The sequence below is a fragment of the Burkholderia sp. ABCPW 11 genome (assembly GCF_001523445.1).
GTDB lineage: Bacteria > Pseudomonadota > Gammaproteobacteria > Burkholderiales > Burkholderiaceae > Burkholderia.
Map to the genome: position 1 here is coordinate 115,344 of NZ_LOVM01000046.1, position 56,972 is coordinate 172,315.

Annotated in this window: 54 protein-coding genes (2 of these 54 cut by a window edge); 37 read left to right on the top strand and 17 right to left on the bottom strand. The window is 67.7% G+C overall.

What is annotated here, in order from left to right; all coding sequences use genetic code 11:
• The 7 genes from WS61_RS18760 to WS61_RS18790 all read left to right on the top strand — a co-directional run.
• On the top strand, positions 1–661 hold the final stretch of the coding sequence (locus WS61_RS18760; RefSeq protein WP_059502298.1) for a (Fe-S)-binding protein. 1,265 nt of this gene lie to the left of the window's left edge; the window shows 661 of its 1,926 coding nt (coding positions 1,266–1,926); the start codon falls outside the window, past its left edge; its stop codon occupies positions 659–661.
• Positions 662–665: 4 nt separating this feature from the next.
• Complete coding sequence (locus WS61_RS18765) at positions 666–1,835, top strand: electron transfer flavoprotein subunit alpha/FixB family protein (RefSeq protein WP_059502300.1); 1,170 nt, start codon at positions 666–668, stop codon at positions 1,833–1,835.
• Positions 1,832–2,617, top strand: a complete 786-nt coding sequence (locus WS61_RS18770; RefSeq protein WP_059502302.1) for a drug:proton antiporter — start codon at positions 1,832–1,834, stop codon at positions 2,615–2,617. Before WS61_RS18765 ends, WS61_RS18770 begins: the two co-directional genes overlap by 4 nt.
• Before the next feature lie 53 nt (positions 2,618–2,670).
• Complete coding sequence (locus tag WS61_RS18775) at positions 2,671–3,912, top strand: SRPBCC family protein (protein ID WP_059502304.1); 1,242 nt, start codon at positions 2,671–2,673, stop codon at positions 3,910–3,912.
• Between the two features lie 26 nt (positions 3,913–3,938).
• Positions 3,939–5,087 (top strand): hybrid-cluster NAD(P)-dependent oxidoreductase, encoded by a 1,149-nt coding sequence (locus WS61_RS18780; protein WP_059502306.1) that lies wholly within the window; start codon positions 3,939–3,941, stop codon positions 5,085–5,087.
• A gap of 134 nt (positions 5,088–5,221) precedes the next feature.
• Positions 5,222–6,085 carry a glycine betaine ABC transporter substrate-binding protein gene (locus tag WS61_RS18785; protein WP_059502308.1) on the top strand — a complete coding sequence of 288 codons (864 nt, stop codon included), beginning with the start codon at positions 5,222–5,224 and terminating at the stop codon, positions 6,083–6,085.
• 178 nt (positions 6,086–6,263) lie between these two features.
• A complete protein-coding gene (locus WS61_RS18790; RefSeq protein ID WP_059502310.1) occupies positions 6,264–7,919 on the top strand; it encodes an APC family permease in 1,656 nt (551 codons plus the stop codon).
• Between the two features lie 160 nt (positions 7,920–8,079).
• Here the strand turns inward: WS61_RS18790 and purU are convergent, their stop codons facing one another.
• Both purU and WS61_RS18800 read right to left on the bottom strand, forming a co-directional pair.
• A complete protein-coding gene (gene purU / locus WS61_RS18795) occupies positions 8,080–8,964 on the bottom strand; it encodes a formyltetrahydrofolate deformylase (protein WP_059502312.1) in 885 nt (294 codons plus the stop codon).
• A gap of 180 nt (positions 8,965–9,144) precedes the next feature.
• Positions 9,145–10,050: a LysR family transcriptional regulator gene (locus WS61_RS18800; RefSeq protein WP_059502314.1), complete on the bottom strand. Its 906-nt coding sequence runs from the start codon at positions 10,048–10,050 to the stop codon at positions 9,145–9,147.
• 240 nt (positions 10,051–10,290) lie between these two features.
• On the opposite strand from WS61_RS18800, the gene betC reads away from it, so the two are divergent.
• The 4 genes from betC (at position 10,291) to WS61_RS18820 (ending at position 15,730) form a co-directional block, all read left to right on the top strand.
• Positions 10,291–11,826 carry a choline-sulfatase gene (gene betC / locus WS61_RS18805; RefSeq protein WP_059502316.1) on the top strand — a complete coding sequence of 512 codons (1,536 nt, stop codon included), beginning with the start codon at positions 10,291–10,293 and terminating at the stop codon, positions 11,824–11,826.
• A 45-nt stretch (positions 11,827–11,871) separates the two neighbouring features.
• Positions 11,872–12,843 carry a choline ABC transporter substrate-binding protein gene (choX, locus tag WS61_RS18810; protein WP_059502318.1) on the top strand — a complete coding sequence of 324 codons (972 nt, stop codon included), beginning with the start codon at positions 11,872–11,874 and terminating at the stop codon, positions 12,841–12,843.
• Positions 12,844–13,102: 259 nt separating this feature from the next.
• Positions 13,103–14,242, top strand: coding sequence for a porin (locus WS61_RS18815; protein WP_059502320.1), 1,140 nt, complete (start codon positions 13,103–13,105; stop codon positions 14,240–14,242).
• Positions 14,243–14,479: 237 nt separating this feature from the next.
• Positions 14,480–15,730: an MFS transporter gene (locus WS61_RS18820; RefSeq protein ID WP_059502754.1), complete on the top strand. Its 1,251-nt coding sequence runs from the start codon at positions 14,480–14,482 to the stop codon at positions 15,728–15,730.
• Between the two features lie 13 nt (positions 15,731–15,743).
• Here the strand turns inward: WS61_RS18820 and WS61_RS18825 are convergent, their stop codons facing one another.
• From WS61_RS18825 to WS61_RS18845, 5 genes are all read right to left on the bottom strand, one after another.
• Positions 15,744–16,106, bottom strand: coding sequence for a YbjQ family protein (locus WS61_RS18825; RefSeq protein WP_059502322.1), 363 nt, complete (start codon positions 16,104–16,106; stop codon positions 15,744–15,746).
• Between the two features lie 131 nt (positions 16,107–16,237).
• Complete coding sequence (locus WS61_RS18830) at positions 16,238–17,491, bottom strand: M20/M25/M40 family metallo-hydrolase (RefSeq protein ID WP_059502324.1); 1,254 nt, start codon at positions 17,489–17,491, stop codon at positions 16,238–16,240.
• 80 nt (positions 17,492–17,571) lie between these two features.
• Complete coding sequence (locus WS61_RS18835) at positions 17,572–19,284, bottom strand: M36 family metallopeptidase (protein ID WP_059502325.1); 1,713 nt, start codon at positions 19,282–19,284, stop codon at positions 17,572–17,574.
• 479 nt (positions 19,285–19,763) lie between these two features.
• Positions 19,764–20,708, bottom strand: a complete 945-nt coding sequence (locus WS61_RS18840) for a GlxA family transcriptional regulator (RefSeq protein WP_059502328.1) — start codon at positions 20,706–20,708, stop codon at positions 19,764–19,766.
• A 127-nt stretch (positions 20,709–20,835) separates the two neighbouring features.
• A complete protein-coding gene (locus tag WS61_RS18845; protein ID WP_059502330.1) occupies positions 20,836–21,798 on the bottom strand; it encodes a helix-turn-helix domain-containing protein in 963 nt (320 codons plus the stop codon).
• Positions 21,799–22,038: 240 nt separating this feature from the next.
• Between WS61_RS18845 and WS61_RS18850 the strand changes: the two genes are divergently transcribed.
• The 7 genes from WS61_RS18850 to WS61_RS18880 are packed head-to-tail and all read left to right on the top strand — an operon-like array spanning position 22,039 to position 27,513.
• Positions 22,039–23,196: an amine dehydrogenase large subunit gene (locus WS61_RS18850; RefSeq protein WP_059502331.1), complete on the top strand. Its 1,158-nt coding sequence runs from the start codon at positions 22,039–22,041 to the stop codon at positions 23,194–23,196.
• Between the two features lie 7 nt (positions 23,197–23,203).
• Entirely contained in the window at positions 23,204–23,758 is a 555-nt protein-coding gene (locus tag WS61_RS18855; RefSeq protein WP_059502333.1) for a MauE/DoxX family redox-associated membrane protein, read from the top strand.
• A complete protein-coding gene (gene mauD / locus WS61_RS18860) occupies positions 23,755–24,390 on the top strand; it encodes a methylamine dehydrogenase accessory protein MauD (RefSeq protein ID WP_059502335.1) in 636 nt (211 codons plus the stop codon). Before WS61_RS18855 ends, mauD begins: the two co-directional genes overlap by 4 nt.
• A gap of 38 nt (positions 24,391–24,428) precedes the next feature.
• Positions 24,429–24,974 carry a methylamine dehydrogenase light chain gene (locus WS61_RS18865; protein ID WP_059502337.1) on the top strand — a complete coding sequence of 182 codons (546 nt, stop codon included), beginning with the start codon at positions 24,429–24,431 and terminating at the stop codon, positions 24,972–24,974.
• Positions 24,971–25,471, top strand: a complete 501-nt coding sequence (locus WS61_RS18870; protein WP_059502340.1) for a cytochrome c — start codon at positions 24,971–24,973, stop codon at positions 25,469–25,471. The genes WS61_RS18865 and WS61_RS18870 overlap by 4 nt, the downstream gene beginning before the upstream one ends.
• Entirely contained in the window at positions 25,468–25,974 is a 507-nt protein-coding gene (locus WS61_RS18875; RefSeq protein ID WP_059502342.1) for a cytochrome c, read from the top strand. The genes WS61_RS18870 and WS61_RS18875 overlap by 4 nt, the downstream gene beginning before the upstream one ends.
• 33 nt (positions 25,975–26,007) lie before the next feature.
• Positions 26,008–27,513 carry an aldehyde dehydrogenase family protein gene (locus tag WS61_RS18880; RefSeq protein ID WP_059502344.1) on the top strand — a complete coding sequence of 502 codons (1,506 nt, stop codon included), beginning with the start codon at positions 26,008–26,010 and terminating at the stop codon, positions 27,511–27,513.
• Between the two features lie 54 nt (positions 27,514–27,567).
• Here WS61_RS18880 and WS61_RS18885 read toward each other — a convergent pair whose 3' ends face one another.
• Positions 27,568–28,011 carry a DMT family transporter gene (locus tag WS61_RS18885; RefSeq protein WP_059502346.1) on the bottom strand — a complete coding sequence of 148 codons (444 nt, stop codon included), beginning with the start codon at positions 28,009–28,011 and terminating at the stop codon, positions 27,568–27,570.
• A gap of 121 nt (positions 28,012–28,132) precedes the next feature.
• Here WS61_RS18885 and WS61_RS18890 point away from each other — a divergent pair, with 121 nt between their 5' ends.
• On the top strand, positions 28,133–29,014 hold the full coding sequence (locus WS61_RS18890; protein WP_059502348.1) for a LysR substrate-binding domain-containing protein: 882 nt from the start codon (positions 28,133–28,135) through the stop codon (positions 29,012–29,014).
• Between the two features lie 56 nt (positions 29,015–29,070).
• On the opposite strand, the gene WS61_RS34945 is transcribed toward WS61_RS18890, so the two are convergent.
• Positions 29,071–29,553 carry a hypothetical protein gene (locus WS61_RS34945; protein WP_157692754.1) on the bottom strand — a complete coding sequence of 161 codons (483 nt, stop codon included), beginning with the start codon at positions 29,551–29,553 and terminating at the stop codon, positions 29,071–29,073.
• 140 nt (positions 29,554–29,693) lie between these two features.
• Between WS61_RS34945 and WS61_RS18895 the strand changes: the two genes are divergently transcribed.
• The 6 genes from WS61_RS18895 to WS61_RS18920 all read left to right on the top strand — a co-directional run bounded on the left by WS61_RS18895 (position 29,694) and on the right by WS61_RS18920 (position 35,418).
• Positions 29,694–30,647, top strand: a complete 954-nt coding sequence (locus WS61_RS18895; protein WP_006498766.1) for a choline ABC transporter substrate-binding protein — start codon at positions 29,694–29,696, stop codon at positions 30,645–30,647.
• Positions 30,648–30,708: 61 nt separating this feature from the next.
• Positions 30,709–31,638 (top strand): 3-keto-5-aminohexanoate cleavage protein, encoded by a 930-nt coding sequence (locus tag WS61_RS18900; protein WP_034204290.1) that lies wholly within the window; start codon positions 30,709–30,711, stop codon positions 31,636–31,638.
• Positions 31,639–31,724: 86 nt separating this feature from the next.
• Complete coding sequence (locus WS61_RS18905) at positions 31,725–32,690, top strand: L-carnitine dehydrogenase (RefSeq protein WP_059502351.1); 966 nt, start codon at positions 31,725–31,727, stop codon at positions 32,688–32,690.
• A gap of 10 nt (positions 32,691–32,700) precedes the next feature.
• Positions 32,701–33,189: a thioesterase family protein gene (locus WS61_RS18910; RefSeq protein ID WP_059502353.1), complete on the top strand. Its 489-nt coding sequence runs from the start codon at positions 32,701–32,703 to the stop codon at positions 33,187–33,189.
• 49 nt (positions 33,190–33,238) lie between these two features.
• Positions 33,239–34,195 (top strand): alpha/beta hydrolase, encoded by a 957-nt coding sequence (locus WS61_RS18915; protein ID WP_059502355.1) that lies wholly within the window; start codon positions 33,239–33,241, stop codon positions 34,193–34,195.
• A gap of 23 nt (positions 34,196–34,218) precedes the next feature.
• Positions 34,219–35,418 carry a TauD/TfdA family dioxygenase gene (locus WS61_RS18920; protein ID WP_059502357.1) on the top strand — a complete coding sequence of 400 codons (1,200 nt, stop codon included), beginning with the start codon at positions 34,219–34,221 and terminating at the stop codon, positions 35,416–35,418.
• Positions 35,419–35,611: 193 nt separating this feature from the next.
• On the opposite strand, the gene WS61_RS18925 is transcribed toward WS61_RS18920, so the two are convergent.
• The 3 genes from WS61_RS18925 to WS61_RS18935 all read right to left on the bottom strand — a co-directional run bounded on the left by WS61_RS18925 (position 35,612) and on the right by WS61_RS18935 (position 37,566).
• Positions 35,612–35,908: a DUF4148 domain-containing protein gene (locus WS61_RS18925; protein ID WP_034204295.1), complete on the bottom strand. Its 297-nt coding sequence runs from the start codon at positions 35,906–35,908 to the stop codon at positions 35,612–35,614.
• A 214-nt stretch (positions 35,909–36,122) separates the two neighbouring features.
• The gene (locus tag WS61_RS18930) at positions 36,123–37,109 is read right to left on the bottom strand and encodes an oxidoreductase (protein ID WP_059502359.1); all 987 of its coding nucleotides are present in this window, start codon (positions 37,107–37,109) and stop codon (positions 36,123–36,125) included.
• A 166-nt stretch (positions 37,110–37,275) separates the two neighbouring features.
• A complete protein-coding gene (locus WS61_RS18935; protein ID WP_006484717.1) occupies positions 37,276–37,566 on the bottom strand; it encodes a DUF3331 domain-containing protein in 291 nt (96 codons plus the stop codon).
• A gap of 662 nt (positions 37,567–38,228) precedes the next feature.
• Between WS61_RS18935 and WS61_RS18940 the strand changes: the two genes are divergently transcribed.
• From WS61_RS18940 to WS61_RS18985, 10 genes are all read left to right on the top strand, one after another.
• Positions 38,229–38,993 (top strand): SDR family oxidoreductase, encoded by a 765-nt coding sequence (locus WS61_RS18940; RefSeq protein ID WP_059502756.1) that lies wholly within the window; start codon positions 38,229–38,231, stop codon positions 38,991–38,993.
• Positions 38,994–39,063: 70 nt separating this feature from the next.
• Positions 39,064–39,906, top strand: coding sequence for an ureidoglycolate lyase (locus WS61_RS18945; RefSeq protein WP_059502362.1), 843 nt, complete (start codon positions 39,064–39,066; stop codon positions 39,904–39,906).
• A 23-nt stretch (positions 39,907–39,929) separates the two neighbouring features.
• Positions 39,930–41,207: an L-fuconate dehydratase gene (locus WS61_RS18950; protein ID WP_059502364.1), complete on the top strand. Its 1,278-nt coding sequence runs from the start codon at positions 39,930–39,932 to the stop codon at positions 41,205–41,207.
• A gap of 70 nt (positions 41,208–41,277) precedes the next feature.
• Positions 41,278–42,054 (top strand): SDR family oxidoreductase, encoded by a 777-nt coding sequence (locus WS61_RS18955; RefSeq protein ID WP_059502366.1) that lies wholly within the window; start codon positions 41,278–41,280, stop codon positions 42,052–42,054.
• A 12-nt stretch (positions 42,055–42,066) separates the two neighbouring features.
• Positions 42,067–43,605, top strand: coding sequence for a sugar ABC transporter ATP-binding protein (locus WS61_RS18960; RefSeq protein WP_059502368.1), 1,539 nt, complete (start codon positions 42,067–42,069; stop codon positions 43,603–43,605).
• Positions 43,606–43,642: 37 nt separating this feature from the next.
• Positions 43,643–44,680: an ABC transporter permease gene (locus WS61_RS18965; RefSeq protein ID WP_059502369.1), complete on the top strand. Its 1,038-nt coding sequence runs from the start codon at positions 43,643–43,645 to the stop codon at positions 44,678–44,680.
• A 72-nt stretch (positions 44,681–44,752) separates the two neighbouring features.
• On the top strand, positions 44,753–45,694 hold the full coding sequence (locus tag WS61_RS18970; RefSeq protein ID WP_059502372.1) for an ABC transporter substrate-binding protein: 942 nt from the start codon (positions 44,753–44,755) through the stop codon (positions 45,692–45,694).
• A 63-nt stretch (positions 45,695–45,757) separates the two neighbouring features.
• Positions 45,758–46,648 (top strand): amidohydrolase, encoded by an 891-nt coding sequence (locus WS61_RS18975; RefSeq protein WP_059502758.1) that lies wholly within the window; start codon positions 45,758–45,760, stop codon positions 46,646–46,648.
• Between the two features lie 67 nt (positions 46,649–46,715).
• On the top strand, positions 46,716–47,489 hold the full coding sequence (locus WS61_RS18980; protein WP_059502374.1) for a FadR/GntR family transcriptional regulator: 774 nt from the start codon (positions 46,716–46,718) through the stop codon (positions 47,487–47,489).
• Between the two features lie 182 nt (positions 47,490–47,671).
• A complete protein-coding gene (locus WS61_RS18985; protein WP_059502375.1) occupies positions 47,672–48,817 on the top strand; it encodes an alpha-hydroxy acid oxidase in 1,146 nt (381 codons plus the stop codon).
• 47 nt (positions 48,818–48,864) lie between these two features.
• On the opposite strand, the gene WS61_RS18990 is transcribed toward WS61_RS18985, so the two are convergent.
• The 5 genes from WS61_RS18990 to WS61_RS19010 form a co-directional block, all read right to left on the bottom strand.
• Positions 48,865–50,106, bottom strand: coding sequence for an FAD-binding oxidoreductase (locus WS61_RS18990; protein WP_059502377.1), 1,242 nt, complete (start codon positions 50,104–50,106; stop codon positions 48,865–48,867).
• Between the two features lie 118 nt (positions 50,107–50,224).
• Positions 50,225–51,565 carry an amidase family protein gene (locus WS61_RS18995; RefSeq protein WP_059502761.1) on the bottom strand — a complete coding sequence of 447 codons (1,341 nt, stop codon included), beginning with the start codon at positions 51,563–51,565 and terminating at the stop codon, positions 50,225–50,227.
• Positions 51,566–51,579: 14 nt separating this feature from the next.
• Positions 51,580–52,920, bottom strand: coding sequence for an MFS transporter (locus WS61_RS19000; RefSeq protein ID WP_082751505.1), 1,341 nt, complete (start codon positions 52,918–52,920; stop codon positions 51,580–51,582).
• A 72-nt stretch (positions 52,921–52,992) separates the two neighbouring features.
• Positions 52,993–54,429 (bottom strand): amidohydrolase family protein, encoded by a 1,437-nt coding sequence (locus tag WS61_RS19005; RefSeq protein ID WP_059502379.1) that lies wholly within the window; start codon positions 54,427–54,429, stop codon positions 52,993–52,995.
• A gap of 169 nt (positions 54,430–54,598) precedes the next feature.
• Entirely contained in the window at positions 54,599–55,486 is an 888-nt protein-coding gene (locus WS61_RS19010) for a LysR family transcriptional regulator (protein WP_059502382.1), read from the bottom strand.
• A 599-nt stretch (positions 55,487–56,085) separates the two neighbouring features.
• Between WS61_RS19010 and WS61_RS19015 the strand changes: the two genes are divergently transcribed.
• Positions 56,086–56,793 carry a YfiR family protein gene (locus WS61_RS19015; protein WP_059502384.1) on the top strand — a complete coding sequence of 236 codons (708 nt, stop codon included), beginning with the start codon at positions 56,086–56,088 and terminating at the stop codon, positions 56,791–56,793.
• Positions 56,790–56,972: the 5' portion of a diguanylate cyclase domain-containing protein gene (locus WS61_RS19020; protein ID WP_059502386.1), read on the top strand. It continues 1,086 nt past the right edge of the window; 183 of the gene's 1,269 nt are visible here — the first part of the coding sequence; the start codon lies at positions 56,790–56,792; the stop codon falls past the right edge of the window. Before WS61_RS19015 ends, WS61_RS19020 begins: the two co-directional genes overlap by 4 nt.

Genomic DNA, 56,972 nt, shown 5'->3' on the forward strand with positions numbered 1-56,972 from the left:
TACGCTGCGTGCGTTCGTGAAGGTGCTGAACAAGGCGGGCGTCGACTACGCCGTGCTCGGCCCGGCCGAGACCGACACGGGCGACGTCGCCCGCCGGCTCGGCGACGAAGCGACGTTCCAGCAGATGGCGAAGCGCCTGATCGGCACGCTCGGCACGCTGTCGTACAAGCAGATCGTGACGGCCGACCCGCACGTGATGCACAGCCTGCGCAACGAATACCGTGCGCTCGGGCTGCGCGTGACGGTCAAGCATCACACCACCTATCTGGCCGAACTGGCCGACAGCGGCAAGATCGCGCCGAAGGCCGTCGAGGCGCTGCAGGAGAAACGCACGACCTATCACGATCCGTGCTACCTCGGCCGCTACAACGGCGAGACGGAAGCGCCGCGCAAGCTGCTGAAGACGATCGGCATCCAGGTCGTCGAGATGGAGCGCAACGGCATGCGCGGCCGCTGCTGCGGCGGTGGCGGCGGTGCGCCGCTGACCGACATCCCGGGCAAGCAGCGCATCCCGGACATCCGCATCGCCGACGCGCGTACGATCGGCGCGGACGTGGTCGCGGTTGCGTGCCCGAACTGCACGGCCATGCTCGAAGGCGTCGTGGGCCCGCGCCCCGACGTGCTCGACGTCGCCGAACTCGTCGCCGCCTCGCTGGAGTGAATCGATGAATACGATCAAACGAATCGATCCGCGCCGGCCGTTCGTCATCACGGCCGCCGGCCTGAAGCGCATCACGCTTGGCGAGGAAGGCAGCGCCGATGCGAACGCCGCGCAGTGGTCCGCGCACGGTCATGGCGCCGCGGCCGCGAAGCCGCGCCGCGCGCTGCAGGATCCGAAGCACGTGATGCTGGTGGTCGCGCATAGCGAACGCGGCGCGCTCGACGACCATTCGCGGCAGGCGATCGCCGCCGCGGCCGTGCTCGCCGATGCGCAAACCGAAGTCGCGCTGCTCGCGTTCGGCGAACTGAAGGACGACGTGGCCGAACTCGGCGTCGACAAGCTGCTCGAGCTGGCCGGCTTCGAACGCCGTGCGTTCGATCCCGAAAGCGAATTGCAAGCATTGCAGGCCTGCGTGGCCGCGCTCGCGCCGAAACACGTGTTCGTGCCCGACAACGCGACGGGCGACGGCGATCTCGGCCGGCGTTACGCGGCGGCCGCCGGCGCGAGCGTCGCGACTCACGTCGTCGAAATCGACGCGAAGCATGTCGGCGCGTATGCCCAGGCGGGACGTGCGTTCGCCACCCGTGCGCTGCCCGACGTGATCCTGCTCGCGCAGAACGCGGTTGAAGCGAAGCTGCCGTTCGTCGGCGCGGGCGAACGCGTCGCCGCCGATTTCATCAACCCGGCACGCGACGCCGCGCAGCCGTACCGCGATCTCGGTCTCGACGAAATCGACGCGGCGCAGGTCGCGCTCGAGGAAGCCGATTTCATCGTGTCGGCCGGCAACGGCGTGTCCGACATCGGTGCGTTCGAGCGGCTGGCCGGCGTGTTCGGCGCGGCGATCGGCGCGAGTCGCGTCGCGGTCGACAACGGCCACTTCACGCGCGACAAGCAGGTCGGCGCGACCGGCAAGACGGTCGAGGCGAGCGTGTACATCGCATTCGGCATCTCCGGCGCGGTGCAGCACCTGCAGGGGATCAAGGACTGCCGCCACGTGATCGCGGTGAACCTCGACGGCAGCGCGCCGATCGCGAAGCGCGCGAACCTGACGGTGGTCGGCGACGCGCAGGCGACGATCGCCGCGCTGATCGAGCAGGTCCAGGCCGCGCGGGCCGCGCGCGGCGAATCGCCGGCCGCGGTCGGCACCCGTGAACCGGAAGGAGTCGCCGCATGAACGCCCCTCGCCCCTTGCAACGCATCGCGGTGCTCGTGTCCGTCGGCCGGCATCCGGTCAGCGGCGTCGCGCGCTACAGCCGCAACGATGCGGCCGCGCTCGAAACCGGCCGCCAGCTCGCGGACAAGCATCGCGCGACGCTCGACGTGATCCATGCAGGCGACCCCGCGAATGCGGCGCTTGCCGACTATCTGGCGCTCGGCGCGCGGGAGGTCGAAGTGCTGGCCTGCCGCGACGGCGACGACGCCGTGCACGCACTCGCCGCGCGTCTCGACGGCTACGACCTCGTGCTGACCGGCACGCGCGCCGAGGGCGCGTACGACACCGGGATGCTGCCGTACCGCGTCGCCGCGGCGCTCGGCTATCCGCTCGTCGGCTCGGCCGTCGACGTGACGGTCGAAGGCGGCCGCGCGGCGGTCCGGCAATTTTTGCCGAAAGGGCTGCGGCGGCGTGTCGACGCGGCGCTGCCGGCCGTCGTCGCGGTGCATCCGCTCGCCGGTGTCGAGCCGCGCTATGCGTATGCGCGGCTGCGCGCCGGCGCGATCCGGCCGGCGCTTGCGGCACCCGGTGCGGACGCCGACGCGGCCGCGTGGACGGTCGGCCCGGTCGAGCGTAAACCCGTAAAGCTGGTCGCCGCCGAGAAGCGCTCCGGGCATGCCCGGATGCTGTCCGCGACGACGACCGAAAGCCGCGGCGGCAACGTCGTAAATGAAGGGAGTTCGGTCGAAAAAGCACAAGTGATCCTCGCGTATTTGCGCGAGCATCAGCTCATCGACTACTGATTTTGATGCCTGTCGGCAAGACACCCAGGGATGCAAGGAATCCGGAGCAAACGATGAAAGTATCGGCAGACATTCGTGCATTGATCGAGCGGCGCAAGGAAGGGCACAGCCTCGACGCACCGTTCTACACGAGCGAGGACATCTTCGCGCTCGACATGGAGGCGATTTTCCGCCAGCACTGGATCCAGGTGGCGATCGAACCGGACATTCCCGAGCCGGGCGACTACGTGACCGTGCAGTTGGGCAGCGATTCGATCCTGATTGTGCGCGACGACGACATGGCGATCCGCGCGTTCCACAACGTGTGCCGTCACCGCGGCGCGCGCCTGTGCAACGAAGACAAGGGCTCGGTCGGCAACATCGTGTGCCCGTACCACAGCTGGACCTACAACCTGACGGGCCAGTTGATGTTCGCCGAGCACATGGGCGAGAAGTTCGACCGTTGCAAGCACAGCCTGAAGTCGGTGCACGTCGAGAACCTCGCGGGCCTGATCTTCATCTGCCTCGCCGACGAGCCGCCGGCCGATTTCGCGCAGATGCGGGCCGAGATGGAGCCGTACCTGCTGCCGCACGACCTGCCGAACACGAAGATCGCCGCGCAGATCGACATCATCGAGGAAGGCAACTGGAAGCTCACGATGGAGAACAACCGCGAGTGCTATCACTGCGTCGCGAACCATCCGGAGCTGACGATCTCGCTGTACGAATACGGCTTCGGCTACCAGCGTTCCGACGCGAACGCCGAAGGCATGGACGCATTCGCCGAAACCTGCGTGCGTCGCGGCAAGGAATGGGCCGAGATGGGCCTGCCGTCCGCAGAAATCGAAAAGCTGCTCGACGTGACGGGTTTCCGCACGCAGCGCCTGCCGCTGGACCGCGACGGCGAATCGCAGACGCTCGACGCGAAGGTCGCATCGAAGAAGCTGCTCGGCGGCTTCGACAGGGCCGATCTCGGCGGGCTGTCGTTCTGGACGCAGCCGAACTCGTGGCACCACTTCATGAGCGATCACATCGTGACGTTCTCGGTGATTCCGCTGTCGGCCGGCAAGACGCTGGTGCGCACGAAGTGGCTCGTGCACAAGGACGCGAAGGAAGGCATCGACTACGACGTGAAGAACCTCACGGCCGTGTGGAACGCGACCAACGACCAGGATCGCGCGCTCGTCGAATTCTCGCAGCGCGGCGCGAACAGCAGCGCGTACGAGCCGGGCCCGTATTCGCCGTACACGGAAGGTCTCGTCGAAAAATTCTCGGCCTGGTACATCGGCCGGCTCGCCGAAAAAACCGGCGAATAGTACCCAGCGTATAAGCGGAGCAAGACATGATGCGAGATGCGGCCAATTTCGAGCCGGCGGATAGCCGGGTGACGCACCCGGCCTTCTGGAACGCGCTGCCCGAGCGCTGGACGAGCGACGTTGAGGAAACGCTGGTGTGCTGCCACGTGCGGCAGGAAACCCACGACGTGAAGAGCTTCTTCTTCCGTTCCCCGCAAGGCCGCACGTTCTCGTTCGAGCCCGGGCAATTCATCACGCTCGAGCTCGACATCGACGGCGAGACGATCAACCGGTGCTACACGATTTCGTCGTCGCCGGCGCGGCCGCACACGATCTCGATCACGGTGAAGCGCGTGCCGGGCGGCAAGGTGTCGAACTGGCTGCACGACAACCTGCAGCCGGGCGCGCCCGTGCGCGTGCTCGGCCCGGCCGGGGAATTCACGTGCGCGCGGCATCCGGCGCGCAAGTACCTGTTCCTGTCGGCCGGCTCGGGCGTCACGCCGCTGATGTCGATGAGCCGTGCGCATCATGATCTCGCCGAGGATCGCGACATCCTGTTCGTGCACAGCGCACGCACGCCGGACGACATCATCTTCGCGCGCGAGCTCGACCTGATCGCGTCGAACCACACGAATTTCCGCACGTCGTTCGTCGTCGAGCGCGTCGGCACGCGCACCAACTGGCCGGGCGTCACGGGCTTCCTGACGCTGCCGCTGCTGAAGCTGATCGCGCCGGATTTCATGGAACGCGAAATCTTTACGTGCGGCCCCGCGCCGTACATGAAGGCCGTGCGCGACCTGCTCGACGAAGCCGGCTTCGATCGCAAGCAGTATCACGAGGAAAGCTTCTCGTTCGAGACGCTCGCGCAGACCGCGAGCGACGAGCTGCTCGCCGATCTCGCGCCGCCGGCCGAAGGCGGCGACGCCGGCACGAAGCAGTACACGGTCAGCTTCGCGAAGAGCAACCGCGAGATCTCGTGCGGCTCGGAGCAGCACGTGCTCGACGCGGCGCGCCAGTCGGGCGTGCGGTTGCCGGCATCGTGCACGCAGGGCATGTGCGGCACCTGCAAGGTGAAGCTCGTGTCGGGGCAGGTCGACATGAAACACAACGGCGGCATCCGCCAGCGCGAGATCGATCAGGGGATGGTGCTGCTGTGCTGCAGCAAGCCGCTGTCGGATCTCGTGATCGACAAGTAGTCGAAACTCGCCATCGGCTGTCCGGGCGCGTCGCATCCGGACAAGCATCCGTCGGAAAACAACGATACCGCGGATTTGTGGTTGAAGAACCTAGAGAGACAACGCGCACGGTGCGCAGACCAAGGAGATCGACCATGAAGCTGTTCGGAAAACTGTTGTGGGCCGGCACCCTGTCGGCGATGGCGGCATTGAGCGCATCGGCGCTCGCCGATACGAAGCCGACGCTGAAAATCGGCTACGTCGAAGGCTGGGACGACAGCGTCGCGACGTCGAACGTCGCGGCCCGCGTCATCGAGAAGAAGCTCGGCTACGAGGTGAAGCTCGTGCCGGTGGCGGCCGGGATCATGTGGCAGGGCGTCGCGCGCGGCGATCTCGATGCGACGCTGTCCGCGTGGCTGCCGGTCACGCACGGCTCGTACTGGGACGAGTACAAGGCCAAGGTCGTCGACCTCGGCGCGAATTTCCCCGATGCGAAGATCGGCCTGATCGTGCCCGCGTACGTGAAGGCGAAGAGCATCGACGACCTCAATGCGGAGAAGGGCAGCTTCGGCGGCCGGATCGTCGGCATCGATGCGGGCGCCGGCGTGATGCGCAAGACCGACGACGCGATCAAGAGCTACGGGCTGAACTACACGCTGATGCCGAGCTCGGGCAGCGCGATGACGGCCGAGTTGTCGCGTTCGGTCAATGCGAACAAGCCGGTCATCGTGACGGGCTGGGCGCCGCACTGGATGTTCGCGAAGTGGAAGCTGCGCTTCCTCGAGGATCCGAAGAAGGTGTTCGGCGGCGCCGAGCACGTCGACAGCGTCGTGAATCCGGGGCTTGAGACCAAGGCGAAGCCGGTCGTCGCGTTCCTGAAGAAATTCCAGTGGAAGCCGGGTGAAATCGACAGCGTGATGCTCGCGATCCAGAACGGCTCGAAGCCGGAAGCGGCAGCGGATGCGTGGATTGCGGCGCATGCCGACCGCGTGAATTCGTGGACGGAAGGCGCGCAGTAAGCATTCCGATATATATCCAAGAATCGTCATAAAAAACACGCCGGGAATGGCATACAGGAATCCGAAATAATCAGGATGTAATGCGGCCATATCCCGGAATTCTTTTGCGGATTCTGCAAAAAAGCGCGTAAGTTGTTACACTAGCGCCCTTGTGCGGAGTCATCTCAGGAGGAATTGGATGAGTCAAGCAGGACTGCGTGCGAATCGCACCAGTGATGTCGAGGCAACCATCTCACATGATTCGACGGGCCACACGCTGCATCGTGGCCTGACCTGGAAAGACGCTTTTTGGGTGACGAGCGGCGTGCCGGCAGGCGTGCTGTTCACGATCGGCGGCGTATGCGCGACGATCGGCCAGCCCGCGTGGGCGATCTGGATCGCCGCGATCACGATGGGGCTGATTCAAAGCGCGACTTATGCGGAAATATCGGGGCTATTTCCTCATAAATCGGGCGGCGCGTCCGTGTATGGCGCGATCGGTTGGGTTCGTTACAGCAAACTGATTGCCCCGGTTTCCGTGTGGTGCAACTGGCTCGCGTGGTCGCCGATGCTCGCGCTCGGCTGCGGCCTCGCGGCGAGCTATGCGCTCACGAGTCTCTTTCCCGCCGATGCGGCGGTGCTGCACTGGCAGCTCAAGGTTGCGGATCTCGGTTTCATCAAGCCCGGTCTGTCATTGCGGATCAACGCGACGTTCATCATCGCGACGATCCTGCTTCTGATCACGTTCAAGCTTCAGCACAGCGGCGCGTCGAAGGCGGCGCGCACGCAGCGCATTCTCGGCATTGCATCGCTCACACCGCTCTTGATCGTCGGCATCGTGCCGTTCGTCACCGGCGACGTGCCGATGTCGAACCTGCTGCCGCTGTTGCCGCTCGGCCACGACGCGCACGGCAACCTCACGGCCGCGACCTTCGGCTCGTGGAACGGGCAGGGCGTGACGATGGCGCTCGGCGCGATGTTCATGGCAGGCTGGGCGTCGTACGGCTTCGAGACGGCCGTCTGCTATACGCGCGAATTCCGCGATCCGCGGCGCGATACCGCCAAGGCGATCTTCTGGTCGGGTGCGCTGTGTCTGGTCGTGATGACGCTCGTGCCGATGGCGTTCCAGGGCGCGCTCGGCACACAGGCGATGCTCGATCCGTCGATCGGCGACGGCACCGGCGTCGCGGCGGCGATGGCGAAGATCGTCGGCGGCGGCGCATGGGTCGCGAATGCGGTCGTCGTGATGCTGATGCTGTCGATCCTGCTGATCGTGATGACGTCGATGATGGGCTCGTCGCGCACGCTGTACCAGGCGTCGGTCGACGGCTGGCTGCCGAAGTATCTGTCGCACGTGAACGAGCACGGCTCGCCCACCCGCGCGATGTGGACCGACCTCGGCTTCAACCTCGTGTTGCTGATGATGTCGGACTACATGACGGTGCTGTCGATCTCGAACGTCTGCTACATGCTGTTCGTATTCCTGAATCTTCAGTCGGGCTGGATCCACCGGATGGATCGCGGCAACTGGGATCGGCCGTTTCGCTGCCCGACGTGGCTGCTCGTCGGCGGCGCGATCTGCGGCTATGCGAACCTCGTCTACGTCGGCGCGGGCGCGAACCTGCAGGGCGAAGGCACGCTGCGCAACGGGCTGATCGCCATGCTGCTGATCGTGCCGGTGTTCCTGTATCGCCACTACTGGCAGGATCGCGGCCGCTTTCCCGCGCAGATGCAGCGCGACATGGAACTCGAAGTGCCGAAGCGCGCGATGTGGCTGAACCTGATGCCGTATGCGGCGTTGATCGGGGCGGGGCTGACGATCTGGTCGTCGTATTACTTCGCGTGGGTGAAGTGACGCGGTAATGCGTGCGTGTCGCGGCACGCGATGGCTTCGTAGAGCATGCGCGGGGCCGTCGCGCGAAGCGCCGGCACAACACGACGACAAAAGAGGCCCGACCGGTTTGCCGGTCGGGCCTCGTTCGTTTCCGCCGCGTTCCGGCGCGGCTCCGATCGGCTTACGGGAACACCACCGTCCGATCGCCGTTCAAAAACACCCGCCGCTCGATGAACGCCTTCACCGCACGCGCGAGCGTGAGGCTTTCGACGTCACGTCCCACCGCGAGCAATTGCTCGGGCCGCAGCGCATGATCGACACGCTCCACGACCTGCTCGATGATCGGGCCTTCGTCGAGATCGTCGGTCACGAAGTGCGCGGTCGCGCCGATCAGCTTCACGCCGCGCGCATGTGCCTGGTGATACGGCTTCGCGCCCTTGAAGCCGGGCAGGAACGAGTGATGGATGTTGATCGCGCGGTTCGCGAGCTTCGCGCTCGTCTCCTGCGACAGCACCTGCATGTAGCGCGCGAGGATCACGAGCTCGGCGCCGCTCGATTCGAAGAAGTCGAGCCATTGCGCTTCCTGCTGCGCCTTGGTATCGGCCGTGATCGGGAAGTGCCGGAACGGCAGCCCGTGCTGGGCGGCGAGCGGCTCGAAGTCGGGGTGGTTCGACACGATGCCCACGATGTCCATCTTCAGCTCTCCCATCCGCCAGCGGAACAGCAGATCCGCGAGGCAGTGCTCGAGCTTCGACACCATGATCAGCACCTTCGGCCGCGCGTTGACGTCATGGATCGCCCATTGGATGTCGCCATCGTGGCCGCCGAGTCCGGCCGCGATCGGCGCGAATTCCTGACGCAGCGCGTCGATCTGCAGCGTCTCATCCGTCGGATGAAAGACGCAGCGCACGAAGAAGCGGTTGCTGAGATCGTCGTCGAACACGTTCAGCGCATCGACGTAGCAGCGATGGCGGTCGAGAAAGCCGACGACGGCGGCGACCTGGCCTGCCGCGCTCGGGCACGACAGTGTCAGGACGAATTGATCGGGGCGGTGCTCGGCGGTCATGAGACTCCTCGGATGGCAGGGGCGCACGGCCGCGCGGCGGCGCACGAAGGCGCCGCGCCGCGCGGGTAGCGGGAGGCTCAAGTAAATCAGGACGATATCGGCGCGGATAGAACCAACGCGCCGTGTGGCTGGTATCGGTGCGCCAGCGGGCCGGGGGCGGGGCCGCGGCGGGCGGCTGCCTCAGGCCGCCGCGCACGCGTCGAGCAGCCAGCGCCGGAACACGTGGGTCGCATCCGGCTCGGGCCGCTGCGGCGGGCGCACCAGGAAGTAGCCGCGCGGTGTGACGACGGGCGCGTCGACCAGCTTCACGAGCTGGCCGGTCCCGACGAGTTCGTCGACGAGCGGCGACCAGCCGAGCGCGATGCCTTCACCGAGCAGCGCCGCATGGATCACGAGCGCATAGCTGTTGAAGGTCACGCCGCGGGCGGCGGGCGGCGGCTCGAGCCCGTGCGCGTCGAACCAGCCCGACCACGACAGCCAGCGCTCGGGGCGCGTCGGCTGCACGTGCAGCAGCGGCAGCGCGAGCAGGTGCTCGGGCCGTGCGACGTCCGGGTGCGCGTCGCGGAACGCGGGCGAGCAGACGGGCGTGACGGATTCCGGAAACAGCCGCGCGGCCGTGCACGACGGCCAGTGGCCGTCGCCGAACAGGATCGCGATGTCGCCGTGGTCGCGCTGCGCGTCGTAGTCCTGTGACGTGACGACGCGTACGTCGACGTCCGGCATCACGCGCTTGAGCCCGGCCAGGCGCGGCATCAGCCAGTAGGTCGCGAAACCGAAATCGGTGACGATCGTGAGCGCGCCGTGCTCGCGGCGCGCGCGCAGCGTCGCGGTCGCGCCGCGCAGCGTGTCGAGGCTGAGCCGCACGGCCTCGTACAGGCACTGGCCGTCGGTCGTCAGCGTGACGCCGCGCGGGCTGCGTTCGAACAGCGGCACGCCGAGTTCGGCTTCGAGCTGATACACCTGCTGGCTCACGGCCGGCTGCGTCGAGCCGAGCTCGCGCGCGGCGGCCGTGAAGCTCGCGAGCCGGGCGGCCGATTCGAACGCGCGCAGCGCCTGCATCGACGGTAACGGTTCGGATTTCGACATAAGTCCCTCTAATGGCCCCATAAGGGCCGGACGCCTACCCGCGCGAATTCGGGCGGGCGATAGTGCAGCGGACGGTACGGCACATGCACTTCGCGCACAGCCGCGCAACGCACTCCCCGATTCTAGCCAGCACGGCCTCCGTGCGCGGCAGTTTCTGCGGACCGCCTCCGTCATGCCGGACGTCTCGCTGCCCGGGCGACGAGCCGTTCCATTCGAACACCGCTTTCCCCACGACCGCCGATGACGAACCCGACACCCAACATCCTGATCCTGATGGCCGACCAGCTCACGCCGTTCGCGCTGCCGGCGTACGGCAACCGCGTGGCCCGCACGCCGACGCTCGACCGGCTCGCCGCCGAAGGCGTGGTGTTCGACGCCGCGTACTGCGCGAGCCCGCTGTGCGCGCCGTCGCGCTTCTCGCTGCTGACCGGCAAGCTGCCGTCGGGAATCGGCGCCTACGATAACGCCGCCGAATTGCCCGCGCAAACGCTGACGTTCGCGCACTACCTGCGCGCGGGCGGCTATCGGACGATGCTGTCCGGCAAGATGCATTTCTGCGGCCCCGACCAGTTGCACGGCTTCGAGGAACGCCTCACGACCGACATCTATCCGGCCGATTTCGGCTGGGTGCCGGACTGGGACCAACCGGCCGAGCGGCCGAGCTGGTATCACAACATGAGCTCGGTGCTCGACGCCGGCCCGTGCGTGCGTACGAATCAACTCGACTTCGACGACGAAGTGACGTTCGCGGCGAAGCAGAAGCTGTACGACGTCGCGCGCGAGCGCGCGGCCGGCCGCGATGCGCGGCCGTTCTGCATGGTCGTGTCGCTGACCCATCCGCACGATCCGTATGCGATCACGCGCGAATACTGGGATCGCTACGACGACGACGAGATCGACATGCCGGCCGTGCGGCTCGATGCGGCCGAAAGCGATCCGCATTCGCAGCGGCTTCGTTTCGTCTGCGAGAACGATCGCACGCCACCGACCGACGCGCAGATCCGCGCCGCACGCCGCGCGTATTATGGCGCGACGTCCTACGTGGACACGCAGTTCGGCAGCGTGCTGGCCGCGCTCGAGCAATGCGGGTTCGCCGACGACACGATCGTGATCGTCACGTCCGACCACGGCGACATGCTCGGCGAGCGCGGGCTCTGGTACAAGATGACGTTCTTCGAAGGCGGCTGCCGCGTGCCGCTGATCGTCCACGCGCCGGGCCGCTTCGACGCCGCGCGCGTGCGCGGGCCCGTGTCGCACGTCGACCTGCTGCCGACGCTCGTCGAGCTGGCCGGCGCCGCGCCCGCCGGCGGCTGGCCGGACCCGGTCGACGGCGCGAGCCTCGTGGCGCACCTGAACGGCACGCCCGCGCACGATGTCGCGCTCGGCGAATACCTCGCGGAAGGCGCGCTCGCACCGATCGTGATGATCCGCCGCGGCGACTGGAAATACGTGCATTGCCCGGCCGACCCCGATCAGCTTTACAACCTGTCGGACGACCCGCACGAACTGACGAACTTCGCCGGGCGGCCGGAAGCCGCCGACGTGCTCGCCGCGTTCCGCGCGGAGGCCGCGCAGCGCTGGAACCTGCCCGAACTGGACCGGCAGGTGCGCGCGAGCCAGCGGCGCCGGCGCTTCCATTACGCGGCGACGACGCAGGGCCGCATTCAGGCGTGGGACTGGCAGCCGTTCACCGACGCGAGCCAGCGCTACATGCGCAATCACATCGAACTCGACACGCTCGAGGCGATGGCGCGTTTTCCGCGCGTCGGGCGCTGAACGCACCGCATCGCGATCACTGAAGAACGACGGAGGAAGCGAACCATGAAACGGCAATGCAATGCAGCAATCCGAAGAATCGGCGCGGCGCTCGCTGCCGCCGCCGCGTGCGGGGTGGCGACGCAGCCTGCGTATGCCGCCGATCCGCAGACGTGCAGCGAAGTCAAGATGGCGGCGCCCGGCTGGACCGACATCGACGCGACGAATGCGATGGCGGGGGTCGTGCTGAAGGCGCTCGGCTACCGGCAGGACGTGGCGAACCTGTCGGTGCCGATCACGTACCAGGGGTTGAAGAAAGGGCAGGTCGACGTGTTCCTCGGCAACTGGATGCCCGCGCAGGCGCCGCTCGTGAAGCCGTTCGTCGACGAGAAATCGATCGACGTGCTGCACGCGAACCTGAGCGGCGCGAAATTCACGCTCGCGGTGCCCGACTACGTGGCCGCCGCCGGCGTGCATACGTTCGCCGATCTCGCGCGCTATGCGGACCGTTTTGGCGGCAAGATCTACGGGATCGAGCCCGGCGCGCCCGCGAATCAGAACATCAAGCGGATGCTGTCCGACCACGCGCTCGGATCCGCGAACTGGTCGCTCGTCGAATCGAGCGAGACGGGCATGCTCACGCAGGTCGAGCGGGCGGTGCGCGACAAGCGCTGGATCGTGTTTCTCGCGTGGGAGCCGCATCTGATGAACACGAAGTTTCATCTGACGTATCTGTCGGGCGGCGATGCGTATTTCGGCCCGAACTACGGCGGCGCGACGGTCAACACGGTCACGCGTGCCGGGTTCGCCGGCCAGTGCACGAACCTCGCGCGGCTGTTCCGGCAGATGACGTTCTCGGTCGACGTCGAGAACCGGATGATCGCCGACATGCTCGACCGCAAGACGTCGCCCGCGCTCGCGGCGCAGCATGCGCTGAAGGCCGAGCCCGCGCTGGTCGCCGCGTGGCTCGACGGCGTGACGATGGCGGCAGGCGCGCCGGGCCTGCCGGCCGTGCGCGCGGCCCTCGACGGTCATTGATTTCCCCTCTCCGGGCGGCCGGTTTTTACCGTGCCGCTCGTCTACGTGTTTTCCCGACCCGTCGCATCGTGACCATTTAGTGTCGCCTACAGACGGGTGACGCGAAATATGGGTTTGTATTTTTCGCCAATGGCTGCGTTATTGCGGAAAACGAAATACCGGAGCCAGCAGACGTACCGAATTCGAATCAGCCGGCGTATCGCGGCACGCGCCAGGCCACGGTTCTTTCCATCGAACGGTTCAGGGAGGGTGGTCGACAATGAAGCAAAAGAAAGTCGCCGTAGCCGCCGCGCTCGCATGCGCGGCCTGTATTCCCGCCATCGGACACGCGCAGAGCAGCGTGACGCTGTACGGGATTCTCGACGCCGGCATCACGTACGTGAACAACACGGGCGGTTCGCACGTGGTCAAGTTCGACGACGGCGTCGCCTACGGAAACCGCTTCGGCCTCAAGGGCACCGAAGACCTGGGCGGCGGCCTGAAGGCCGTGTTCGCGCTCGAGAGCGGCTTCCACCTCGGCAACGGGCAACTCGGCTTCGGCGGCGCCGAATTCGGCCGGCAGGCGTATGTGGGCCTGCAGAACGACTGGGGCACGCTGTCGTTCGGCAATCAGCTCGACATCACGAACGAACTCGTGTCGATCTACAACATTTCGGCGTGGGGCAGCGGCTATGCGATCCACCAGGGCGACTTCGACCGCTTCAACGGCGACCGCCTGCCGAATTCGGTGAAGTTTCTGTCGAGCGACATGAGCGGCTTCAAGTTCGGCGCGATGTATTCGTTCGGCAACGTCGCGGGCAACTTCCATCGCAACAGCGCATGGAGCGCGGGCGCGAGCTTCACGAAGGGAGACTTCTCGATCGGCGCCGCGTACACGCGCCTGAACAATCCGAACGGCATCTATGCGTTCGACCCGTACGCGATGATCGGCACGCATACGTTCCTCGGCCAGCAGACCGTCACGGTCGATCCGGCGACCGGCGCGCGCACCGACCTGTTCGCGAACACGCCGATGAGCGTCGACAGCCAGGGCACGTTCGGCATCGGCACGAGCTACACGATCGGCAAGCTGACGCTCGACGCCAACTACTCGTACACGACGATCAAGGGCTTCGGCCAGTCGTCGCACATGCAGGTGTACGAAGGCGGCGGCCTGTACCAGTTCACGCCGGCGCTGAGCTTCATCGCGGGCTACCAGCACACGCGCTTCGAGGGCCATCACTGGAACCAGGGCACGGCGGGCCTGCATTACCTGTTGTCGAAGCGCACGGACGTGTACATCTCCGGCGACTACCTGCGCGCGTCGCAGGGCGTCGATGCGGTGATCGGCTACAGCTTCACGCCGTCGACGACGCAGACGCAGGCCGACGTGCGGATCGGGATGCGGCATTCGTTCTGAGCGGAGTGGCGGGTTGGTGTGACGTCTTCAGCGAGGTCTCTCTTTGGCGCGAACCGCGGTTCGCGCTTTTTTTTGTGCGATGCGCCGGCTCGACGGCTCGTGGCCGGCGCCGGGCCGGTTTTCGGCGATTGGCATATCATCGCGGTTTGGCCGCGTCCGCACCGTTGCCGCGCGCACCCGCGTGCGTCGTCGTTTCCCGAATGGTTGCGGTGCGCACCGCCAGCCGCCGAGACCCCGATGACCACCTCCGTGCCCGATTCCAGTCCGTTATCCCCGTTACCCGCCAACCTGTTCCGCCACGCGCCGTTCCGGCGTTTCTGGGGCACGCGCGTAATGTCGTCGCTGGCCTTCCAGATCCTGTCGGTCGCGATCGGCTGGTACGTGTATGCGCTCACGCACAGCGCGTTCGCGCTCGGCCTGGTCGGCCTCGCGCAGTTCGTGCCGATGTTCGCGCTGACGCTGGTCGTCGGGCAGGTGGCCGACCGCTACGACCGCCGGCGCATCGCGACGATCTGTCAGAGCGTCGAGGCACTGGCCGCCGGCGTGTTCCTGCTCGGCGCGGCGCAAGGATGGCTGGCCGCGCCGGCCGTGTATGCGCTCGCGGCGATCGTCGGCACGGCCCGCGCGTTCGAGTCGCCGTCGGTGTCGTCGCTGTTGCCGGCCGTCGTGCCGCGCACCGATTTGCCGCGGGCGACCGCGCTGTCGACGTCCGCCAACCAGGCCGCGCAGATTCTCGGTCCCGCGTTCGGCGGATTGCTCTATGGTGTGGGTGCGCCCGTCGCGTTCGGCACGAGCGTGGCGGCCTTCGCGATCGCGGCGATGCTGAGCGGCACGATTCCACTGCGCAGCGCGCCACCCGCCCGCGAGCCGGTCACGCTGCGCTCGGTGTTTTCGGGCATCGCGTTCATCCGGCGCGAGCCGGCGATCCTCGGTGCGCTGTCGCTGGATCTGTTCGCCGTGCTGTTCGGCGGCGCGACCGCACTGCTGCCGATCTACGCGCGCGACATCCTGCAGGTTGGCCCGTGGGGGCTCGGCGCATTGCGCGCGGCGCCGGCGGTCGGCGCGCTCGCGGGCACGCTGTGGCTCACGCGTTTCCCGTTGAAGGGCCGGCCGGGCCGCGCGATGTTCGGCGGCGTGATCGCGTTCGGCATCGCGACGATCGTGTTCGGGTTGTCGCGGCACTTCGCGTTGTCGCTCGTGGCGCTGGCCGCGCTCGGCGCGTCGGACGTGATCAGTGTCGTCGTGCGCCTGTCACTCGTGCAACTGCGCACGCCCGACGACATGCTCGGCCGTGTGAGCGCGGTCAACGCGTTGTTCATCGGCACGTCGAACCAGCTTGGCGAATTCGAATCCGGCGTGACGGCCGCGTGGTGGGGCGCGCCGGCCGCGATCGTCGTCGGCGGCGCGGCGACGATCGCCGTCGCGCTCGCGTGGATGCGGCTGTTTCCGCAGCTCACGAACATGAAGTCGCTCGAACGCGACGCGTGACGCGCATCACACGTCAAGCATCCTGCGTGACGCGCACGGCCGTACCGTAGCAGATGACTTCGGTTACGCCCGACCCGATCTCGGTCGAGTCGTAGCGCATCGCGACGACCGCGTTCGCGCCGAGCTTGCGCGCATCGTCGAGCATCTTGTCGAACGCGTGCTGGCGCGCTTTTTCGCACAGCGACGTGTAGAGCGTGATGTTGCCGCCGAAGATCGTCTGCAGCGACGCGCCGAACGAGCCGACGATCGAGCGCGAGCGCACGACGATGCCCTGTGCGACGCCGAGCGAGCGAACGGTCGTATGGCCGGGGAGGTCGAAGGCGGTCGTGACGCGGGCAGGCGACAGGTCGTCGATGGAGCGGGTAGGTTCGGTCATGGTATGGAAGCGCGTAGCGATTGGTCGAACGACGATTCTAGCCGGACGGAGAAAAGGCATTCGAACGGGCGTACCCACGCGGGTGAACGCCCGTTTCGCTGCGAACGTGCGAGCCGCTCGACGCGGAACGTTCAGCGCTTGACCGTCGCGCCGGCAATGCCGCCGAGGTCGACCGCATAGGCCAGCGCGAGCTTGCCGAACTTCAGTGCATGGTTCGCTTGTCGATCCGAGTTTTCCAGCGTGTCGTTCGCCGTGTGGATGTACGGGCTGTCGTTCTGGTCGGCCTCGAACGGGAACGATGCCGGATACCCCTGCGCATTCCACGACGCGTGATCCGAGCATGCATACCCGCACTGCGATGTGCCGATCGCAAGCTCGGGCAGGTAGGTCTTAGCCAGGTTCGTCAAGTAGGTGTTCTGCGCCGCGTTCGTGTAGTCGGTGATCAGGTAGATGTCCTTCGGATCGCCCTTGTAGTTCGTCATGTCGAGCTGCAGCACGCCGATCACGTTCGCATTCTGCGTGCGGAACTGCTTCGCGATTGCCTTCGAGCCGAGCAACCCGGCTTCCTCGGCCGCATATCCGACGAACTTGATCGTCCGTTTCGGCCGGTAGCCGTTCGCGAGCAGCACGCGTAGCGCCTCGGTCAGGCTGGCGATGCCCGACGCATCGTCGTCGGCGCCGGGCGAGCGCGTGTTTTCCGTCGTGCGGCCCACGGTCGAATCGAGGTGGCCGCCGAGCACGACGGTGCCTGCGGCCGGATCGCTGCCGCGGATCGTCAGGATCACGGATTTCTGCGGAAAGCCCGTGTGCGCGAATTGTTCGACGGCGATATCGGCGCGCGAAGCCGCCAGCTGCTTCCACTGCAACGCGAGCCAGTCGGATGCGGCGACGCCGTGCGACGTCGTGTAGTAGCGGTTCGTGAAACCCGACAGCGACGTGATCGTGCCGACGATGTTGCTGGCCTGCAGTTGCTGGACCCATGTGCCGATCTGCGGCACGTTCGACACCGTGTACGCGGGGGCAGCGGCCTGTTTCGCGAGCGTCGCAGGCAACGGCTGGAGCGCCTGCCGTGCGTCGTCGAACGAGTCGTGCACGACGTAGCCGGGCCCGTGGCCGCGCGTGCGGTGAACTGCGCGGGCCAGCTCGCCGAGACGGGAATCGTCGATCTCGACGACGTGAACGGTTTCGCGACGCGCGGCGCCGTCGGCCGCCTTGCCGGCTTCGACGGTCGTGCTGTATTGCGCGGTTGCGGTCGCGTCGATACGTTGAAGCTGGCGGAACGCGGTGTCGCCGAGCGTGATCCAGACGGGCGCCGCGTGCGCGGCGGCGGTCAACAGCATGCCGCCCAGCGCGGCACTCAGGCGGTTCGATTTCAGAGTAGGCATGTTCGATCTCGTGAGGATGGCGATGTCGAGGAAGGGAGCGCGCCGCAGATCGTGCGATGCGCTCCCGCCTGCTGCGGGCGTTACGACTTCTGCGGGACGGTCACGCCGTACGTGCAGCTCTTGTTGTACGCGTTGCCGATCGCGGCGAGCTGCGCGCTGCTGTAGCCGAGCGCGGATGCGGCCGTCAGCACGGCTTGCGCGGCGGCCTTCTGGTTGGTCGAGCTGTTGGTCATCGACAGCCCCTTCAGGAACGCCTTGTCCATCGCCTGCGCGCCGATCGCATCGCGTGCCACGAGGTTGCACGACGCCCAGTACTGGCCGGCCGTGTGGATCTCCGCGCCGCGCGCCTGCGCATAGGTGCGCCCGACGTTCCAGTTGGTCACGCGGCCGCCCCAGAACTCGTTGTGGCCGTCCCAGTTGTAGACCCAGTGATACTGCGCATCCGACGGGCTCCATTGGTTGAAGTCGCGGCTGTACGCGGCGGCGAGATAGTCGCCGGTGCCTTCCGACAAGCCTTCCTGTTGCGACAGGCCGCCGTTGGTGACCCAGTCGTGGATGCCGTGGCCGAGCTCGTGGATCACGACGTCCGCGTCTTCCGCGTCGTCGACGCCGCCTTGCCCGAAGGTCAGCCGGCCGCTGCTCGACGAGTACGACGAGTTGTCGTCGCCCGATTCGCCGTGCGGGTCGTACTGCACGCCGCCCGTGTACTGGTACGGCAGCGCCTTGATGCCGAGCGTCTGGTTCACGTAACGCAGGAACGTGTCGATGTGGTAGTACGCGTTCACGGCCTCGAAATACAGGTTGCCGCGCGTGAATTCGAACGCGGGCGTGGATTGCGACGGGCAGGCCTTGTCGAGCGGCGCATCGAAATCGACGCACGCCGCGTACGGGCCCGTCAGCGTGTAGCGCGTGCCCGACTGTGCGAGATCCTTCAGCGTCACGCGTACGCGCGCGGCCGTGAGCTGCGTCGAATCCGCGTCGTTGCCGTCCTTGTAGCCCGTGCTGCCGTAGCTGCTCTTCGTCGGCGACAGCGGATCGGGGCGGAACACGAAGCCGGTGCCGTCGGTCGCGTAGAACGCCTTGTCCTCGGCGCGTAGCACTTCGCCGCTGCCCGAATCGATCAGCAGTTCCCAGTCTCCTTTCGGGCCATCCTGCGGGCGGCCGCGCACCTTCCACGCGGTGTGCGTGCCGGCCTTGTCGACGAACGCGACGAGTTGCGCATCGAGATGCGTGAAGCCGCTCGCGCCGAGATACGCGCGGGCGCGGTCGAATGCCTGCTGCTGGTCGACGGCCTGCGACTTGCGCGTCGTCGCGACCACGCCGTTGATCGTGTTGCTCGCGACGTACAGGATGCGGCCGTCCTTCGCGACGGTCACCGCGATGTCGCTGCCGTACACGGGCAAGCCGGCCGCCTGCTGCTGCAGGCGCACGACGGTGAAGTCGGCGTCGTCGCGTTCCGATGTGACGACGAGGCTCGCGAGCGCGGCGGCGTCGAGCCCGAGCTGCGCCGCTTGCGACGCGACGAAGTCGCGCGCGGTGGCGGCGGGTGTCGCGGTGGCTTTCTTGACGCGATAGGCCGGGTTGTACAGCGTGACGGCGACGCCGTCCGCGCGGAATTGCCCGGCGGCCGTGTCGGCCTTCGCGGCCGGCGGCGCGACGCCGCGCGTCAGGCTTTCGCGCAGGCTCGCGGCCTGCGGATTCGGCGCTTTCGTATCGGCCAGGGTGCCGCCGACGATGCCGAAACCGAGCGCGAGACCCAGGGCGAGCGGCAATGCTTTGCGTGATGTCTGCATACGTGATCCTCATCTCAACGGTTGGACACGCCCGCGCGCTCGTGGCGAGCAGGCACGACACGGCCCGCGCGCCGGTTCGATGGAACCGGTGCGGCAAAGCGGTGTTGGGGGTATCGACTGACTAAGGATCCCTAACTGTCAGGTCGAAAAGAAGCGGGCAGGAGAGGCGGACGAGAAGCGAACGGCAGGCAGGTGCGGCGACGGCGAATCGAGCATCGTCATGTCATACCCCTCGGATCGATATTGGATATCGGTTGGCAGCCTGCGTGACCCGACGTCCGTCGAGATCGCCGATCGGGTCGTTAGGCTATCTATCTAACTTTGTTTGGTATGTTACAGAATATTTTCAACGACATTCCAGATTATTTTCGACGACCGCTTCGGTTCGTCGACCAGTCGCCGGCATTGTTCAATGAACGGCGGGAAACGCTGCCGGAACGCGTAATACCGCGCCGGATTGTGATCAAAAGCCGAGACGATCAGCGCGTCGGCCGCCGGTCGCTGCGCGGGCTCATCCCGAATCGCGCGCGATAGGTGCGCGAAAAATGCGACGGCGATTCGAAGCCGCACGCGACGCACACCGACGTGATGCTCATGTCGGTCTGTTGCAGCAGTTCGCGTGCGCGATCGAGGCGCAGGTTCAGGTAGAAGCGCGTCGGCGTGTCGTTCAGCATCGCGCTGAACAGCCGTTCGAGCTGGCGCCGCGTGATCGACACTTCCTGCGCGAGCGCGTCGGAGCCGAGCGGGTTGTCCATGTGTCGCTGCATCGTGCCGATCACCTGGATCAGCTTGCGGTTGTGCACGCCGTAGCGCGCGGCGATCTCGAGCCGCTGGCTGTCCGAGCGCTGCCGGATGCGGCTGACGACGAACTGCTCGGAGATCGCCGCCGCGAGGTCGGCGCCGTGCCGGCGGCCGATCAGGTCGAGCATCATGTCGATCGACGCGGTGCCGCCCGCGCACGTGATGCGCCGCTCGTCGATCTCGAACAGCTCCTGCGTCGCGTTCAGGCCGGGATAGCGCTCGCGGAACGCCGCCAGCGCTTCCCAATGCAGCGTGAGCGGCTGCGACGCGTCGAACAGCCCGGCTTCCGCGAGCACGAAGCTGCCCGTATCGATGCCGCCGAGCGTGGCGCCATGCCGGTGCTGGCGGCGCAGCCAGTCGCCGAGCGTGCGCGTGTAGCACACGAGCGGATCGAAGCCCGCGACGACGAACACCGTATCGACCTGCGGGACGTCCGCGCACGCGGCTTCGGCGGCGACCGGAATGCCGTTGCTCGCGGCCACGGGTGCGCCGTCCGCGCTGATCACGTGCCAGCGATACAGCTCGGTGCGAAAGCGGTTCGCGACGCGCAGCGGCTCGACCGCGGACATGAAGCCGAGCGCGGAGAAGCCGGGTAGCAACAGGAAGTGGAAATCCTCGGGCATCGGGGTGTGGGGTGCAAGCAGGTAGTCGGTACGAGCCGTGCGTCGCGACGAGCGGGCCGGCGCGGGCCGCGCCCGATTCGCGGGCGCCGAACGTTCAAGCCGGGATTATCGCGGGTTTTGCCGGCGCTCAGCGCGTTTTTGCACGATGCACCGTCCGGCGCGCCGTCGTCGACGGCAATTCGCCGAACTGGGCCTTGTACGCGTTCGCGAAATGCCCGAGATGAATGAAGCCCCAGCGTGCAGCCGCTTCGCTGATCGGCAGGTCGGCGTGCCGCGTGTCGAGCAGCAGGCGCCGCACCTGCGCGAGGCGCAGCGAGCGCGTGTAGTTGAGCGGCGTCGTCTGTACGACCGACTGAAAGCTGTTCTGCATCGTGCGCCGGCTGACGCGCAATTGCGTGCACAGGCTCAGGATGTCGACGGGTGCTTCCGGGTGCTCGATCACGTAGTCGTGGACGCGGCGCACGATGTCGGCGTGGCACGCGTGCGTGAGCCGGTGCTGCGGCTCGGGTATCCGGTAGGTCATGAGATCGACCAGCACGTTGCCGACGTCGGCGCGCATCGCGCGCTGCACACGTGCAGCGTCGAACGTATCGGGCGCCGCCAGCACGCGTTCGAGCAGCGTGGCGAGGTGCACGCTCGCGCGCTCGCGCGCGGCGACCGGCACCTCGACCACGCCGCGTCGCAGCGCGCGTGCGTCCAGCCGGACGCCGGCGGCATCTTCGATCTGCTGCATCAACTCGGGTTCGACGACCACGCCGATCAGCGACATGTCGTCGGGCGAATGGAGTTCGAACGGTACGCCGCCGCGCGCCACCACGATCGTACCGGGCTCGACGCGCGCATTGCCGAAGGCGAAGGCGCCCGAGCCGGCGAGCGGCATCCCGAATACCGTATGGCCGGGCGGCAAGCATCCGCGCTGGATGATGCGCACGTTCGCCGTTTCCTGGAACAGTTGCACGCCGTCGAGCACCGCGTGTTTGACCACGCTGCGATACGAGCCGGCCCCGATCTGGTCGTAACGCTGATCCCAGCCGCGCAGCGCCTCGGCATGCCGGTCTGCGTCGTCGAACCTCTGATGTAACACACGCATGGCGCCTCCGGCGATCGTTCGGACCGCGCAAGACTAAACCGACCGGGCGGTCGGCGCAATACGGGGGAGCGCTATTCCGCGCGCGTGCTTCCGAGGGTCGGAAGGCGCACTGCCGCGCGGCTTTCACGCGCATTTCCGATATCCCGAATCGGCACGCACGCGTTGCCGGTCCGGGTGCTGGGCGGGTTTATTGTCGAACTACAGTCGCTCCACATCACGTGAACCCCCACTGGAGGCAGCATGAGGACAAGGCGACGAACCGCGGCGCTCGCGGCGACGCTGGCGTTGGCGGCGGCATGGGCCGGCGGCGCGAACGCGGCGGAAAAACCCGAAGAACTGGTCGTGCAGAAGATGCCGCCGTGGCATCCGCACGCGCTTTACATCGTCGACATCTCGATGCCGTCGATGACCGACGGGCGCATCTATGTATACGACGCCGATGCGAAGAAGCTGCTCGGCCAGATCGACGGCGGTTTCGCTCCCGGCTTCGCGATCTCGCCCGACCGCAAGACCAGCTTCGTCGCGACGACCTACTTCTCGCGCGGCTCGCACGGCGCGCGCACCGACGTCGTCGAGATGATCGACAACGCGACGCTCGATCACACGGGCGAAATCGTGATCCCGGCGAAGCACGCGCAGCACGTGCCGTCGCCGTACAACACAGCGTTCAGCGCCGACGGCAAGCGGCTGTACGTCGCGAACATCACGCCGGCCGCATCGGTGACGGTGATCGACGCCGTCTCGAAGCGGGTGCTGTCGGAGATCGACATGGCCGCGTGCGTGCTCGCGTATCCGTCGGGCAACGACCGTTTCACCGCGCTGTGCGAAAGCGGCAAGGCGCTGACCGTCACGCTCGATGCGAACGGCAAGGAAACGAAGCGCACGATGTCGGACGCGTTCATCGACGTCGACAAGGATCCGGCGTTCGTGAACGCGTCGCGGTACGGGGGCGACTATCTGTTCACCACCTACGGCGGATACGTGCGCAGCGCCGGTTTCAGCGGCGACAAGCCGGCATTCGGCAAACCGTGGCCGCTGCTGACGGACGCCGAGCGCGCGGAAGGCTGGCGCCCGGGCGGCATGCAGCAGACGGCCGTGCACGCGAAGCAGAACCGGTACTACGTGCTGATGCACAAGGGCACCGACGGCTCGCACAAGGATCCCGGCACGCAGGTGTGGGTGTACGACCTGAAGTCGAAGCAGCGCGTCGCGCGCTGGGATCTCGCGCAGCAGAAGGTCGATCCGCTCGTGTCGATCCAGGTCAGCGAGGACGACAAGCCGCTGTTCTACGGGCTGACGGCAACCTCCGACCTCGTCGTGATGGATGCGCGCACCGGCGCGCTGCGGCACGTCGAGAAGCAGATCGGCAATACGTCGTCGCTGCTCGTCAACCCGTGAGGCCGCGATGACCCTCGATCCCGTACTCGCCACCAGCGCGCAGGCCGGCGCGGCCGCCGTCGTGCTGCTCGGCGCCTTCGCGAAGATGCGCCGGCCCGCCGCGTTCCGCCAGGCGCTCGCCGGCTACCGGCTACTGCCCGATGCGCTGAGCGCGCCCGTCGCGTTCGCGATTCCGTTGGCCGAAGCGATCGGCGCCGCGGCGCTGCTGTTTCCCGATACGCGCACGGCCGGCGCGATCGCGCTGATCGCGCTCCTCCTGGCGTTCGCGGCCGGCCTCGCGATCAACCTGCTGCGCGGCCATACCGACATCGATTGCGGCTGTTCCGGCTTCACCGCCGCCCGTGCGGACGCACCGCGCGGCATCGGCTGGCTGCATGTCGGCCGCGTGCTGCTGCTCGTCGCGCTGGCCGCGACCGCGTTCGTCGAGCCGGGCACGCGCGCCGTGGTGTGGCTCGACTACCTGACGCTGTTCTTTTCCGTGCTGCTGATCGTCTGCGCGCTGCTCACCGTCGACGTGCTGCTCGCCAACGTCCCGCGCCTTGCCCACCTGAGGAATTCATGATGCAAACCGCTCTCACCGTTTCCACCGCCCTGTTGTGGGTGGCCGTCCTCGCGCTCGGCGCGATCTGCCTCGCACTGGTGCGCCAGATCGGCATCCTGTACGAACGCATCATGCCGGCCGGCGCGCTGATGATCGACAAGGGGCCGGCGGTCGGCGCGATCGCGCCGACGTTCGAACTGACCGACATTCGCGGCTCGCACGTGAAGGTCGGCGGCATCGACGCATCGGGCAAGGCGACGCTGCTGTTCTTCCTGTCGCCGACGTGCCCGGTCTGCAAGAAGCTGTTGCCGCTGCTCCCGTCGCTGCAGGCCAGCGAGGCGACGCCGGTGAATATCGTGCTCGCGAGCGACGGCGATGCCGACGAACACGCGCGCTTCGCGCGAAAGCACGACCTCGGGCGCTTCCCGTACGTGCTGTCGCAGGAGCTCGGCCTCGCGTATCAGATCGGCAAGCTGCCGTATGCGGTGCTGCTCGACGAAACGGGCACGGTGCGCGCGAAGGGGCTCGTCAACACGCGCGAGCATCTCGAGAGCCTGTTCGAGGCGAAGGAGCGCGGCGTCGCGTCGCTGCAGCAGTACGTGCACGGCGACCCCGGCCGCGATGCCCACGACGGGCACGCGCAGCACGCATGACCGGCCGAACCTTTTCAACGTCATTGGAGAACGACGACATGGGCGTGTTTGATTCATGGTTCGAGCGGTCGGCGCGCGGCGTCGCGCAGCACAGTTCGCGGCGCAGCGCGATGGCGAAGCTCGGCAAGGTGCTGGTGGGTTCTGCGCTGCTGCCGCTGCTGCCTGTGGACCGCACCGCGTATGCGGCCGACGCGGCATCCGGCGCGTCGGGCGCATCCGGTGCTGCGGCATCGGGAGCGAGCGACGACCCGACGAGCTGCGACTACTGGAAATACTGCGCAATCGACGGCTGGCTTTGCAGTTGCTGCGGTGGCACGTCGAGCAGTTGCCCGCCGGGTACGACGCCTTCGCCGATCACGTGGATCGGCACCTGCCGCAATCCGCACGACGGTTCGGACTACATCGTTTCGTATAACGATTGCTGCGGAAAAACGTCGTGCGGCAAGTGCTTCTGCAATCGCAACGAGCGCGAGAAGCCGCTGTACAAGCTGTCGCTGAACAACGACATCAACTGGTGCATGGCGAACGGTAATTCGAATTACCACTGTTCGGTTTCGGTTCTGCTGGGAGCGGCAAAACAATGAGCGTGAAGCAGGCGGGAAAAATCGTCGTTGCGTGCATGACGGCCATGGCGGCCATCGCGTTGCCCGGCGCGGCCGGTGCACAGGACACCGTGCGTTACCCGGCCGGGAAAGGCTTGTTCGACACGCAGTGCGCGGTGTGTCACCAGGCGGGCGGGAAAGGGCAGGACGGCCTTGCGCCGCCGCTGACCGAGTATCCGGGCAAGTACGCAGCGGCGGAAGCCGGGCGTGCGCAGTTGATCGCGACGCTGCTGCACGGGATGTTCGGCGAGATCGAAGTGCACGACAAGCGCTACAACTTCAAGATGCCGTCGTTTGCGAGCGCGAGCGACGACGACATCGCGCACGTGCTCAACTACGTCGTGTTCAACCTCAACGCGCAGCATGGCGACGCGAAGCCGTTCACGGCGGCCGATATCCGTGCGGCGCGCGCGAAGCCGATGGACGGCGCGGCCGTGCATGCGCAGCGTGCGGCGGTGATCAAGGGGCTCGGCCTGTGAACGGCGCTTGCGCGCCGTCGTCGCGGTTCGGCGGCCTGTCGCATCGCCTGTCGTCCTGGCTGCTCCTGGCGGGCGTTGCGGCTTGCGCGTTTGCCGGGCCCGCGCATGCGGACGGCACAGCCGATGCGGCGCTGGCACGACAGCATTGGGTGCTCAACTGCATGGGCTGCCACACGGCGACGGGCGGCGGCATTCCCGGCAAGGTGCCGCCGCTCGCGAACTCGCTCGGCTATTTCACGCATCTGCCGGCCGGGCGCGAGTACGTGATGCGCGTGCCCGGCGCGTCGAACTCGGCGCTGTCGGATCGGGAGCTGGCCGACGTGCTGAACTGGCTGCTCACGACGACGAACCGCGATGCGCTGCCACGCGACTTCAAACCGTATACGGCCGCCGAAGTTGCCGCGCACCGCCGTCCCGCGCTGTCGGACGTCGCGACCGTGCGCGCCGGCCTCGTCCGCGCGTTGCAGGCGCGCGGGATCGACGGCGTCGCGGATCGCTACTGACCGACTGACTCAACGAATCAGGAAAACGTGAACATGGAGACGAACCAAACCTTTCCGCTGCTCGACGCAACCCGCGCGTTTCTCGCGAAGCCGAAGAAGATGCTGATCGGCGCCGAGTGGAGCGACGCCGCGTCGGGCCGCCGGATCGAGGTCGTGAACCCGGCCGACGGTACCGTGCTCGCTCGCGTGCCCGAAGCGGACGAACGCGACGTGCAGCAGGCCGTCGCCGCCGCGCGCCATGCATTCGATGCGGGCCCGTGGCGCAGCGCGAAGACCACCGATCGCGAGCGCCTGATGCTGGTGCTCGCCGAGCTGATCGAAGCCAACGCGCGCGAGCTCGCCGAAATCGAATCGCTCGACAACGGCAAGCCGGTGACGGTCGCGCAAGGGCTCGACGTCGCGATGGCCGCGCAGTGCTTTCGCTACATGGCCGGCTGGGCGACGAAGATCGAAGGCAGCGTGATCGACGCCGGCGTGCCGTACCTGCCGGACAGCGAGATCTTCGCCTATACGCGCAAGGAACCCGTCGGCGTGGTCGGCGCGATCATTCCGTGGAATTTCCCGCTGCTGATGGCCGCATGGAAAATCGCACCGGCGCTCGCGACCGGCTGCACCGTCGTGCTGAAGCCTGCCGAAGACACGCCGCTGAGCGCGTTGCGGCTCGGCGAGCTGATCCAGGCGGCCGGGTTCCCGGACGGCGTCGTCAATATCGTCACCGGCTACGGTCATACGGCCGGCGCGGCGCTGTCGCGCGATCCGCGCATCGACAAGATCGCATTTACCGGGTCGACGCTAACGGGCAAGACGATCGGCCACGCGGCGCTCGACAACATGACGCGGATGTCGCTGGAACTCGGCGGCAAGTCGCCGGTGATCGTGCTGCCCGACGTCGATCTCGACAAGGCCGCGCTGGGCGTCGCGAACGCGATCTTCTTCAACCAGGGGCAGGTGTGCACGGCCGGTTCGCGCGCGTACATCCATTCGAAAGTGTTCGACGGCGTGATCGAGCGCGTCGCGAAGATCGCGGCGAGCCTGAAGATCGGCCCGGGGATGGATCCGTCGACGCAGATCGGGCCGCTCGTGTCGGCGAAGCAGCGAGAGCGCGTGTGCGGGTACATCGACTCGGGGTTCGGCGAGGGCGCGCGCGCCGCCGCCGGCGGCCGCGCGATCGAGGGCTCCGGCTTCTTCGTCGAACCGACGGTGCTGGTCGATACGACGCAGGCGATGCGCGTGGTGCGCGAGGAGATCTTCGGGCCGGTGCTCGTCGCGATGCCGTTCGACGATCTCGATACGGCCGTGCGGCTCGCGAACGATACGCCGTATGGCCTCGGCGCGAGCATCTGGTCGAACGATCTTGCGGCGATTCACAAGCTGGTGCCGCGGATTGCGGCGGGCACCGTGTGGGTCAACTGCCACTCGCTGCTCGACAACGCATTGCCGTTCGGCGGAATGAAGCAGTCGGGCTTCGGCCGCGAACTCGGCCGCGCGGTGATCGACCAGTACATGGAGAGCAAGTCGGTGATGATGAACTACGCGTGAGCGTCGCGGCGAGTGCGTGCGTTGCCGGCGTACCGGGAACGCACGCACTCGCCGTCACGCGCGGATCAGCACCACCCCGACGATGAGGCACGCCGCGCCGGCAATGCGGATCGCGCTCGCCGAATGCTGCTGGATGCCGAGCACGCCGAAGTGGTCGAATACGAGCGCGCCGGTCATCTGCCCGACGACGATCAGCGCGAGCGTCGTCGCCGCGCCCAATCGCGGCACCATCAGGATCGCGATGCCGACGAATACCGCGCCGAAGAATCCGCCCGTCCAGCTGAACCACGACCCCGCGCCGGAGAACGTGCCGCTCACGCGCGGGTGAGGCGACAAGAGCGCGACCGCCAGCATCGCGGCCAGGCCGACGACGTAGCTGACCGACCCGGCCCACCACGGCGAACCGAGCTGCGCGCGCAGGTTCGCGTTGAGCACCTGCTGCAATGCAACGCTGATGCCGGCCGCCACGACCAGCAGATACGACAGGAAGGTAGCCACGAGGACGAACGCTCCGAAAGGATGGCCGCGCCGGCGATGCCGGCACGGAAGGCTTTCATTCTGCGGAGCGCGCCGGTATAACGCAAATATCGAATCCGGCGCTCATCCATCTCGTTTCGGCATGCCATCACTCCGGCAAATCCAGTACTTCCTGACCGTGGCGGACCTCGGCGGCTTCACGCCGGCCGCGGGTGCGCTCCATGTCGCGCAGTCGGCGCTCAGCCGGCAGATCGGTCAGCTCGAGGACGAACTCGGGTTCCCGCTGTTCGACCGCGAGCCGAGGGGCGTGCGGCTCACGCCGGCCGGTGCGATCTACCGCGAACGCGTGGCGTCGATCCCGGCCGCGCTGACGGCGGCTGCCGACGAAGGTGCACGGTTGTCGCGCGGGGAAGCCGGCGTGCTGCGGCTTCTGCATTCCAGTACCGTTCCCGTCGGCAGCCTGATGCCGGATCTGGACCGCTTCATGCGCGATTGTCCGGGCGCGCGGGTCGATCTCGACCGCGCGTCGTCCGAGGATCAGGTGACCGAAATTGCGAACGGCCATGCCGATATCGGGATCGTTCGGCTGCCGGTGCTGCGGCGCGATGCACGCGTGCGTTTCGTTGAACTGGCCGCCGAGCGCTTGTGCGCGGCGGTGCCGGCCGATCATCCGCTCGCGGGCCGCAAACGCATCGCGATAGCGCGGCTGCGGCATGAGCCGTTCGTATCGGCCGTGTCTCGGGAGCGGGGCGGCCTCGCGCGCGTCGTGATCGATCTGTGCCTGAAGCGAGGCTTCGTGCCGGCGGCCGCGCGGATCGTGTCGCCGAAGACGTCGATGCTGAATCTCGTCGCGGCCGGGTGGGGGGTGGCGATCGTGCCGGCGCGGATGGCGAGCGTCGTGATCGACGGCGTCGCGTTCGTGCCGATTTCCGACGAGGACGCGCGATCGGTGTGCGCGCTGGTGCTGCCGGTGGAGCCGACGGTGCTGGCGCAGGCGTTCGTGCGGGCGGTGACGGCGGGCTGAACGCGCCGCGTTGCCACCCTGACGGCCAGCGTGTTCGGCCGGACCGACGTCGAGACTCAGACGCCGTATCCCGCGTCGCGCATCAACCGGCGCGCCGCGTCGCCGCGCGGGCCTTCCGCATCGAATCGCGCGCGAAGGTTCGCGTCTGCGTCGCGCGTCACGGCGCGGTGCATGGCCGCGATGACGGCGAAAAGGGCGACGAAAAGGGCGACGACGAAGCAAGCGACGAGCATCGTATGGCTCCTGGCTGAATAGATCGGAGGCAGACACCGCGACGGCCGGCCGCGTCCGTCGGCATCCGTTCCAATGACGCGCAACATCCAGGCCCGGAGCGGCACGGTATCCGGCGGCGGCGCGCAATCGCCCGGCGATTCCCAGCATAGGGCCGCCCCGCGGTATTCGGCGACGTGTCGGAAATCCGTCAGCAAGGCCGTGGCGGAATCGAAAGGCGCGCGCCGCATCCGGGCAATCCCGTCGCGCGCCAGAAAAACCCCAAACCCCCATCCGGCAAGCCTCTCGCCGAACCTAGTGGTTTCCACTCATAGTCGCAAACAGTCAAGAACAGGTCGCCGCCGGTCTTCTCGGTGCGAATATGGCTCGTTACTTTTACTCCCACGATGCAGGCCGGCGCACACTCCGCGCACCGGCTGCCGCGAGATCAACCGGGAGGAATCGAACCATGAAGTCGACGAAGATTGCCGCGCTAGCCGCGGCCGTGCTGGCGACCGGCGCGTTCACGCACGCGGCGCTTGCCGAGACGGAGGCCGCGACCTGCCGCACCGTGCGTTTCGCGGATATCGGCTGGACCGACATCACGTCGACCACGGCGCTCGCGTCGACCGTGTTCGAGGCGCTCGGCTACAAGCCGACCACGACGATCGCGTCGGTGCCGATCTCGTTCGCCGGTCTCAAGAGCAAACAGCTCGACGTGTCGCTCGGCTACTGGTGGCCCGTGCAGCAGAAGCAGTTGCAGCCGTTCCTCGACAGCAAGTCGATCAACGTCGTCGAGCCGCCGAACCTGTCCGGCGCGAAGGCGACGCTCGCGGTGCCGAGCTACGAATACCAGGCCGGCCTGAAGACCTTCGACGACATCGCGAAACACCGCGCGGAACTCGACGGCAAGATCTACGGGATCGAGCCGGGCAGCAGCGCGAACGCGACGATCCAGAAGATGATCGACACGAACCAGTACGGGCTCGGTGGCTTCAAGCTCGTCGAATCGAGCGAGGCCGGGATGCTGGTGACGGTCGAGCGCGCGATCCGCGAGAAGAAGTGGGTCGTGTTCCTCGGCTGGGAGCCGCATCCGATGAACATCCAGCTCAGCATGAACTACCTGTCCGGCGGCGACGCGGCGTTCGGGCCGAACTACGGCGAAGCGCGCGTATACACGCTGACCGCGCCCGACTTCATCGCGCGCTGCCCGAACGCGGGCAAGCTCGTGACGAACCTGCGCTTCTCGACCCAGCTCGAGAACCAGCTGATGCAGTCGGTGATGAACAAGACCAAGCCGGCCGAGGCCGCGAAGGCGTACCTGAAGAAGAACCCGCAGGTGCTCGATCCCTGGCTCGCAGGCGTCAAGACGTTCGACGGCAAGGACGGCCTGCCTGCCGTGAAGGCGTATCTCGGCCTGTAACGGCCTGCGCCCACGCGCTCCCCGCAATGCGACACAACCCGAATCAAGCGAGGCATCCAGCATGAACCACGAAGTCATCATCACCTGCGCCGTCACGGGCGCGGGCGATACGGTCGGCAAGCATCCGGCGATTCCGGTCACGCCGAAGGAGATCGCGGCCGCCGCGATCGAAGCCGCGAAGGCCGGCGCGACGGTCGCCCACTGCCACGTGCGCGATCCGCAGACGGGGCGCGGCAGCCGCGACCCGAACCTGTATCGCGAAGTGGTCGACCGCATCCGCTCGGCCGACGTCGACGTGATCATCAACCTGACGGCCGGCATGGGCGGCGATCTCGAGATCGGCCCCGGCGAGGACCCGATGCGCTTCGGCAAGGGGACCGACCTGGTCGGCGGTCTCACGCGCCTCGTACACGTCGAGGAGCTGCTGCCGGAAATCTGCACGCTCGACTGCGGCACGCTGAATTTCGGCGACGGCGATTACATCTACGTGTCGACGCCCGCGCAGTTGCGCGCCGGCGCGAAGCGCATCCAGGAACTCGGCGTGAAGCCGGAGCTGGAGATCTTCGATACGGGCCATCTGTGGTTCGCGAAGCAGTTGCTGAAGGAAGGGCTGCTCGACGATCCGCCGCTGTTCCAGCTGTGCCTGGGCATTCCGTGGGGCGCACCGGCCGATACGGGCACGATGAAGGCAATGGTCGACAACCTGCCGCCGGGCGCGCACTGGGCCGGCTTCGGGATCGGCCGCATGCAGATGCCGATGGTCGCGCAGGCGATGCTGCTCGGCGGTCACGTACGCGTGGGCCTCGAAGACAACATCTGGCTCGATCGCGGCGTGCATGCGACCAACGGCACGCTCGTCGAGCGCGCTCGCGAGATCGTCGAGCGCCTCGGCGGCCGCGTGCTGACGCCGGCCGAAGGCCGCCGCAAGCTCGGCCTGCCGGCGCGCGGCGAACGTGCGCTGGAGCGTCGCGCGATCGCCGAATTCGCGTGAGCTTTTTCACCGACTGACATTGCATGGCGGTATGCGTCGACGCGCGGCCGCCCACCGATTTCCCCTGAATTGAAGGATGTATCGACATGGCAGTGAAGACCGACATCAAGACGTTTGCCGCCGTCGGCACCGGCGTGATCGGCAGCGGATGGATTTCCCGCGCGCTCGCGCACGGTCTCGACGTGGTCGTGTGGGACCCGGCGCCGGGCGCCGAAGCGCGGCTGCGCGCGAACGTCGCGAATGCGTGGCCCGCGCTCGAACGCGTCGGCCTCGCACCGGGCGCCGATCCCGCGCGGCTGCGGTTCGTGTCGACGATCGAGGGATGCGTCGCCGATGCCGATTTCATCCAGGAAAGCGCGCCCGAGCGCGAGGCGCTGAAGCTCGAGCTGCACGAGCAGATCAGCCGTGCGGCGAAGCCCGATGCGATCATCGCGTCGTCGACGTCGGGGCTGCTGCCGACCGATTTCTACGCGCGGGCGACGCATCCGGAGCGCTGCGTGGTCGGCCACCCGTTCAACCCCGTCTACCTGCTGCCGCTCGTCGAGGTGCTCGGCGGTGCGCGCACGTCGCCGGAAGCGGTCGAAGGCGCGATGGAGGTCTATCGCAAGCTCGGCATGCGGCCGCTGCACGTGCGCAAGGAAGTGCCGGGCTTCATCGCGGATCGTCTGCTGGAAGCGTTGTGGCGGGAGGCGCTGCATCTCGTCAACGAAGGCGTCGCGACGACCGGCGAGATCGACGACGCGATCCGCTTCGGCGCGGGTATCCGCTGGTCGTTCATGGGTACGTTCCTGACCTACACATTGGCCGGCGGCGATGCGGGCATGCGACACTTCATGCAGCAATTCGGCCCCGCGCTCGAACTGCCGTGGACGAAACTGGTCGCGCCGACGTTGACCGATGCGCTGATCGACAGCGTCGTCGAAGGCACGACCGAACAGCAAGGCACGCGCAGCATCAAGGAACTCGAGCGCTATCGCGACGAGTGCATCACCGAGGTGCTGAAATCGATCGCCGCGGTGAAGGCGCGGCACGGGATGCGATTCGAGGAATAAAGGACAGGCGATGACGGGCGATACCCCGCTGACGATTCACCGCGACGTGGTGCGGCCCGAATGGGTCGACTACAACGGCCACCTGCGCGATGCGTTCTACCTGCTGATCTTCAGCTTCGCGACCGATGCGTTGCTGGATCGCATCGGCCTCGACGACGCCGCGCGTCGCGAGCGGGGGCGCTCGGTGTACACGCTCGAAGCGCACGTGAACTACCTGCACGAGATCAAGGAAGGCACGGCCGTGCGCGTCGATGCGCGCGTGCTCGCGCACGACGCGAAGCGGCTGCACCTGTATCTCGAACTGTTCGCCGACGGGCATGACGACGCGGTATCGGCGAGCGAGCAGATGCTGCTGCACGTCGATACGCGCGACGGCGTGAAATCGGCGCCGTTCGACGACGACGTGGCCGCGCGCGTGGCCGAACTGCACGCATTGCAGCGCGATTGCGCGGCGCCTGCGTATGCGGGCCGCGTGATCGGGCTGCCGCCGCGCCGCTAGCGGCGCGCTTCGCCTTCCGATCCTCACTCTCGACCGCGGAGCGCACACGATGCTCGAACCGGAAATCGCGGCGTTCGTCGCAGCCGTCGACGCGTGGTATCCGGCCGATGCGGCGGCGCGCCCGCCCGACGAACAGCGCCGCCTCTACGACCGCTTCGCGGCCGAATGGACGCCGGCCGCGCTGCCGGCCGGCATCGTACAGCACGACGCCGCGTGGCGTGCGCCGGACGGCCGCACGATCGCGCTGCGGCGCTATACGTCGGCGCACGGCGCGCCGCGCGGCACGGTGCTGTTTTTTCACGGCGGCGGTTTCGTCGTCGGCTCGCTCGACAGTCATGCGCTGATCACCGCGCAACTGGCCGCCGATACGGGCCTCGACGTGATCGCCGTCGACTACCGGCTGGCGCCCGAACACCGCGCGCCGGCCGCACTCGAAGACTGCGTGGCGGTGACGCGCGCCGCGCGCGATGCACGCTGGCCGTTCGGGCCGTGCGCGCACCCGTTGACCCTCGCGGGCGACAGCGCGGGCGGGATGCTCGCGGCGGCGGTGGCGACCGCGCTGCGCGATGCGGGCGAACGTAACGTGGACGGCATCGCGCTCGTTTATCCGATGCTCGGTTTCGAGCCGCAATCGCCCGCGCGCGAAACGGAAGCGCACGCGCCGATGCTGACGCTCGACGACGTGCATCGTTATCGCGCGCTGTACTGGGGCAGTGACTTGTCCGACGCGCTGCGGAGCGGCAACCCGCTGCTGCACGCGTCGGTGCCGCTCGAGGCAGCGCGTTTCGACGGCCTGCCGCCGGTGCTCGCGATCGGCGCGGAGCACGATCCGCTGCGCGACGATGCGCGCGTGTACGTCGAACGGATTCGTGCGGCCGGCGGGGTGGCGCGCCACTGGATGGGAGAGGGGCTGGTGCACGGCTGCTGGCGCGCGCTCGGGACGAGCCCGCAGGCCGCACGGATGCACCGGATGGTCGGCGGGTTCTTGCTCGCACCACACGCGTAGCGGGCGTTTTCCGGGAGGCAACGATGCAGGCAGCGGCGCAACACCGTATCGAGGACTGGCGGACGTTTTCGGCCGACGCGGCCATCGCGGCGGCGACGATCGGCGATGACGCGGTGAATATCGAGTGGAGCGACGCACGACGATCGCCGTTCCATTTCGACTGGCTGCGCGACAACTGCGCGTGTGCCGCGTGCGTGCATGCGATCACGCGCGAACAGGTGTTCGAGATCGCCGATGCGCGCGAGGATTTGTCTGCGCTCACCGTGCATGTCGAAACCGACGGTGCGCTGCATGTGGAATGGAACGACGGGCATCGCAGTGCGTGGTCGCCCGGCTGGTTGCGTGCGCATGCATACGACGATGCGTCGCGCGCGGAGCGCCTGGCCGCGCACGTGCGCCACGTATGGACCGGCGACGATGCGACGGCGATCGGCGTGTTCGCGTGGCGCGACGTGATGGAGGACGACCGCGCGCTGCTGGCATGGCTCGGCGCTTTGCAGCGCACGGGGCTGACGCTCGTCGAGGGCGTGCCGGCCGAGCGCGGCCGCGTCGACGGGATCGCGCGCCGCATCGGCCTGATCCGCGAAAGCAATTTCGGCGTGCTGTTCGACGTCGAATCGAAGCCGCGCCCGGACAGCAATGCGTATACGTCGCTGAATCTTCCGCCGCACACCGACCTGCCGACACGCGAATTGCAGCCCGGCGTGCAGTTCCTGCACTGCCTCGCGAACGACGCGACGGGCGGCGACAGCATCTTCCTCGACGGCTTCGCGCTAGCGGACGCACTGCGGCGCGAACATCCGGACGATTTCGAACGACTCGCGTCGACGCCGTTCGAGTTCTGGAACAAGAGCGCGAACAGCGACTACCGCTGTTCGGCGCCGGTGATCGGGCTCGATGCGCGCGGCAACGTCACGGAAGTGCGCGTCGCGAACTTCCTGCGCGGGCCGCTCGATGCGCCGGCCGGCTCGGTTGCAGCGGTCTATCGCGCGTACCGGCGATTCCTCGCGCTTGCGCGCGAGCCGCGTTTTCGCGTGCAGCGCCGGCTGCGGGCGGGCGACATGTGGGCGTTCGACAACCGGCGCGTGCTGCATGCGCGCACCGAGTTCGACCCGTCGACGGGCCGCCGGCACTTGCAGGGCTGTTACGTCGATCGCGACGAACTGCTGTCGCGGTGGCGCGTGCTGTCGCGGTCGGCGCCGGCAGGGGCCGTGGCGCGCTGACCGGCGCACACGACGCATTCACGCACACCTTGCCGGGAAAAAGCACCCGGACGCCACGCGTCCGGGCAAAGCCACCCGCTGCCGGGCGGCGGAGGTATGCGTTTCACAAAAAAGACGAGCCCCGCGAAGGGGGCTCGTCCGGACTGCGTCACTTCATCGCGCGATGCGCGGCGCCCGCCGAGGGCGCGTCGGCTTACTGGCCGAAGAAGATCGAATCGCGTGCGTTCGACGATGCGGCCGGCGCGCCCGAGTGGACGAGCGGAGCCGGTTGCGCGCCGTAGCCGCTGGTGTCGGCACCATGAACACGCGCTTCGGCGCTCTGGATGTCGTTCGGGTAGTACGGGCTCGACACGCCCGGCTTGTAGCCGGCTTGTTCGAGCTGGACCAGTTCGTTGCGCACTTGAGCGCGCGTCACGGTGCTTTGCGCGAATGCGCCGAACGAAGCGGACAGGGCGGCAGCGGCAACGACTGCGGAAACGAGCGATTTCATGGTGACCTCCGGTGTTTTATTGAGTTCGCTCTCGACACCATGTCTTGAGCGATTGATCAAATCTTAGTCACCGGCGTGTTCAGGGTAAACGCTGATTTTGACGATAAATTGTTTCCTGACTGGTAACAGTGCGGCGCCGTTTCAGTCTTTCAACGGGCTTTCTTTTCGGTTGGCGTAATAAGTATGAAGAATATCGCGCACCCCGGCACGCGGTTCAGCGCGCTTCGGCTGTCGTGTCGAACGGCCGGCCGGGCGCGCGTCCGGCGGGCGCGCCGGAGCTGAGGAAGCGCACGCCTGTTGCGGCTTCCGATGCTTCCCACAGCAATGCCGCCGACGCCACGCTGCGCGCCGCGCGCGGCACGCTTGCCGGTGCCGGCAGCCCGCGCGATTCGAACCAGCCGGACGGACCGATGTACGCGCCGCCGGCCAGATCGGGCGACGTCGCCGCATGAATCGCAGGCAGTGCGCCCTGGTCGGCCGGCTGCGCGAGATAACGGTTCGCGGCACGCATCAGCGCGGCGCGGGCCGGCGAGCGGTCCATCGCGGGGCCGGCGAACTGCAGGTTGGTCGCCGCGTAGCCGGGGTGCGCGGCGACGCTGATGCCGGCGAACGCCGCGCGCTCGAAGCGGCGCTGCAACTCGAGTGCGAACACGAGGTTCGCGAGCTTGCTGTCGCAATAGGCGAGATAACGGTTGTAGCGATGCGCGGCGCGCAGATCGTCGACACGAATCCGGCCGCCGCGGTTGAAGCCGCTCGACATCGTGACGACGCGCGCCCGGCGTGCGGCGCGCAGCGCCGGCAGCAGATGGCCCGTCAGCGCGAAATGGCCGAGATGGTTGGTGCCGAACTGCATCTCGAAGCCGTCGCGCGTGTGTCGCAGCGGCAGGAACATCACGCCGGCGTTGTTGCAGAGGATGTCGACGCGGCCGTGGCGTTCGCCGACGTCGGCCGCGAAGCGCGCGATCGACGCGAGATCGGCGAGGTCGAGCGGATCGACTTCGACGCGTGCATGAGGATGAAGCCGGCGGATCGCGTCGGCGGCCTGCGCGCCGCGGGCGGCGTCGCGGCAGCCCATCACGACCGTCGCGCCTTTCGCGGCCAGTGTTTCCGCGAGCTGCCAGCCGAGACCGCTGTTGGCGCCGGTCACGACTGCAACCTTCCCGCCTTGCGCCGGGACGTGGCGCGCACTCCATGCATGCATGTCTGCCTCCATCGGCGCGGCCGATCGGCCGCGGCGCGTAATCGTTACATTGAGTGGTGTAACGATAGTGCGGGCGGACGTAGCAGACAAGCGGAGGAATTAGACCGGCGCTTCTAGGGCTGGCGTACGGCGTGGCGCCGCCGGCCCGGCGCACGGCCGGCGGGTTTTACCTGCTGCCGGCCAGCGCGAGCACTTCGGCGGCGGAGATCATGGCGGCGGCGTTCGCGGGAGCGGGGCGTTCGGCCGGGCGGAATACTTCGTCGCCGCGGTGGATGACCTGGCGCGACAGCGCACAGGTACCGGTGCGCTGCGCGAAGCGGCGTCGCCAGCGCTGTTCACCGTAGTGGCAGCGGCCGGGTTCGACCCAGCGGACGACGAGCAGCGTATCGGAACGTTCGAGGATTTCGACGTGGACGTCGGCGGGATCGAGCGCAGGCAGGGATTTGGAGGCCTTCATTTTGCCGTTTCCTAAAGCTCGTGCGGGTTCGGCCGTGGCAGTGGATGTCACTACCCGATGGCGAATCCGTAGCGGTTTCCATGAGTGGTGCGCTAAATGTAAGCGTCTGTGACCGGAAAAAACATCCTGTCTGGCTCAAATTACCTTTTGCCGATTTAGAAACAATCCACGCTTATTTTCTTGAAAAACCGACGACAAAAGGCCCCGGACGGGAAGTCCGGGGCGAAAATCGGCCCGCGCGCCGTGTCTGCTCGCCCAGTCACGGGGTACATCGCCGGGGACGGAGGTGCCCGCAGAGATCCGGCGCGGGCGGGGAGGCGATGTACCGGAAGCGCGGTCCGGCAACGCCATGATGGCGCGCACAACCCGTTGACACCCTGACGCGAACATGACTTTTTTGTCAGTTTGCCTGTCCGCCGCGCCGAACGTTGCGGAAGAAGCGGCTGGAATGCCCGCCGGTATTGGGTTCGAGCGGATCGCGAGGCGACGCCTCGACGCTACTTTCGCGCCGAATTTCGTGCGCCGGACGGATTCTTCGGCCCCGGGTAAATACTGAATCCCAATTTCGTGACAAACGCGCGATCCGTTCCTATGATTGGTTGGACCTTTAGTCCTTTGTGCCAATCGGCCGATGGGCGGCCGGCTTTTTCGGAGAGATGCTCATGAGATTGCAGGGCAAACGCGCGCTGGTGACGGCGGCCGGGCAGGGCATCGGCCGCGCGACCGCGCTGCGCTTCGCGAGCGAGGGCGCCGACGTGCTGGCGACCGACATCAACGAAGCCGCGCTGGTGCGGCTCGAAGCCGACGCCGAGCGCGCGGGCGGGCGGCTGGCCACGCGGCGGCTCGACGTCACCGACGCGCACGACATCGCCGCGCTCGCCGCGGGCGAGCGCGCGTTCGACGTGCTGTTCAACTGCGCGGGCTACGTGCACCACGGCTCGATCCTCGAGTGCGACGAAGACGCGTGGGCGTTCTCGCTGAACCTGAACGTCACGTCGATGTACCGGCTGATCCGCGCGCTGTTGCCCGCGATGCTCGAAGCGGGCGGCGCGTCGATCGTCAACATGGCGTCGGCGGCGTCGAGCGTGAAGGGCGTGCCGAACCGCTTCGTGTACGGCACCACCAAGGCGGCCGTGATCGGGCTGACCAAGGCGGTGGCGGCCGATTTCGTCGAGCGGGGCATCCGCTGCAACGCGATCTGCCCGGGCACGATCGAATCGCCGTCGCTGGCGCAGCGGATCGAGGACCAGGCGCGCACGCGCCACGTGTCCGCCGACGAGGTGCGCCAGGCGTTCGTCGCGCGCCAGCCGATCGGCCGCATCGGCACCGCGGACGAGGTCGCCGCGCTCGCGCTGTACTTGGCGTCCGACGAAGCGTCGTTCACCACCGGCACGATTCACCTGATCGACGGCGGCTGGTCGAACTGACCGTGTCGAACTGACCGTATCGAACCGGCCGCACCTTCCATTCACTTTCCGTTTCTGTTCATACGACGCTATGAAACTGCTGAGATTTGGCGACAAACACCATGAAAAGCCGGGCCTGCTGGATGCGCAGGGCCACATTCGCGACCTGTCCGGCGTGATCGACGACATCGCCGGCGACGTGCTGACCCCTGCGTCGCTCGCACGGCTGCGCGACATCCCGCCGTCGTCGCTGCCGCTCGTCGAGGGCACGCCGCGGCTCGGCGCGTGCGTCGGCCGCGTCGGCAAGTTCATCTGCATCGGGCTCAACTACTCGGATCACGCGGCCGAATCGGGGATGGAGGTACCGAAGGAGCCCGTCGTGTTCGGCAAGTGGACGAGCGCGATCTCGGGCCCGAACGACGACGTCGAGATCCCGCGCGGCTCGGAGAAGACCGACTGGGAAGTCGAGCTCGGCGTGGTGATCGGCCAGGGCGGCCGCTATATCGACGAAGCCGATGCGCTGTCGCACGTCGCGGGTTATTGCGTCGTGAACGACGTGTCGGAGCGCGAATACCAGCTCGAGCGCGGCGGCACGTGGGACAAGGGCAAGGGCAACGACACGTTCGGCCCGCTGGGCCCGTGGCTCGTGACGGCCGACGAAGTGCCCGATCCGCACGCGCTGCGGCTGTGGCTGGAGGTGGACGGCCACCGCTACCAGAACGGCACGACCGCGACGATGGTGTTCCGCGTGCCGCACCTGATCAGCTACCTGAGCCGCTTCATGAGCCTGCAGCCGGGCGACGTGATCTCGACCGGCACGCCGCCGGGCGTCGGCCTCGGGCAGAAGCCGCCCGTCTATCTGCGCGCCGGGCAGGTGATCACGCTCGGCATCGACGGCCTCGGCGAGCAACGCCAGCGCACCGTGCAGGCCTGATTTCCTTCAACGGACGGTTCGTCATGCCTATCATTCGATCGATGCGCGTCCTCGACGTGCGCTTTCCGACCTCGCGCCAGCTCGACGGCTCCGACGCGATGAATCCGGACCCCGATTATTCGGCGGCCTACGTCGTGCTCGAAACCGACCGCGACGGCCTCGAAGGTCACGGGCTCACGTTCACCATCGGGCGCGGCAACGAAATCTGCTGCGCGGCGATCGATGCGATGCGCCATCTCGTCGTCGGCCTCGACCTCGACTGGATCCGCGAGGACATGGGCCGGTTCTGGCGGCACGTCACGTCGGACAGCCAGTTGCGCTGGATCGGCCCCGACAAGGGGGCGATCCACCTGGCGACGGGCGCCGTCGTCAATGCAGTGTGGGATTTGTGGGCGAAGGCCGTCGGCAAGCCGCTATGGCGGCTTGTCGCCGACATGAGCCCGGAGGAACTGGTGCGGGCGATCGACTTCCGCTACCTGACCGACTGCCTGAGCCCGGACGAAGCGCTCGACCTGCTGCGCCGGCAGGCGCCCGGCAAGCCCGCGCGGATCGCCGCGCTGGAGCGCGACGGCTACCCGTGCTACACGACGTCGGCGGGCTGGCTCGGCTACAGCGACGACAAGCTGCGCCGGCTGTGCCGCGAGGCGGTGGAAGAAGGGTTCGAGTACGTGAAACTGAAAGTCGGCGCGAACCTCGAGGACGACATCCGCCGCGTGACGATCGCGCGCGAGGTGATCGGCCCCGACCGCAAGCTGATGATCGACGCGAACCAGGTGTGGGAAGTCGACGAGGCGATCGACTGGGTGCGCGAGCTCGCATTCGCGCGGCCGTGGTTCATCGAGGAGCCGACGAGCCCCGACGACGTCGAAGGGCATCGCAAGATCCGCAAGGCGATTGCGCCGGTGCAGGTCGCGACCGGCGAGATGTGCCAGAACCGCGTGCTGTTCAAGCAGTTCATCGCGCGCGGCGCGATCGACGTCGTGCAGATCGACGCGTGCCGGCTCGGCGGCGTGAACGAGATTCTCGCGGTGATGCTGATGGCCGCGAAGTACGGGCTGCCGGTGTGCCCGCACGCGGGCGGCGTCGGGCTGTGCGAATACGTGCAGCACCTGTCGATGATCGATTATGTGTGTATTTCCGGTACGAAGGAAGGGCGCGTGACCGAGTACGTCGATCACCTGCACGAGCATTTCGTCGAACCGTGCGTGGTGCGCGGCGCGGCGTACATGCCGCCGACGGCGCCCGGCTTCTCGATCGAGATGAAGCCCGAATCGCTGGAGCAGTACCGGTTCCGCGGCTGACGCATGGCAACGCACGACGGCGCACCGCGCGTGTCGTGCGCGGCGACAACATGAACGACGGAGACGCGAAGTGGATTTGAATCTGCAAGACAAGGTCGTGATCGTGACCGGCGGCGCGTCGGGCATCGGCGCCGCGATCTCGATGCGGCTGGCCGACGAAGGTGCGATCCCGGTGGTATTCGCGCGGCACGCGCCCGACGATGCGTTCTGGCGCGCACTCGAGCAGAAACAGCCGCGCGCCGCGTGCGTGAGCGTCGAGCTGCAGGACGACGCGCAGTGCCGCGACGCCGTTGCGCAGACCATCGCGCGTTTCGGCCGCATCGACGGCCTCGTCAACAACGCGGGCATCAACGACAGCATCGGGCTCGACGCCGGGCGCGACGCGTTCGTCGCGTCGCTCGAGCGCAACCTGATCCACTACTACGTGATGGCGCACTACTGCGTGCCGCACCTGAGGGCGGCGCGCGGCGCGATCGTCAACATCTCGTCGAAGACGGCCGTGACCGGGCAGGGCAACACGAGCGGCTATTGCGCGTCGAAAGGTGGGCAGCTCGCGCTGACGCGCGAATGGGCCGTCGCGTTGCGCGACGACGGCGTGCGCGTGAACGCGGTTATCCCCGCCGAAGTGATGACGCCGCTGTACCGGAACTGGCTGGCGGGTTTCGACGATCCGGACGCGAAGCTCGCCGGCATCGCGGGCAAGGTGCCGCTCGGCCGGCGCTTCACGACGGCCGACGAGATCGCCGACACGGTCGTGTTCCTGCTGTCGGATCGCGCGTCGCACACGACGGGCCAGTGGCTGTTCGTCGACGGCGGCTATACGCATCTCGATCGCGCGATCAGCTGAGGGCCGCGATTCATGCAACCCGACCCGAACCCGAACGCCGCGCCGCCGCTGATCGCGCTGACCGGCATCGGCAAGCGCTTTCCGGGCGTGCAGGCGCTCGACGATTGCCGTTTCGACCTGCGCGCGGGCGAAGTGCATGCGCTGATGGGCGAGAACGGCGCCGGCAAGTCGACGCTGATGAAGATTCTCGCGGGCGTGTATCAGCGCGATGCCGGCGAAATCCGGATGGACGGCCGCCCGGTCGAGATCGCCGATCCGCGTGCCGCACAGGCGCTCGGCATCGGCATCATCCATCAGGAACTGAACCTGATGAACCACCTGAGCGTCGCGCAGAACATCTTCATCGGCCGCGAGCCGCGCGGGCGCTTCGGCGTGTTCGTCGACGAAGACCGGCTGAACCGCGACGCGGCCGCGATTTTCCAGCGGATGCGGCTCGATCTCGATCCGCGCACGCCCGTGGGCAGGCTGACGGTCGCGAAGCAGCAGATGGTCGAGATCGCGAAGGCGCTGTCGTTCGACTCGCGCGTGCTGATCATGGACGAGCCGACCGCCGCGCTGAACAACGCGGAGATCGCCGAACTGTTCCGCATCATTCGCGACCTGCGCGCGAACGGGGTTGGCATCGTCTACATCTCGCACAAGATGGACGAGCTGCGCCAGATCGCCGATCGCGTGACCGTGATGCGCGACGGCAAGTACGTCGCGACCGTGCCGATGGCGCAGACGTCGATGGAGTCGATCATTTCGATGATGGTCGGCCGCCAGCTCGATACGGACACCCGCACGCCGCCCGATACGTCCGCGAACGATATCGCGCTCGAAGTGCGCGGGCTGTCGCGCGGCCGCGCGATCCGCGACGTCGGCTTCACGCTGCGGCGCGGCGAGATCCTCGGCTTCGCCGGGCTGATGGGCGCGGGTCGCACCGAGGTCGCGCGCGCGGTGTTCGGCGCGGACCCGGTCGATGCCGGCGAGATCCGCGTGCACGGCAGGACCGTGACGATCCGCACGCCCGCCGACGCGGTGAAGGCCGGCATCGGCTATCTGTCCGAGGATCGCAAGCACTTCGGGCTCGCGGTCGGGATGGACGTGCAGAACAACATCGCGCTGTCGAGCATGCGCCGCTTCGTGCGCCGCGGCATGTTCCTCGATGCGCGCGGGATGCGCGAGGCCGCGCAGTCGTACGTGCGGCAGCTCGCGATCCGCACGCCGTCGGTCGCGCAGCCCGCGCGGCTGCTGTCGGGCGGCAACCAGCAGAAGATCGTGATCGCGAAGTGGCTGCTGCGCGACTGCGACATCCTGTTCTTCGACGAGCCGACGCGCGGCATCGACGTCGGCGCGAAAAGCGAGATCTACAAGCTGCTCGATGCGCTCGCCGCCGACGGCAAGGCGATCGTGATGATCTCGTCGGAGCTGCCCGAGGTGCTGCGCATGAGCCACCGGATTCTCGTGATGTGCGAAGGCCGCGTGACCGGCGAATTGCGCGCGGCCGACGCCACGCAGGAAAGGATCATGCAGCTCGCGACGCAGCGCGAGTCGACCGTGTTGCCCTGATTGCCTCGATTGTCCCGATTCAGACGCCTACCCGATCATGTCCAACGATACGCATCCCGTTCCGCCCCTTGCCACCGGCGACACGCCGGCCGCCGCATCGCGCCTGAAATCGCGCTTCTTCAATCCGGCCGCGCGGCAGAAGCTGCTCGCGTTCGCGAGCCTCGTGCTGCTGATCGTGTGCTTCAGCTTCGCGTCGTCGAACTTCCTCGAAGTCGACAATCTCGTGTCGATCCTGCAGGCGACCGCCGTAAACGGCGTGCTGGCCGTCGCCTGTACGTACGTGATCATCACGTCCGGCATCGACCTGTCGGTCGGCACGCTGATGACGTTCTGCGCGGTGATGGCCGGCGTCGTGCTGACGAAATGGGGGATGCCGCTGCCGCTCGGGATCCTGGCCGCATTGTGCTTCGGCGCGCTGTCGGGCTGCGTATCGGGCTTCGTGATCGCGAAGATGAAGGTGCCGCCGTTCATCGCGACGCTCGGCATGATGATGCTGCTCAAGGGGCTGTCGCTCGTGATCTCGGGCACGCGGCCGATCTACTTCAACGACACGCCGGGCTTCACGTCGATCGCGCAGGATTCGCTGATCGGCAACCTGATCCCCGCGCTGCCGATCCCGAACGCGGTGCTGATCCTGTTCCTCGTCGCGATCGGCGCGTCGATCGTGCTGAACCGCACCATCTTCGGCCGCTACACGTTCGCGCTCGGCAGCAACGAGGAAGCGCTGCGGCTATCCGGCGTGAACGTCGACGCGTGGAAGATCGCCGTCTACACGTTCAGCGGCGCGGTGTGCGGGATCGCCGGCCTGCTGATCGCGTCGCGGCTGAACTCCGCGCAGCCGGCGCTCGGGCAGGGCTACGAGCTAGATGCGATCGCGGCCGTCGTGATCGGCGGCACGTCGCTGTCCGGCGGCGCGGGCAGCATCGTCGGCACCATCATCGGCGCGTTCATCATGAGCGTGCTGACCAACGGCCTGCGCATCATGTCGGTCGCGCAGGAATGGCAGACGGTCGTGACGGGCGTGATCATCATCCTCGCCGTCTATGTGGACATCCTGCGCCGGCGCCGCCGCTGACGCGCCGACACGCATGGGCTTCACCGCCGGCCGGGCCGGCATTTCAGTCGATACCAACCAAGGAGACGCGAAGTGATCAGGAGCAAGGTGTTGAACGCGATCGTCGGGCTGACGTTCGCCGTCGGCGTCACGGCCGGCGCGCAGGCGCAGGAAACCTATATCCCGCTGATCTCGAAGGGCTTCCAGCATCAGTTCTGGCAGGCCGTGAAATCGGGCGCGACGCAGGCCGCGAAGGACTACAAGGTGAAGGTGACGTTCGAAGGGCCCGAAACCGAGGCGATGGTCGACAAGCAGATCGACATGCTGTCCGCCGCGATCGCGAAGAAGCCGGCCGCGCTCGGCTTCGCGGCGCTCGACAGCAAGGCCGCGCTGCCGCTGCTGAAGAAGGCGCAGGCCGAGAAGATTCCGGTGATCGCGTTCGACTCGGGGGTGGACAGCGACATTCCGGTGACGACGGCCGCGACCAACAACAAGGCGGCCGCTGCGCTCGCCGCCGACAAGCTTGCCGCGCTGATCGGCGACGAAGGGCAGGTGGCCGTGGTCGCGCACGACCAGACGAGCCGCACCGGCATCGACCGCCGCGACGGCTTCCTCGAACGAATGAAGTCGGCGCACCCGAAGGTGCAGGTCGTGACCGTGCAGTACGGCGAAGGCGATCAACTGAAATCGACCGAAGTGACGAAGTCGATCCTGCAGGCGTATCCCAAGCTCAAGGGGCTGTTCGGCACCAACGAAGGCTCGGCGATCGGCGTGGTCAACGGCGTGCGTGAGATGAAGCGCAAGGTCGTGATCGTCGGCTACGATTCCGGCAAGCAGCAGAAGGACGCGATCCGCAGCGGGCTGATGGCCGGCGCGATCACGCAGAACCCGATCGGGATCGGCTACAAGACGGTCGAGGCGGCCGTGAAGGCGATCAAGGGCGAGAAGCTGCCGAAGGTCATCGATACCGGCTTCTACTGGTACGACAAGACCAATATCGACGATCCGAAGATCGCGGCGGTGTTGTACGACTGAACGTGGCGGAATGGCGGGGCGGCGATGGCGGCCGCCGCCGCGACGATCGAACACGAGGGCATCATGGGCGCAGTGCGTATCGATTCGCATCAGCACTTCTGGCGTTATCGCGCGGCCGACTATCCATGGATCGGACCGGACATGGGCGTGCTCGCACGCGACTACCTGCCCGACGCGCTGTGGCCGCAGATGCATGCGCAGGCGCTCGGCGCATCGATCGCGGTGCAGGCGCGCGCCGGCCGCGACGAGACGGCGTTCCTGCTCGATCTGGCGCGCGACGATGCGCGCATCGCGGCGGTGGTCGGCTGGGAGGATCTCGGTGCGCCGGCGCTGGCCGACCGTGTCGCCGAGTGGCGCAGCCCGAAGCTGCGCGGTTTCCGTCATCAGGTGCAGGACGAAGCCGACGTCGGCGCGTTCGTCGCCGATCCCGGCTTCAATCGCGGCGTCGCGTGGCTGCAGGCGAACGGCTACGTGTACGACGTGCTCGTATTCGAGCGCCAGTTGCCTGACGTGCGTGCGTTTTGCGCGCGGCACGACGCGCACTGGCTCGTGCTCGACCACGTCGGCAAGCCGGCGCTCGCCGAATTCGAACGCGACGACACGGCGCTCGCACGCTGGCGCGCGTCGCTGCGCGAACTCGGCGCGCTGCCGCACGTCGCGTGCAAGCTGTCGGGGCTCGTGACCGAAGCCGACTGGCGGCGCGGCCTGCGCGGGCCGGACATCCGGCACATCGAGCAGTGCCTCGACGCGGCGCTCGACGCGTTCGGCCCGCAGCGGCTGATGTTCGGATCGGACTGGCCCGTGTGCCTGCTCGCAGCGTCGTACGACGAAGTGGCGTCGCTGGTCGAGCGCTGGGCCGAATCGCGGCTGTCTGCGGCCGAACGCGGCGCGCTGTGGGGTGGCACGGCCGCGCGTTGCTACGCGGTGCCGGGCGACGTGAAGCGCGGCATATAAAATAGGCGCGAACGGTCTGCCGATTCGTCGGGCCGTCCGGAACGAAACCGATTACCAGCGTCAACGTATGTCCATCCAGCCGATTCAGAACCGCCGCCTCTACCAGCAGATCGCCGACAAGCTCAGTGCGATGATCGAGTCCGGCGATTTCCCGCCGGGCAGCTATCTGCCGCCCGAGCGCGAACTCGCCGAACGGTTCGGCGTGTCGCGCACGTCGGTGCGCGAGGCGCTGATCGCGCTCGAAGTGAACGGGCTCGTCAGCGTGCGCGTCGGCGACGGCGTGAAGGTGCGCCATCCCGAAACGGCCGCCGCGCCCGAACCCGCGCCGGCGCCCGATGCGACGGTAACGGTTGCGCCGTTCTCGATCGTCGAGATCGATCCGGAGCTCGGCATCGCGCTCGATCTCGACACGGAAATCCCGCCGTTCGCGCTGCTGCAGGCACGCCGGCTGATCGAGCCGGAAGCCGCGTCGCTGGCCGCGCAGCACGGCTCGGACGCGCAGATCGAAGGCATTCACGAAGCGTTCCTGCGCAATCAGGACGACAACCGCAGCGGCTCGCTCACGCACCCGGGCGACCGGCTCTTCCATATCCGCATCGCGGAAGCGAGCGACAATCCGGCGTATGCGCTGATGATCAAGCAGTTGCTCGCGCACAAGTACGACCCGATGTTCCAGCGGCTGCAGTCGCTGTACATGCCGAACGACATGCCGCACCGCTCGGAGCGCGAGCATCGCGCGATCCTCGACGCGATCCGCGCGCGCGACCCCGACGCCGCGCGCCGCGCGATGGCCGAGCATCTCGACGAAGTGATCCGCATCTTCGGCCGCGCGCTCGACTGAGTGCGCGCGTCGATTCCCTGCAGATTCGGAAGCGGCGGGCGCGATGCGCCCCCTTCCGGCTGGCGACGCGGCCTCCGTCCCGCACGAGGACGCCGGCCGCCGGGACCGAACGAACGCTGCGATGCGAGCGCCGCGCGCCGGCCCACCGGCACGCCGCTCGCGCGCCGAATGGAGTGTGACGAATGCGCGTGAACGATTGCCACAATTTCCACGACTTCCGTGAGCTGGCCAGACGGCGGTTGCCGGGACCGATCTTCAATTACATCGACGGCGCGGCCGACGATGAAGCCACGTATCGACGCAACACGAGCGCGTTCGAGCACTGCGATCTGGTGCCGAACGTATTGCGCGGCGTGCGCGATGTCGACCTGTCGGTGACGGTCATGGGGCAGAAGCTCGGCATGCCGGTTTATTGTTCGCCGACGGCGCTGCAACGCCTGTTTCATCATGACGGTGAGCGCGCGGTCGCCGCCGCGGCCGCGAAGTTCGACACGATGTTCGGAGTGTCGTCGCTCGGCACCGTGAGCCTGGAGGAAGCCCGTGCGATCAGCCAGGGCCCGCAGGTGTACCAGTTCTACTTTCACAAGGATCGCGGCCTCAACCGCGAGATGATGAACCGCTCGAGGCAGGCCGGCGTGAACGTGATGATGCTGACGGTGGACAGCATCACCGGCGGCAATCGCGAGCGCGACAAGCGCACCGGCTTCTCGATTCCGTTCCGGCTGACGCTCGCGGGGCTGACCGAGTTCGCGTTGAAGCCGGCCTGGGCGTTCAACTATCTGACCCACGAGCGGTTCCGTTTGCCGCAACTCGACCGGCACGTCGACATGGGCGGCGGCGCGATGTCGATCAGCCGCTACTTCACGGACATGCTCGATCCGTCGATGTCATGGGACGACGTCGCCGCGATGGTGCGGGAGTGGAACGGGCAGTTTTGCCTGAAAGGCGTGATGTCGGTCGACGACGCCCGCAGGGCGGTGGACATCGGCTGCACCGGCATCGTGTTGTCGAACCACGGCGGCCGGCAACTGGACGGTTCGCGCGCCGCGTTCGATCAGCTTGCCGAGATCGTCGACGCGGTGGGCGACCGGATCGACGTGATGATGGACGGCGGCGTGCAGCGGGGTTCGCACGTACTGAAAGCGCTGGCGCTGGGTGCGAAGGCGGTCGGCCTGGGGCGGTACTACCTGTTCCCGCTCGCCGCCGCAGGGCAGCCCGGCGTCGAGCGCGCGTTGCAGCTGATGCGGGCGGAGATCGAACGGGATATGCGGCTGATGGGCTGCGCCGCCGTTTCGCAGCTCGGGCGGGATCAGCTTCGCTTTCGCTGACGGCGGGTGCGACGCCGTTCGGGCGCGCGCGCCGGCCGGTATCGCGCTCAGAAGCGATCCGCGCGATACGGCGCCGGATCGGTGAACGGCGCCTCGCCGGTCATCATCTCGGCCAGCAGCCGGCCGGTGGCGGGGCCGAGCGTCAACCCGTGATGGTTGTGCCCGAATGCGAACCACAGCCCGCGATGCGCGGGCGCGGGGCCGATCACCGGGCGCATGTCTGGCGTGCACGGCCGGAAGCCGAGCCACGGCTGCGGGTCGAGCCGCTCGCCGAACCCGAACACCGGCCGCGCGACGCGTTCCGCGCGCTCGAGCTGCACGCCCGTCGGCGGAAGCCCGCGCCGCGCGATCTCGACGCCCGTCGTCAGCCGCAGCCCGCGCCGCATCGGCGCGATCACGTAACCGTATTCTCGATCGACGATCGGCGCCGACGGCACGCCACGTTCGGACGGCGCGTAGTGCATGTGATAGCCGCGCTTCTCGCGCAGCGGGATCTTGTAGCCGAACTTGCCGAACACGGTATCGGACCACGGGCCGAGCGCGACGACGACGGCCGGCGCGGCCGCCGGGCCGTCGTCGGTCCGGACCTGCCAGCCGGGCGACAACGCGTCGAGGCTCGCGGCGTCGCCCGTCAGCAGCGTGCCGCCGCCTTGCACGAACAGTTGCGCATACGCTTTGACGAGCGCGGCCGGATCGATGACGCTTTTCGGGTCGAGCCAGTGCAGCGCGCCGCAAAAGCCCGGCGCGAGGCTCGGTTCGTGCGCGAGCAGCGCCGCCGCGTCGAGCGGCGTGATGCCGAGCCCGTGGCGGCGCGCGGTGAGGCCGGCCTCGGCCACGCCGCGTTCGAACGCAGCAGGCGTGCGGAACGCCTCCAGCCAGCCGCTCGCGCGGATCAGTTCGCCGGCGCCGGCCCGCGCGATCAGTGCGTCGTGTTCGACGATGCAGCGTTCGATCAGCGGCAGCATGTCGCGCGAAGCCGCCGCGTGGCGCAGCGGCGCCGATTCCCACCAGAACCGTGCGAGCCACGGCGCGAACGCGGGCAGCGACGCACTGTGCCAGTAGAGATCGGTCGAGCGGTTCAGCGCATAGCGCATCAGCGTGAACGGGCTGCGCGGGAACGGATACGGTTCGACCGACGAGCGCTCGATCAGCCCCGCATTGCCGAAGCTCGTGCCTTCGCCGGGCGCGCCGCGATCGACGAGGGCAACCTTGCGGCCGCGATCCTGCAGGTGCAGCGCGGCGGAGACGCCGACGATGCCGGCGCCGAGAACGATGACGTCGAAATCCATCGATGGTGAATGACGGTTGGCGGGGCGCCTGCCCGCGGTACGGTGCGCGCGCCCGGGTTGGACAGTGTTCGAGCTGCAAGCATACTCGCGGCGGCGCGCGGCGCCAAGGGGCGCGTCGCTAACGGAGCAGGTCGCGCCACGCGGCAGAAAGCTGACGCGCGGCATCGAAGCACACCGCGTCGCCGCCGGGCGCACCGATCAACTGCACGCCGACCGGCAGTTCGCCCGATGCGAAGCACGGCGCGCTGACGACCGGCAGCCCCGCGAATGAGATCGGCTGGGTCAGCAGGCCGAGCATCTTCGCGGGTTCGAGCGCGACGCCGTTGACGTCGACGGTCGCGTCGGTGAAGCGCGGTGCCGCACAGGGCGTCGCGGCCGCGAGCAGCACGTCGTAGTGCGCGAACAGTGCTTCGATGCGCGCGCGCCAGGCGGCACGGCGGGCGAGCGCGTGACGATACGTGGCGTCGGACGTCGCGAGGCCGGCCGCGAGGCGCGCGCGCAGGCGTTCGGAGACGAGCGCCGTCGAGGCGTCGAGCAACCCGCGATGGGCGCGCGCGAGCTCCACGTTCGAGATCACGAGCGCCGCTTCGCGCACGAGCGCGACTTCGTCGCTGGCGACGGGCACGGCATCGCTCGCCCGCAGGCACGCCGCTGCGCGCCGGACCGCGCGGCGCGCATTCGCATCGGCATGCGTTTCGAAATCGCCGGTCAGCACGGCGACGCGAAGCGCGGCGGCCGGATCGCGAGCCGGTTGTGCGCACGGTACATGTGCTTCGCACAGCGTGTCATACGGCACCGCAAGATCGTCGATGTCGTTCGCGAACCAGCCGACGGTATCGAGCGAGTCGGCATACGGCAGGCAGCCGGCCCGCGACAGCCGTCCGTCGCCGGGGCGAAACCCCCACACGCCGCACAGCGCCGCCGGCGCGCGGATCGAGCCGTTGGTGTCGCTGCCGAGCGCAAGCGGCACGTATCCGGCGGCGACCGAGGCGGCCGAGCCGCTCGACGAGCCGCCCGTCATGCGCGTCGGGTCGGCCGGCAGATGCACCGCGCCATAGTGCGGATTCACGCCGGTGGCGCCGCACGCGAGTTCGTCCATCTGCGTCGCGCCGATGGGAACCGCGCCGGCCGCGCACAGTCGCGCAACGATCGGCGCATCGGCGACGGCGGCCGGCAACGCGGCGCGCGCCGGCGATCCGGCAACCGTCGTATGACCCGCCACGTCGATATTCCACTTCACGAGGAACGGCACGCCTGCCAGCGGGCCCGGGTCGCGCCCGTCCCGCACGAGGCGGTCGATGCGCCGCGCATCGCGCCGTGCCCGCGCGTCGAAGGTGAGTGCGCACGCGTTGATCGCGCTGTCACTCGCGGCGATGTCGGCGAGCACGCGCTGTACGAGCGACTCCGCACTCACCCGCCCGGTGCGCACCCCGGCCGCCAACGCCAGCGCGCTGCGCATCGACGGCGCCGCGCTCACGTGCGCACCATGAGCCGGCGCGGAATCGACAGGATCAGCGCGGCCGCGGCGAACAGCGTGAAGGCGAGCAGCGCGACGCCTGGCTCGGTGCTGCCCGTCAATCCGGTGGCATAGCCCATCAGCGTCGGGCCGACGAACCCGGCGACGGCCGCGCCGATGTTGACGAGCCCGGCGCCGCCCGCAGCCGCTTCTCCCGCGAGAATTCGCGACGGCAGGCTCCAGAACATCGCGAGCGTGCTCATGATGCCGGCCACGCCGACGGTCAGGCACGCGACCGCGAGCACGGGATGCGCGCGCATGCCGAGGCTCGCGAGCAGCGCGACGCCGCCGATCGCGACCGGCAGCGCCGTATGCCAGCGTCGCTCGCCGGTCCGCACCGAATGCTGCGCGTTCGCGACCATCGCGACCGACGCGACCAGGTAGGGGATGGCGCCGATCAAGCCGGTTTCGAGGTTGCTCGACGACCCGAGCGCCTTGATCATCGTCGGCATCCAGAACACGAGCCCATAGTTGCCGACGTTGTAGAGGAACGACGTCGCGAACAGCAGCCACAGGGTCGGCTCGCGCAGCGCGGCGCGGAGGTGGGTGCGCTTGCCGGCTGCTTCCCGCGCCATCTCCGCGTGAATCATCCGCTTTTCCGTATCGGTCAGCCAGGTTGCATCGTCGATCCGGTCCGTCACACGCACGAGCAGGTACAGGCCGAGCACGATGGCCGGCAGGCCTTCGATCACGAACATCCACTGCCAGCCGCGCAGCCCGAAGCCGCCGTGCGTGGCGTCCATGATCCAGCCCGACAGCGGCCCGCCGACGATCACGCCGAGCGGCATCGCGAGAAACAGGAAGGCCATGACCTTCGCGAGCCGGTGCGACGGAAACCACACGCTGAAGTATGCGATCACGGCCGGAAAGAAGCTCGCTTCGGTCACGCCGAGCAGGAAGCGCAGCGCGTAGAAGCTCGCGGTGTCGCGGGTCGCGAGCGTGGCGACCGACACGGCGCCCCACGTCAGCATCGAGCCGGCGAGACAGCGCTTCACGCCGATCCGCCGCACGAGCCAGCCGGCCGGCACCTGCAGCAGCAGGTAGCCGACGAAGAACAGGCCCGCGCCGACGCCGTAGGCCGCGTCCGTGAGGTGCAGGTCCGTCACCATCTGCAGCTTCGCGAAGCCGACGTTGACGCGGTCGAGATAGCCGAAGAAATAGCAGACCAGGATCAGCGGAATGATGCGTCGGCTCAAGCGCGCATACAGCGCGTCGAGGCTGGGAGCGGCGGCTTCCGCGAGCGCGGGCGGGCCGGCTTGCATGCCGCGCGGCGTGGCGGCACCGTTGGGATTCGTCATGGTGACTCCGTGCAGTTGAACTCCGCGGCGGCTGCCGCGACACCGCGACCGCGCGCCGTCGATCGGCCGGTTCTAGATGCCGCGGCGCAGCGCCCGGCCGGGACGCGTGCCGGTGTGCCGGCCATGTTCGAGCACGGGCCGCCCGTTGACGAACACGTGCTCGATGCCTTCGGGGCGTAGTTTCGGGCTCGCGAACGTCGCGCGATCGATCACGCGGGCGGGGTCGAACACGACGAGATCGGCGTAATGGCCGACTGCGAGCCGTCCGCGCCCCGCGATGCCGAACTGCTCGGCGGTGAGACCCGTCATCTTGCGCACGGCGGTTTCGAGCGGGAACAGGCCGCGCTCGCGGGAGAATTCGCCGAGCACGCGCGGGAACGTGCCCCACAAGCGCGGGTGCGGGCGCATGTCGTTGGGCAGGCCATCGGAGCCGACCATCGTCAGTTCGTGACGGATGATGCGCTCGACATCCGCCTCGTCCATCACGAAGTAGATCGCGCCGGCGGGGCGCAGCGCGTCGATCGCGGCGTCGACGGAATCGCCGAACAGCGGCAGCAGTTCATGGAAGTCGCGGCCCGCGAGTTCGGGATGCGGCTTCGACCACGCGAGGATCACGCGCGACGACTGGCGAATGCGATCCGCGCGCAGCATCGTCGACGTGGCCGGATACGGATGGCAGTCTAGACACAGCGGTTGTCGCGTGCGCTGCGCGTCGACATGCGCGAGCGTTTCGACCGAGCGGCCATGATTGGCCTTGCCGGCCACCTTGTGATGCGAGAGCACGACGCGCACGTCGAGCGCGCGCCCGATCGAGAACGCTTCGTCGAGTGACGCGATGATCGCGTCGGTTTCGTCGCGCAGGTGCGTCGCGAACACGCCGCCCGTCTCGCGCAGCGGCGCGCACACGTCGATCAGTTCGTCCGTCGTCGCGGCGGCGGCGGGTGGGTAGAAGGTGCCCGACGAGACGCCGAACGCACCGGCCGCCATCGCTTCGCGCACGTCGGCCGCCATCGCCGCGATTTCGGCCGCATGGGCGGCGCGGTCGAGATCGGCCACGTGCCGCACGCGCAGCGTCGAGTGGCCGATCAGCGCCGCGGTATTGACGGCGGCGGGCGTTGCGTCGAGCGCGTCGAGATACGCGCGAAAGGACGGGAAGCGGAACGACTGCCAGGCGCCCAGCAGGTCGAGCGGTTGCGGCACGTCGCGTTCGGCGAGCAACGGCGCGAGACTGATGCCGCAATTGCCGGCGATCACCGTCGTGACGCCCTGGGCGACCTTCGGCTCGACGTCGGGGTCGGTCAGCACGAATGCGTCGTCGTGCGTGTGGCTGTCGATGAAGCCCGGCGCGACGACGAGGCCGCTCGCATCGAGCGTGTGCGTGGCCGTCGCCTCGCCCAGATCGCCGATGGCGGCGATGCGCTCGCCGGTCACGCCGAGATCGGCCTCGAAGCGAGCGGCTCCGGTGCCGTCGATCAATTCGCCGCGACGCAGGATCACGTCGAAATGCATGGTGGCTCCTCCAGAAGTCGTCCGGAGCCGGCGCGCTAGCCGTTTCCGTCGTTCATGTTCGCCGCCATCGTCCCCAGCCATTTTTCGGATGTCCAATGCCGATCGGCTCGCGATTCATGCGAAACCGGCATCAATGCGCGTTGCTGTGCCGCTGTGCCGCCGCGCGGCGTTACGCGAACGACGCCTTTACCAGCGCATGGAGGTCGCTCGCGAAGCTGGACATCGAGATGGCGCGGTGCCGCACGATGCCGACCGTGCGCTCGATGGTCGGGCTCGCGATCGGTACCGCGCGCACCGCTGGCGAGCCGTACGCCTGCAGCGCGCTCTCGGGCAGGATCGCGCAACCGACCCCGGCCGCTACCAATGCGGCAACGCACGAGATGTGCTCGACCTCGTAGAACCAGCGTGTTCGTACCGCTTCCTGACCCATCAGCATTTCGAGCAGCAGGCGATTACCGCTGTCCCGACCGCCGATGATCAGCTTCGCATGGCGCAACTCCCCGAGCGTGACGGCGTCCGCACGCGCCAGCGGATCGTCGTCGTGGGCTGCGAGCACGTAACGGTCGGTGAAGAGCGGTTCGAACAGGAGATCGGCGTCGTCGCCGGGATGCAGGCTCACGCCGAATTCGGCGATGCCCGCGCGCACCTGCGACAGCACGAAGTCATGATTGCCGTCGAGAATCTGCACGGCGACGTGCGGATACTTCGCGGCGTAGCGACGCAGCACGTCGGGCAGCGCCTGCGCGACGACGGTCGGGATCGACGCAAGCCGCACCTTGCCGTAACGCTTTTGCGCAATGTCCTGGATCGACGACAGCATCATCCCGAGCTGCGCGATCTGCTCGCGCGCCATCGGCAGGAACTGGCGGCCGACGCCCGTCAACGTCACGCTGCGCGTGGTGCGCTGAAACAACTCGACGCCGAGCGTTTGTTCGAGCTTCTGGATGCGGCGCGACAGCCCGGGCTGGGTCAGGTTCAGCTTTTCCGCCGCGCGATGGAACGTGCCGAGCTCTGCGACGGCGACGAATGCTTCGAGTTCCGAGTTTTCGACTTTCATGACGCTGGGCGCTCCGTGTCCGATCCAGCGGCACGGAACGACGCGCCGCGATCAAGCGGCCATTGTCGTCGAAATCGGAGGGCGAGCCCGGCCGTGACGCCGACGATCGCGCATGAGGTGTTCAGGTAGACGGGAAAGCGGTTGAGGAACGCCGTTTGATTTGTCGGCGGTGGGGTGGCGCGGTGATATCGCGTTCGCCCGTCCGACAGGGCATGGGGCTGTGACAACGGTTATCGGCAGTCGAGCGGACGACGAGCAAGATCAATCGAGGTAGTCGATAGCCCACACCGAGCCGAGGATCGTTGTGGTTGATATCCCCACGTAAGACCATATGAAGTTTGAGACGGCCGCGCATCCAATCCGCCGATCAATTCGCAGGCGTTGGCACTGAACCAACGATGGATGCCACACTCGCCCAAATCATCGAAATAGCCTCAATTCCCCATACTTCCCACGATTTCTCCCGGGTGTATCCCACTGGTTGTCCACGCGACTTTCTACCTAAGATGAAGGAATCATGCGCGTTAATTCGGTACCTGCACGCGCATGGAGGGAGGCAGTAGGCAGCGTCGGGACCGACGCCAGCGGATGTTCCCGTCATGGATGCGAAAGTGAGCGCGTCCGCTGCCAGTTTTGCGACTGCAGCGGCGCCAACGGGCGCGGCGGCAATGGCCGCGCGGACGGCGTCCGGCCGCCTTGGCCGAACCGCTTCGCTGCGCCACGCGTTTCTCGCAATCGTTTGCGTTTTGAGTGCGGCACCCGCCGTGCTCGCCGGGGTTCCCGCCGATGCCGACGATACGCCCGACACCGTACGCATCGCCGCCGCCACGAGCCCCGCCGATTCCCGCGATCTCGCCATTTCTTCACACGACACGGCCGTGCGTCAGGTCGTGCTCGGCATCATCAGCTTCACGCGCTGGCCGACGACGCCGGTTCGCCTGCATCTGTGCGTGACGGGCCGGCCCGACTATGCACGCGGCCTGACCGACACGCTGCAGGCAGGCTCGACGCTGCTCGACGTGCAGCGCGTGCGCTTCGACGATCCCGCGCTCGGCATGGTCTGCGACGTCGTCTATCTCGGCACCCTGAGCGAAGGCGAGAGAACGCGGGTGAGGTCGGCAGTGGCGGGCCATCCGGTCCTGACGATCTCGGAGCACGATCCGTCCTGCACCGCAGGCGGCATGTTCTGTCTCAACGTCGACGGCGAACACGTGTCGTTCGACATCAATCTCGACGCCGTGGCGCGCAGCGGCGTGCGCGTGCACCCGAACGTGCTCAATCTCGCACGACGGCCGGTGACGCCATGACACGGTCCGCACCCCCCGTTTCCGCTTCGCGCCTGCCGCGCCCGACGCTGCAAAGCGTGTTGCGTCGTGCGCACCTGCGCCTCGCGTTCGTCGCCGTCGCGATGGCCGCGGTGTCGTTGATCGTCGTCGCCGTGATCGCGTTGCGAGCCTATGCCGGCAACAACCTGAACCTGCTGGCG

Bases quoted from the DNA above. Each gene is read 5' to 3' on its own strand.
- WS61_RS18990 (WP_059502377.1), bottom strand. From the start codon at position 50,106: ATGGATTTCGACGTCATCGTTCTCGGCGCCGGCATCGTCGGCGTCTCC.
- choX (WP_059502318.1), top strand. From the start codon at position 11,872: ATGAAACGGCAATGCAATGCAGCAATCCGAAGAATCGGCGCGGCGCTC.
- WS61_RS18960 (WP_059502368.1), top strand. From the start codon at position 42,067: ATGCAACCCGACCCGAACCCGAACGCCGCGCCGCCGCTGATCGCGCTG.
- WS61_RS18825 (WP_059502322.1), bottom strand. From the start codon at position 16,106: ATGACCGAACCTACCCGCTCCATCGACGACCTGTCGCCTGCCCGCGTC.
- WS61_RS18820 (WP_059502754.1), top strand. From the start codon at position 14,480: ATGACCACCTCCGTGCCCGATTCCAGTCCGTTATCCCCGTTACCCGCC.
- WS61_RS18985 (WP_059502375.1), top strand. From the start codon at position 47,672: ATGCGCGTGAACGATTGCCACAATTTCCACGACTTCCGTGAGCTGGCC.
- WS61_RS18815 (WP_059502320.1), top strand. From the start codon at position 13,103: ATGAAGCAAAAGAAAGTCGCCGTAGCCGCCGCGCTCGCATGCGCGGCC.
- WS61_RS18900 (WP_034204290.1), top strand. From the start codon at position 30,709: ATGAACCACGAAGTCATCATCACCTGCGCCGTCACGGGCGCGGGCGAT.
- WS61_RS18880 (WP_059502344.1), top strand. From the start codon at position 26,008: ATGGAGACGAACCAAACCTTTCCGCTGCTCGACGCAACCCGCGCGTTT.
- WS61_RS18800 (WP_059502314.1), bottom strand. From the start codon at position 10,050: ATGTCGAAATCCGAACCGTTACCGTCGATGCAGGCGCTGCGCGCGTTC.
- WS61_RS18830 (WP_059502324.1), bottom strand. From the start codon at position 17,491: ATGCCTACTCTGAAATCGAACCGCCTGAGTGCCGCGCTGGGCGGCATG.
- WS61_RS18765 (WP_059502300.1), top strand. From the start codon at position 666: ATGAATACGATCAAACGAATCGATCCGCGCCGGCCGTTCGTCATCACG.
- WS61_RS18940 (WP_059502756.1), top strand. From the start codon at position 38,229: ATGAGATTGCAGGGCAAACGCGCGCTGGTGACGGCGGCCGGGCAGGGC.
- WS61_RS19000 (WP_082751505.1), bottom strand. From the start codon at position 52,920: ATGACGAATCCCAACGGTGCCGCCACGCCGCGCGGCATGCAAGCCGGC.
- WS61_RS18945 (WP_059502362.1), top strand. From the start codon at position 39,064: ATGAAACTGCTGAGATTTGGCGACAAACACCATGAAAAGCCGGGCCTG.
- WS61_RS18950 (WP_059502364.1), top strand. From the start codon at position 39,930: ATGCCTATCATTCGATCGATGCGCGTCCTCGACGTGCGCTTTCCGACC.
- WS61_RS18775 (WP_059502304.1), top strand. From the start codon at position 2,671: ATGAAAGTATCGGCAGACATTCGTGCATTGATCGAGCGGCGCAAGGAA.
- purU (WP_059502312.1), bottom strand. From the start codon at position 8,964: ATGACCGCCGAGCACCGCCCCGATCAATTCGTCCTGACACTGTCGTGC.
- WS61_RS18840 (WP_059502328.1), bottom strand. From the start codon at position 20,708: ATGCCCGAGGATTTCCACTTCCTGTTGCTACCCGGCTTCTCCGCGCTC.
- WS61_RS18780 (WP_059502306.1), top strand. From the start codon at position 3,939: ATGATGCGAGATGCGGCCAATTTCGAGCCGGCGGATAGCCGGGTGACG.
- WS61_RS18930 (WP_059502359.1), bottom strand. From the start codon at position 37,109: ATGCATGCATGGAGTGCGCGCCACGTCCCGGCGCAAGGCGGGAAGGTT.
- WS61_RS18895 (WP_006498766.1), top strand. From the start codon at position 29,694: ATGAAGTCGACGAAGATTGCCGCGCTAGCCGCGGCCGTGCTGGCGACC.
- WS61_RS18920 (WP_059502357.1), top strand. From the start codon at position 34,219: ATGCAGGCAGCGGCGCAACACCGTATCGAGGACTGGCGGACGTTTTCG.
- betC (WP_059502316.1), top strand. From the start codon at position 10,291: ATGACGAACCCGACACCCAACATCCTGATCCTGATGGCCGACCAGCTC.
- WS61_RS18905 (WP_059502351.1), top strand. From the start codon at position 31,725: ATGGCAGTGAAGACCGACATCAAGACGTTTGCCGCCGTCGGCACCGGC.
- WS61_RS18975 (WP_059502758.1), top strand. From the start codon at position 45,758: ATGGGCGCAGTGCGTATCGATTCGCATCAGCACTTCTGGCGTTATCGC.
- WS61_RS18855 (WP_059502333.1), top strand. From the start codon at position 23,204: ATGACCCTCGATCCCGTACTCGCCACCAGCGCGCAGGCCGGCGCGGCC.
- WS61_RS18890 (WP_059502348.1), top strand. From the start codon at position 28,133: ATGCCATCACTCCGGCAAATCCAGTACTTCCTGACCGTGGCGGACCTC.
- WS61_RS18835 (WP_059502325.1), bottom strand. From the start codon at position 19,284: ATGCAGACATCACGCAAAGCATTGCCGCTCGCCCTGGGTCTCGCGCTC.
- WS61_RS19010 (WP_059502382.1), bottom strand. From the start codon at position 55,486: ATGAAAGTCGAAAACTCGGAACTCGAAGCATTCGTCGCCGTCGCAGAG.
- WS61_RS18865 (WP_059502337.1), top strand. From the start codon at position 24,429: ATGGGCGTGTTTGATTCATGGTTCGAGCGGTCGGCGCGCGGCGTCGCG.
- WS61_RS18850 (WP_059502331.1), top strand. From the start codon at position 22,039: ATGAGGACAAGGCGACGAACCGCGGCGCTCGCGGCGACGCTGGCGTTG.
- WS61_RS19005 (WP_059502379.1), bottom strand. From the start codon at position 54,429: ATGCATTTCGACGTGATCCTGCGTCGCGGCGAATTGATCGACGGCACC.
- WS61_RS18910 (WP_059502353.1), top strand. From the start codon at position 32,701: ATGACGGGCGATACCCCGCTGACGATTCACCGCGACGTGGTGCGGCCC.
- WS61_RS18995 (WP_059502761.1), bottom strand. From the start codon at position 51,565: ATGCGCAGCGCGCTGGCGTTGGCGGCCGGGGTGCGCACCGGGCGGGTG.
- WS61_RS18965 (WP_059502369.1), top strand. From the start codon at position 43,643: ATGTCCAACGATACGCATCCCGTTCCGCCCCTTGCCACCGGCGACACG.
- WS61_RS18915 (WP_059502355.1), top strand. From the start codon at position 33,239: ATGCTCGAACCGGAAATCGCGGCGTTCGTCGCAGCCGTCGACGCGTGG.
- WS61_RS18785 (WP_059502308.1), top strand. From the start codon at position 5,222: ATGAAGCTGTTCGGAAAACTGTTGTGGGCCGGCACCCTGTCGGCGATG.
- WS61_RS18845 (WP_059502330.1), bottom strand. From the start codon at position 21,798: ATGCGTGTGTTACATCAGAGGTTCGACGACGCAGACCGGCATGCCGAG.
- WS61_RS18980 (WP_059502374.1), top strand. From the start codon at position 46,716: ATGTCCATCCAGCCGATTCAGAACCGCCGCCTCTACCAGCAGATCGCC.
- WS61_RS18870 (WP_059502340.1), top strand. From the start codon at position 24,971: ATGAGCGTGAAGCAGGCGGGAAAAATCGTCGTTGCGTGCATGACGGCC.
- WS61_RS18770 (WP_059502302.1), top strand. From the start codon at position 1,832: ATGAACGCCCCTCGCCCCTTGCAACGCATCGCGGTGCTCGTGTCCGTC.
- WS61_RS18925 (WP_034204295.1), bottom strand. From the start codon at position 35,908: ATGAAATCGCTCGTTTCCGCAGTCGTTGCCGCTGCCGCCCTGTCCGCT.
- mauD (WP_059502335.1), top strand. From the start codon at position 23,755: ATGATGCAAACCGCTCTCACCGTTTCCACCGCCCTGTTGTGGGTGGCC.
- WS61_RS19015 (WP_059502384.1), top strand. From the start codon at position 56,086: ATGGATGCGAAAGTGAGCGCGTCCGCTGCCAGTTTTGCGACTGCAGCG.
- WS61_RS18935 (WP_006484717.1), bottom strand. From the start codon at position 37,566: ATGAAGGCCTCCAAATCCCTGCCTGCGCTCGATCCCGCCGACGTCCAC.
- WS61_RS18790 (WP_059502310.1), top strand. From the start codon at position 6,264: ATGAGTCAAGCAGGACTGCGTGCGAATCGCACCAGTGATGTCGAGGCA.